This window comes from Rhizobium sp. PK7-22 (assembly GCF_056530405.1).
Genome location: NZ_CP096513.1, coordinates 337,572 through 393,948 on the forward strand (window position 1 = coordinate 337,572; position 56,377 = coordinate 393,948).

Below are 56,377 nucleotides of genomic sequence, written 5' to 3' on the forward strand. Positions count from 1 at the left end.
GTAAAAATTCTTCCGCCGCGATCGAACTTGCATTTCATCCCTGCTGTACAATACGATTTTGATGATCTAGTCACGGCTCGCAAGATCGATTGGCGACATGTCAGCTGCTGGAAACAATCCTCTATAGAGACTTAGCGAAGCCCATGCACTCAACGTATAAGAAACGTCTTTCAAGGCTATTCCAGACCAACGACGCGGCGGCATTAAAAAGCCGGATCGCTTTCTTGTTAAGGCGCCTTGAGGAAGCGAAAGAAATATACATTTTTGGTGCTGGTCAGAATGGTCAACTCGTCGCTCGTCTCCTCAGTGAAATGCACTTCAAGATTGCTGGTTTCATAGACGAGACTCCTGTGAAACAGAACACCATTTTCAATGGAATCCCCGTATATCCGCCGCACTTTCTTGATAACCGGCCTGCAGCGCTTCTGATTTCATCCATTTTCTCTCCGCGTGTCGGTTTCGAAGGGATTTCGAAAAAATTGAGCCGACATTCGTCTAATCTAATGTCACTGTTTGAGCTCCTTTGGGTGACGAGTAGCGACGAAAGCAGTTCTTTTTATTTTCTGAACCAACCTACCTTTTTACATCGCCATCTCGATGATGTTATTTGGCTGTGCGAACGACTTGTTGATGAGGAATCTCAGGAGCAGCTTTACGCACATGTTCGCTTCAGACTTGACTTGGACTACGGCAGCCTTCCGTCGGTCCAGCGCATATTCTGGCCGTCTGAGTTGCCGCCGAGTCCGCTTGTCTATCTGGATTGCGGAGCCTACGATGGTGATACCCTTATTCCAGTCATGCGTGAGCACGGTAGCCAAATTCGGCTCGCGCTTCCAATAGAGCCCGATCCTTACAATTTCTCTCTTCTAGAAAATAACATCTCGTCGCTTGATGAAGCAGATCGCCGCAAAGTGGTTCCGATTGCAGCCGCGACAGGCGAAGTCAGTGGGATTCTGCGGTTCGATACTGGAAAAAAACAGGCCTCTTCACTGTCTGAAACCGGAGAGCTGGCAGTGAAAGTGGTCGCACTAGATGACTTGGTTGCCAAATACTGTGGCCCTGACGACCAGTTCATCGTCAAGATAGACGTAGAAGGTGCGGATCTGTCAACACTGAAAGGTGCCCGGCAGCTCATCTGTCAGCGGCGCGCAAATCTCGCGATATCCGTCTACCATAACCCTTCCGACCTATGGGAATTACCTCAGTATGTGGATCGGCTAAGTCAAGACTACAGATTTTCTTTGCGCAGCAATGGTGCAGACGGAGCAGATCTCATGATCTACGCTTTTGTTCCTTGAGTGGCCCGCCCTTATTAGACAGGATCCAATAGTACCTCGTAGACCTCATGCACTATCGTGCTTCCGCCGAACTCTTCCTTCTGCGTGACTAGGCCCTCATTAAGGATGCGTCCCCCATCTTCATTCGATATCCCGAAGTCGAAGTAGCGATGGGAAAGACGGAACCGGTTTATTAGAAAGTCGAATAAGCCATCCAAAGCCGCAACGTCGCGCCCCTCGATGCTTACGGCGATATACTGCGCGTGGGCGACGGTTGCGGTCTCGAACATGACGACGCCAGCCACTGTCCGGCCTTCGTGCTCTGCAGCATATAATTTAATGATCTGAGGAAATCGCTGGGCGAGTAATCTTATTTCTTTCAACGTGTGGGTTGGCGCCACTCCGTGCCGCGAGTGCAGTGCGTCGGAAAGTATCGTCCAGAATGCTCCCCAATCTTGGCTCTCGTTGAAGGTTACGCCTGATTTGACGGCTTTTTTTACCCCGCGCTCTCGGCGTTTAGATCGTATGCCGGGAGCGAGATAGTCTATGGTTGTCGTAACATCGCATCGGATAAGGCGCGCGCTGTGGCGAAATAGCGCGTATAAATCTTCCTGTGCTGGAGAGCGGTGATAGACGACCGGCAATGCTTTATAAACAAGCCGCCTCACCAGTTGAGCGCGCAGACGATCTAGCAGGGCATCCCATATGGCCAGCATGCGAACGGAATTCACTCTTTGATCGATGACAAGCCCACCGAAAGTCAGACCTTGATGCGAAAAGACCGTGTCGCCGGCGACATTCGCGGGCAACAGAGCAATAGGTCTGCCGTCCTCAAGAACGATATATGAGCAATCCTGGAACCGATCAGAGTGATACTCCATGAAGCGCCGGTCGAAAAGGAAGTGCCCGTTCCGAGCCTGTGCGTTCAACGTGTTCCATAAGTCATGTTCGAACGGCGTGTATGGCACGATTTCGATCATACGTCCTGAACCCGGCAAAAACGCTTGGCCGAAATCTTCCTGCGTTCCGCGGGACTCCCCTGATAAATTGAGTCAGGTAACGTCGATGTTGCTATAGAGGCGGCCATGGCGACGTAATTATCTTCCGCGACGTCAAGGTTATTCCCGATGGCTGCATTGACGCCCACGTAAGTGTAGGTGCCAATGTTGCAGAAGCCGGAGATTACTACATGCGACGTGATGAAGACGTGATCAGCGATTGTGGAGCGGTGGCCGATGTGGTTTCCGCTCCAGAGGATGATGTTGTTTCCGATCGTGACGTAGGGTTGGAGCGTATTGTTTTCGAGAATGAAGCAATTCTCACCGATCGAAACATTGGGCCAGACAAAAGCTTTGGAGCTTACATAGCTAGCAAGTGCATAACCGCGTCGCTTCATATCAGCATAATGCCGGGCACGTACGCGGTTCAACTGCGCATCGCCAATTGCAACGAATGCCGTGACCGATGTAGGTGGGAAATGGTCCTCTACGGTTGTGATGTCTATGAGAGGGAGGCCTTCAAAGGTATCGCCGGTCCGGTAATCATTTCCAATTGCAAATCCTACCGGCTCATAAGAGGAGTCGTGTCGGAAATACTCATATGCCATAGAGGCGATCTCACCGTTACCGACAATCAGCAATGGCGTTTTCATTTTCACCGGATCGTTCATGGTTTCCTCACCAGCAAATCGTCACGGCGGTTGGCCATAGGCAAGGAAGGTGGCTGAGGAACCAGATAGGCGTCACAGCCTAGGGAATGTGCTCTACTGATCAACCCTTGAAGCACCGCATCATCTATCAGTCCGCGGCTGCTATTGGTCGGGGAGAGAGGGGGAAGATCATCTCGACCCGTGAATTCCTGATGGAAGCTTATGCCGGACGCGCTCTGGAAGAAGCGGCGTCGTTTAGAGGCATTCGGAATGTCGCCAAATAACACCTCTCCGCCGTCGGCAAGTGAGTCAATCACAACATCCATGATATGAAATGGATTGGTCTCGACAACCAAATACTGAAGTACGCTATAGCTTAGTACAGCGTGTATGGGAGCCCCAGCCGCTGCGCGAACTTCTTCTTTATTTCCTGGGAAGAAGCCGCTGATTTTGACTACATGAGGAGCATCCGGCAATTGGCTCAGCATTTCGTCTGAATCGACCAATATAAGGCGGTGCCCGTTCTTTTCGCATAAATCTATAAGCATTCGTGGCAAGTTCGCACATCCAGGGCCGATGTCGACTATCACCTTGTTTTTCTCTAACAGGACTGGCAGTTTTCTGCAGATGTCATCGAAGATAGCTCCCTCGAAGTTCTCGCGATACTCCGCCGGGAACCCGATGCGCTCGTGCACGGAAAGGTGGGGATTGGACGCAAGCTTTCGAAAACCCTCGTAATCAAGCTCAACGGCAGCCAAGTCGACGCTACTCATGGTCGCTAGCTCTTCATCCTTCAAGACTGTCTCCTCGTTCATCAAAATCAAGACCTGAAGAAATGGCGCGTTTTGTCAATAACATAGTCGATTTCTGCATCTGTATGCATTGCGTCAAGCGGCAGGCTCAGCGTTGATTTTGTCAGACCTTCGGCAATTGGGAAAGCGTTCTGCGCCCAGTTCATCGCACGGAAGCACTTTTGATGATGAATAGGCAATGGATAATGAATGTTGGTGCCGATGCCGGCACTCGAAAGCCAACGATCAAGCGCGTCCCGACGCCCATCGGCCACCTGAATGGCAAATACGTGCCAAACGGGCCGGGCCCAACTCCGGACTGCAGGTAGGCTTAAGCCTTCTATCCCACTCAGGCCGTCGAAATATCGGCGTGCATGTTCATCTCGTCGCGAATTCCAAGAGTCCAGCTTTCTCAGCTTTTGAGAAAGCAGTGCCGCTTGCATCGGATCGATTCGCGAGTTCACCCCCAACTCGTCGTGGTGGTACTTGCGAGAGGATCCGTAATTACGTATCTGTTTGAGGTTCGCGATAATATCCCCATCGTTGGAGGTAACGCCGCCCGCATCGCCGTAGGCGCCGAGGTTCTTCGTTGGATAAAAACTGAATGCGGCAGCGTCCCCTAGGGAGCCGCAAGGCCGCCCTCTGTAGAGGGCTCCATGAGACTGAGCAGCATCTTCTAGAACAAAAAGGTCGTTGCGCCGCGCGATTTCCATAAGCGGATCCATATTGACCGGATGGCCATATAGATGCACCGGGATGACAGCCCTTGTCCTTGGAGTAATAAGAGACTCAATCTTGCTGATGTCCATAAGGGCCGTATCCTGTTCGACATCGACCAGGACAGGGGTCGCACCTGCGCGCATTACGGCGAGTGCGGTCGCGACGAATGTGTGAGCAGGAACAATGACTTCATGGCCAGGGCCAATATCACGGACCCGAAGAGCCAATTCCAGTGCGTCATAGCCATTGGCTACCCCCGCGGCCCCAGTCGTCCCGCAGTACTCGGCGAAGGCCATCTCGAACTCTTCGACGATGGAGCCGCCGATGAACATCCCTGAATCTAAGGTCCGTTCGACAGCGTGTCGAAGCTCATCGCGCATAGCGTGAACATAACGGCCGAGATCTATATAGGGAACTTTTGTGATTTCCGAGGGACGACTATAATTTATGAAATCACCATAATTGCGAATGTAATCTTTCTCGTCATAATATTCGGATGCAAGTACCGCTACGAGACTTTCGTCGTCAAAATCGACAAGCTCCCGCCAATAGCCGCTGGGCAGGACTAGCGCCTGCTCACAATTATCTAAGCGGATCTCACGCTTTGTTCCGAAGCCTTCAAGTTTTATCGTTACGCCTCCGCGTAATGCGATGAAGCATTGATGCAAATGCTTGTGGGCGTGGCCACCGCGCTCGCTGGCAGCAGTAACATCCGTGAGAAAGTAAAAGCGCTTGAAGTCGAAGCCGACTTCTCTCACGCCCTCGATAACGCCAAGTAAGCCTCTCGGATCCCTGATCGTCTTCAGGGGTATCATACGCGGTTCGATCTGATGGTTTTGGTCTAGTGTCGGCTGCATCGTAAATTTCCTATAGCTCAACTTCGCTGTAGGCGAGAAGATTCAGGATCATTCCAGCCGAGCATGTGTATATTGAATATATCGACGTATTTTTGGGAAGAACGCATCTATTCAAAAGTTAGCCAATAAACGTGTAACAAAGCCTCAGAGCACTCTCTATCGTCCGGTCAACGTAAGCTTCCAGCCGTTTCCACCATTTAAATTTGGTGCCTCTATAGACTGACCTGCTGGCGATCGTCGTGCCATGTCGTCCGGGAGTGACAACGTTCCGCCGCGTCGCGTAGATCTCCGCTTTCATTGCCCAGCCCCGTTCCAATGCGACGTCCAATGGGTACTTCATACGCTGCAAACCCTGGATCAGTTTGCGGGCTCCGGCCCGCGTCACCGCGTAACATGCGGCAGAGCCCTGTGGACCGTGTCCAGCCCGGCCGATCTCATCACCGAAGGATGAGGTGGCAAACATTTTGAACCAAACAATTCTGTGGTTGCAGAGTTTGATGACGTCCGCCCTGGGCAAAACCTCAAACGCAGCTTGCGTACGCACCAGAAGATCAGCACTCAGCTCGATGTCATCCTCAACGATGATCCCGATAGGTTGCCCAGTATCGAGGAAGTCCGACAGCGCCTTTAAGTGGCTCCGATAGCACCCATATTCGCCAGGAAGAATCGTGCGGCCGTTATTGCGCCTGAACGACCTCTCGTCGCACTCTATCCAGTCTTGCCTATCGACTTGAGCTCCATCTATGCCGGGAACGCGGATGAGCCGAAAGTCCAGTTCTGCCGCTTGCCTTGTAAGACGTGTCCAACGCTCGTTCGATCTATCGAGGTTGATCGCAAAAATGCCGATGTCCATCGTGCTGTCAGTTTCTGCTTTCGATGCTTGCTAGGAGCAGTCCATAGCGCTGTCACTCGTCAACGGGCGCCCTCGGTATCACCTTTCTAGTGGGGTCTGCAAGCAAGAGGAAGACATTCCGACACCGGCGATTTCGCCGGCGTCCTTGCCGATGAAGGGTGAGCCCTCCCGTTCGCATGGAGAATAGCGCCGTCCGTTTCTTGGATCACCCGGATCAGGGTCTGGCCCATCCGGCCACCACCACCACGAGTTTCATCGGATTGTCGTTCATGCCGGCGTAGCTTTCATGTTCATGCTGCGGTTTCGGGAGCCTGCAGATTGTTGAGGCGAGCGTAAAGCCCGTCCTTGTGCTGTGCAAGCACCTCGTGCGTGCCTTCCTCGATCACCCGGCCCTCGTGCATGACGATGATCTTGTCTGCATTGACCACCGTTGACAGCCGATGCGCGATCACCAGCACGGTGCGTCCGCTCATGGCCGATTCCAGCGCCTTCTGAACGGCGGCTTCCGATTCATTGTCGAGCGCGGACGTCGCCTCGTCGAGGAGCAGGATCGGCGCCTGGCGCACCAGCGCCCGGGCGATCGAAAGACGCTGGCGCTGACCGCCCGACAGAGTCACGCCGTTCTCCCCGACCGGCGTGTCGTAGCCGAAGGGCTGCGCCAGGATGAAGTCGTGGGCATGGGCGAGCCTTGCAGCCTCTTCCACCTCGGCATCGCTCGCCTCCGGTCGCCCGTAGCGGATGTTGTCGCGGATTGTCCCTTCAAAGAGATAGGGCTGCTGCGAAACATAGGCGAGGTGGCGCCGCAGCGACGACTTGGTGACGTCGGTAATATCCTGGCCGTCGATCAGGATGCTGCCTTCCGACGGGTCGTAGAAGCGGGGAATGAGGCTGATGATCGTCGATTTGCCGGCACCGGATGGTCCCACCAGGGCCGTCGTCTTGCCGCCCTCCGCCACCAGATCGACGCCGCGCAGGATGGTGTCGCCGCTGGCATAGGAAAAGGACACGCCGCGCAGCTCGATCCTTGCCTCGGTAACCACCAGATCCTTGGCGCCCGGCTTGTCGCGCTGCAGCGCTGGCTGGTCGAGAAGCGCGTAGATCATCCGCGCATTGACCACGGCGCGCTCCATCTGGACCTGCAGCCTGGCCAGCCGGCGTGCCGGGTCGTAGGCGAGCAGAAGGGCGGTGACGAAGGCGAAGAAGGTTCCCGGTGGCACGCCGTCGTAGATCGACCGGAAAGCGGCATAGGCGAGCACGCTGGAAATCGCGAAACCCGCGAAGGTTTCCGTCAGCGGCGCCGTGCGTTCCGTCAGCCGCGCGATCCGGTTGGCGCGGTTCTCGGCCTGCGTGATCAGCTTCTGGACCTTGCGCCCGAGTTGATCCTCCATCGTGAAGGCCTTGACGATGGTGATGCCCTGAACCGTTTCCTGCATGGCGCCCAGCACATGACTGTTGAGCTCGATGGATTCACGCGTGGCGCTGCGCAGCCGGCGCGATACGTAGCGCAGCGCATAGATCAGCGGCGGCGCCACGACGAAGACGATCAGCGACAGCACCGCGTCCTTGCTGAACATCACGCCGATCAGCGCGATCAGCGTCAGGAAGTCGCGGGCGGTGGAGGTGACCGTGAGGTTCAGCACGTCCCGGATGCCGTTGACGTTCTGGCTGATCTGCGCCGCCAGATAAGCGGACCGGGCATCGCTGAAGAAGCCGACCGACAGGGACATCAAATGGGCGTAGAGGCGGCGCTGGTAAGTTGCCACGATGTTGTTGCCGATCTTCGACAGCGTCACGGACTGGCCATAGGTGGCAAGGCCGCGCAGCACGAAGGTGAGGAAGATGGCGCCGCATATCAGCCATACGATATCTGCACGCTGATTGGCGAAGGCCTCGTTGACGACGGCTTCCATGATCCAGGCGGTGAAGGCCGTCGTTGCGGCAACGACGACGAGGCAGAAGATCGCAAAGGCATAGGCCTTCACGTGGTGGCGACCGTTTTCCGCGATCACGCGCTTCAGCACCCTGGTCACGGTCCCTGAATCCAGGTGGTGTCGCTTGTTGTCTTTAGCAGAGCCCAATAAGGATGATCCCGTGTCTAGACAGCGCTGAAGGCGGGCGGCCGTTCTGCGTGTCTATACCGAAGAAAGGTCATCATGGCCAGCGCAGCAGCTTTTGCACTTGAGAGCGTGCTTTCCCTGCCAGCGGCGTCCATGGACCGAAATGCCGTTTCCCGCGACGTAAGGCAACGGAAATCAGCATCCTGCGGCTGGGTAGGCAGTGCGATCTCGAAGGGCAGAGAGCGTTCTAACCTAATGCTGGGATGCCAGACCGTGTCGAGAGACACGACGGCCGAAGCGAACCCTGCGCTCATCTCACCCACGCCTCTAGGGCGTTTTTTGCTTCTTCAGGGACGCCGGCTTGAGTCGGCGAAGAAAATTGTCGCCGGCCCGGATGAAGTTCGTCAGAGAGATCAACTTATCAACCTCAGCGTCGCTATTGGAGAGACGCTCGGACAGGACCTCTGCCGCGGCCAGAGCAACGTCTTCAGCGGGTATCTCCGGGAACCGACGTGCCAGCACCGAATACGGATTTTTGGAGACCCCGCCGTGAATAGTAATTTTTCCGAGACGCGCAAAAAGACGCAGGAACGTCTGCTCGAAGCTCCAGTCGTGAATGGAGACGACGCGCCATTTTTCGGTGCGCCTTGCCGAGAAGCCGGCCAGGACGATTTTTGAAGGAAGCCTCAACTCGCTCAGCCACAGAGCGATCGCGAACCCGCTTGTCGGTGTTTTTCCCTCTGTGTAGAAATCGTCGCAGTACCCGGTCAGATCCACATGGCCGGTCGGCGCCTGCTTGAAGTCAGCTGCCGTGTTCAGTTTTTCGTTCTGACCCAACCGGACATTCATGAGGCCCAGAAAATGCGCCTTGGAGAAAAACGACAGGACCTCGTCGACCTCCTTGCGGTAGACGATGTTGGCCCCCTTGGGTTGCGCCCGCGAGACCAGAAGCGCATGGCCGTCAAACGGACGGTCGAGGACCTTGTAGACCTTGTTAAAAAACACAAACAGCGCGGTGGCCGGATACTCCCGCTGCAAGGCCTCGATATCCATCGAACCGCTGTTGGCAACGAGCACGATGTGGGAGTAGGGGGCCAGCAGCTCCCCCCAGTTTGAGGTTTCCCGCAGTCCCGACACCGCCCCGGGGGCTGGCAGGGCGCCTGCATCGCCAAGGGTGGAAGACATTTCTGAGGTCATCCGGTTACTGTTTTTGCTGTACGAAGTTTACCCGCTCACGCATAGCAAACCATTCTTCGGCGTAGTCGTCGTCCTTGTACTCATCGAAATAAGGGCCGCCATCGGTGAAATGCACCAGCTTCGCGTCGTCGCGGTAGTCATACTCGTTGACCAAATAGTTCCAGGCCAAGGGGACTTCGCCGATCTGATCATCGCTCTCGAGCCATTTGAACTGGTGCAGCTCGAGACCGGTCGCGGTATTGACGAACTCCTTGCTCAGCGCCGTGCATTTGGCATTGTTGAACAGGATCATGCTTGACCAGTTCTTTTTCTCATACTTGGTCTGTGCCTGACCGAGGAACTTCGTCTCGACCTTGGGGACATAATCGTGCTTAACGCACATTGCCGCCCATTTGTCATCGCGAAGCGACCAGAGCTCGGCGATATCGGCGCGCGCGAGCATGTCGCAATCCATGAAGATCGACCAACCCTCGTAGTTGCTCAGGTACGGGACGAGGAAGCGAGAGAAGGAAAATTCGGTGGATTGCAGGGCATTGCGCTCGCGGGTGAACACGCCCTTGAGATTGTCGAGAACGATTGGTGAAAAGACGACGGGGATAGAGGAGCGTTCGATGATGCTCTGGCACAGGACATGATAGGCGACGACTTCTTTTGAATCGAAACCTACGAAGATACGAGCGACATCATTTCTCATGAAACACCTTTTACTGCTGCGCGAAGGGATCGGGGTGATCTCAATTCCCGAACCGTTCCCAAGGTTGAACATCCCACCTAAGTCAAGTGAGTGCATGAGCGGCTGAATGATGTCAATCTGTTGCAGCGCCGTTGCGCTCGTGGCAAATATTGCAGAACCCGACGGAGGGGGAGCAAGATCCGCAGAAGGGAGCTCAATGGTGACGGCCATATTATATCTGTCACGGATCGAAAAGTTCAACACCGCCGAGCTCGAAAGGACAGTTCATGGCCTGGTTTAAGCGACAGCAGTCTGCGATAAAGAACCTGTCGATCATGCCTCCCACTCCGGATCCGGATCGGAGCGGTGTCGCCATTGCGCTGTGCGTGAAGAATGAAGCCAGCTACATCGCAGAATGGGTGCGCTTCCATCGCGCAGTCGGTATCTGCCACTTTATCGTTTATGATAACGGATCAACCGACGATACGTGCAGCATCCTTCGCCGGGAACTGGATCCCGAACATCTGACGATTGTGCCGTGGGCAGGTAAGATCACGGCCACCAGAGCCGCCCAAATCATCGATGGTCAGGTTCTGGCGTTTGCCCATGCGATCCTGAACTTCGGGGGGCGGTTTTGGCGAATTGCGTTCATTGACGCCGACGAGTTCCTGCTGCCAATGACCGGTCAAACAATCGAGCAAGCGCTTGCGCCCGCAGCTGGTTTTCCCAATATCTCACTTCCGTGGCATATGTTTGGTACGAGCGGCCATCATCGCAGGCCCGCAGGCGGCGTTCTAAGAAACTACACAAGGCGGGCTGCCGATCCGATCGGGGCAGGAGAGCCGGCCTCGAACTTCAAATGCATCGTCGACCCCTGCGAGATTACGGAAGTGGCGGTTCACCACTTCAACACCCGCGAGTTCGGGGAACTCACCAGCAATGGCGCAGGTTATCGGGCTGATCGCAAAGGTCGAAAGCAGGCACAATTCTATTCCAACCAGGCGCTCCAGCTTAACCACTATTACAGCAAATCGGAGGAGGAAATGCTTGGCAAGATCACCCGGGGCTGGAACTACGCGCGATCCGCCGAAAAGCTGGAAGCAAAAATGCGCACGACCTTGCGCACCATCCAACAGAACGAATTAGAAGACATGGCTATGGTTCGGTTTTTGGAAGAAAACCACATCAACCTGGATTAGTTACTGTCGCGTGGTTTTGAGCTTTAAGCGGTCAGGCGTCCAGAGGGGGATGCCGGTTGTGGCGCTGACGTCCGGATCGGCTGTATATACAGGATGGTTCTTTGCGACGAGGCTTTGCAGAACCCTCAGATCCATGTCCTGGTGAAACCGGCGAAGATTTGCAGCGTTGTACACATGCCCGCTGCTCTTGGGGTTTATCCCTGTGATAATGACGGCAGGCGCTTTATGGTACAGAGCAAAGAGCACCGCGTTAATTCCATTGGAGCACTTGTCGTCGGCGGCCATTTCTAGGCTTTGGAAGCCACAAACACGACCAAGCAGGGCCATTCGGCTGTAGCGATCCACAAGCTCAAGGTTGTCATAGCCATAGTTGAAGGCCTTTAGTCCATCTTCCAAAGCTTGTCGGCCTTCGCGCCACAGAAAGACATACAGTGTGCCTGTTGTTTTTCCGTTCAGAACCCGGCGCACCTCAACGGCATTGGTGTTGACGCCACGGATCTGATTGAACTGCATGAAGGTGATATCGGGAGCCGACACACCCCAGGACGCCATGGCGGTCTGCGAGCCGTTCACCGAGATCGTCCTGTAGCCCTCATCAAAGCCGACTGGTCGGTGTGACATCGGTGCGGAGCCCACCACCACGACCGGACTGTCGAATGAAACTGGCGCCGCGGGCGGGTTTGGCCGCGTCAGCGCGTATTTGAGGTGGCGGTAAATCCGCGTCTTCACATCACGAAACAAGGGTGCACTCGCCGAAAAGTCTATCTGGTTGCGGATTGATCTGGTTCGGCGGAACTGTCAAGGTCCTCTTCATCTGATGACCGATCGGCACCCTCTCGTATGCGAAGGAGTCGCGCCGGCACTCCGACGTAGATTCCGTTCGCCACCGTTGGTCCTTTAATCACGGCATTGGCACCGACAATGCAACCGCGGGCGATGTGAGATCCGCCGAGGATCTTGGCACCCGCACCAATCCAGACATCGTCTTCGATGACGATGGGGAGCTTGACGACGGCTTGCTTGCGGATCGGCTCATCGAACAGCGAAAAGCCGTGGTCGAAAGAGGCAATGACGACATGCGCTGCGATTCGCATATCATTTCCGATGCGAATGCCGCCATGGCCGAGAAGCACCGTATAGTCATTTAACGAAACATGGTCGTCGATCTCGATGGCCCCGGTTTGTGCGTCGATGACAACGCCACATCGCATCAACACGCGGCTGTCGATCTGAATGGGCCCGCTGCGCCAGCGCAGGCGTGGGAGATAGCGCATCTTCGGCCGCTTTCCTATTGTCAGCGCCCCGCCAGACAGGAGAGCACGCATGCGCATCAGCGTTCCGAATTTCAATGCTATGGTTTGCTCCTCAGTCGACGATCGTCGTTTCGGTACGGCCGGTGGCGTGGCTGGCTCGCAGATCGTGCCTGCTCCCACCTGCGGCAGACCGCTTGGGGTCGGAGCGTATATCATAACAGCCCGGCTCCTCGAAGCCGCTCACGAGTCCACCACCTAATTACGGCGCAAATGCGAGGGAACCAGGAGGAGGTCATGCAAGTTTGTTGGCCGCAGAGCGATCGAGCTGGTGACAACACTCGTCACATTGCTGTGCCGACGGTATATAGTGTAGCTGTGAGACGGGAGAAGGCTCAGAATTGACATGAAATTTGGCTCGGATCGGCCGTTTCGGCGTAGCATTATCAAAATTGTCGCGTCGATGGCCTTGGGCAAGTCCAAGTCGCATTCGCACAATGCCTGGCCCGGCCTGAAGCTGGATGTTCCGCGCGCCGCTGGTGCCAGTGGTGCGATCCACTATCAAAAGCGCAAGATGTGCATGCTCTTGCATCCGTCGGAACTGACGACGCAGGCGGGTGACGAGATCAATATCGTCGGTTCCGGGCCCTCCATCAAGGACAACGACCTGACGGCCGTCGCCGCCGGATCAGCAATCCTTTTGAACGGAGCAATCACTCTCCTGAACAAGGAGATAGAACGGCCACTGGCTGTCGCCATCGAGGATGAACGCTTTGTGTGGCGCCATTTTCCTATGATGCGGGATCACATCGCAGACGGCACGATCTGCTTGCTGTCGGTCGGCGTCATCAGGGCCATCTGCGAAATCGATGCCGCCTGGCTTGTCCACAAGAAGGTCATTCTGATCGATGATATCCGCAAGCCATACCTTGGCCGGCGAAGGAACACGGCTGATCTCGAAAGGCTCGATTTTGTTCAGCTCGGTGACGATGGGGTCAGCGGCTTTTCTCATGATCCCGCTCGCGGCGTTTTTCAAGGCGGCTCTGTGGCAATCAGCGCGCTGCAATTTGCGGTTTTCTGCAACCCCAGGCGCATCGGGTTCTTTGGCCTTGATATCTCTAACGCGCAGGCTCCACGCTTTTACGAGAAGCCCGGCGAGACTGCGAAGTCGGGTGTGGCGCGTGCAGAAGGTCGTATTCTGTCGCATGTCAATTTAGCCAAGGCGATTTGCCGGAGCAGGGGGATTGAACTTCTCAATTTTTCAGCGATTTCCGCCCTGTGCACTTGCGGCCTAACTTACGACGCGCGGTACGCAAAGAACCCGCAACGGCCTTGATTCAGCGCTGAGGATCCGATCCATCGTTTCGGTGGCAATTGAAGCGGCCGAAGACGGGCTAAGGTGCAGTCCCCACCTGGTATCAGGAATAGGTTTATCCGACAGGTCTGCCCCGCACACTGTGAGACGGCCGCAGGGTGCGCGTTAGCGATCTAATTGGGGTCGACGATATTCGAGCGAGCGAGGATCACTATTTCTGGGAAGGGCGTATGCGGCAGGATCTGCTCTGCCACCGCGATCGCTTCGTCCAAGGGACGCGGCTTAATCGTTGAAGCTTCAATTAGTTTTCCGGCGCGTTGAAAGCTGGGAAAGTCAATGACCCCCATCAGTTGCCCCTCCACCCGCTGGACGCGCACCGTGATCGCGTCATCGGAGAACGTATCTACGCGTCGAAAGGAAGCCTGGTTCTTCATGAATCATCCGTTTCTGGTGCAAGTGCCGTCTCGGTACGTCTTTTAAGACGACCTGCAACCCCTGAATCAAGCCTAAATAAAGCCAATCATCAGCAAGCACCGGCAATCGTCGCGTACAAATCTCAAGCGTCGGCGCGATCTTTACATAGGAAAAGGCCGGGGCATAGCTCCGGCCTTTTCCATACCCCTTGCGTGCCATTACATCCGTGGTCACGTTTGAAGCGTATGCCGGCTGTCGTTCCGCTAACCTCGCGACGCATCCTCGATTGCCCACCCAAAAGACCAAGCATCCAGTCTCTGCTGCCAGTCTTGCAGCTTGCTGTCGCTGCGCTCGGGGGGCCGCGCCAAGAGCGGGTTCTGCTCAGGCGGATAACCGAGAATGCGCGCGGTGATGCCCCGATCTTGCCAATCGAGAATCGCCTCCATGTCGTTCACGAGCCACCTTCATCAGCCGGCGGGGCCATCATGGCCCCGCACATAAGACGTTGCTAAATAACGAAGCTTGAGTGAAACTGACGCTTCAACATTCGCACGAGTGACAACTACCTCCTAATGCTGTTCGGCCGGGAGCGGAGAGCCCGGTTGTTTCGTTCTCACATGTTTAGAGGGCAGGCAGCATCTCTGGGCATTGCCTCGAGCGGGTAGGTTTGGAGCCTCGATTAGGCAGGACCGGAAACGCGAAACGAGACGTCACACCTTGAGCAATCGAGGTGTCATATCAACGGAATGAGACGCCGCAGCGGCGTCTAAGCGGCATCCGGCCGAGCGAGGATCACGATCTCGGGGAAGGGCGTGTGCGGCAGTATTCGCTCCGCCACGGCCATGGCGTCCACGAATGGGCGTGGCTTGATTCCCGATGCAGCGATCAACTTCCCGTCGCGCTGGAAGCTCGGGAAATCGATCGTGCCGATCAGCCGGCCGTCCACCCGTCTAACCCGCACCGTGATGGCATCATCGGAGAAGGTGTCTACGCGGCGAAAAGGAGCTCGATTATCCATGGGTCACCTGTCTTGGCTAGGGTGCCATCATGGCACATTGGTCAGGATGACCCTTGCTGCTTAATCACGGGTTAACACAAAGCATGAAACAGCATTGGTTAGAGCCTCCCCTCAGCAGTGCGAAGCCCTCGCCGCCGAACCACCAAGCGCGAATCCACGTCGCCACTGATTATCCGGCGCGTTCTGAAGAATCTTGCCAAAATCGATCGTCGCTTCAGACCCACGACGAATTATTCTGGGTAGGGGAGGCGGCATCGACCATGAACATGGGGCGTCTGCCTGACCGTTGCTGCAGGCCAGCCAGCGCCGAAGCTTGCCATTTCGGGCCGCGCCACACGTCCTGCACCCACTCCGGCGGTGCTGTTCGGGCCTTAGCCGGCTCGTGGACAGAATCGGCTGCGCCGACCCTGTCGGTTTTCCGAATGTCCTAATCGAGGGCAACTGCCTGCGCGGTCGAGCTGTCCATGCTCAATGCCACGAAGTGCGGAAGAAGCGACAGTGCCCCCCGTTGAACGCAAAAACGGCCGGGTGATGAGCGCCGCAAGCGAGCCCTCATCACGGCGGAGTGGTGTTGGATCAGGTCGTCAGGATTCTATAGTAGGCAGACCGCACAATGACCCCAGGATCTGGCCGCGTCTGGTGCTGAAGCTTCTGTCAGCTCCCGGCACCATCGTAGCGATCACACTCTCATCTCCAGTCCCGACGATCCCAGCCACCGCGATCCCAATCGTCGCGATCCCAGTCGTCGCGATCGCGGTGTCTGCGGTGGCGGTCCCAGTCACCTCGATCTCGATCTCTGCGGTCACGGTCCCAGTCACGCCGGTCCCAGTCTCTGCGGTCGCGATCCCAGCCACCGCGGTCGTGACCATGGCCACCTCTATCCCAGCGATCCCGGTCGCGGTAGAAGTCACGGCCGCGATAGTGGCGATCCCAGTAGTTTCCGGCTTCGAAGGTCACCGACGGAATTCCGAGCGGACGGTAATACTGCGGTCCGACATGGACGCGCCGCTGCTGGTAAGCGGCCTGAACATGATTGCCAGACACCCAGCCGCGTCCGCCGTAGAAGCCAACGTCACACCAGTTGACGCTACTCATGCAGCCATAGATGGTGACCGTCGAGCCCACCGGGATGACGGTGACCGCGGGATAGGCCGTGCTCGGCCCCGAACGCATATTGACGTTTGCAGTCGAGAACCCGCTCACCGCTGCATCGGCGATCGATGGAACTGCGACGAGCGCACACAGGGCGGCAGCAGCACTTAGCAGATAATTTTTCACGTCTTTTCCTCCTGCGAAACCCGCAACTGGCATTGGAGCTGTAGATTTCGCTCAAATGTTGACGCCTGCCATTGTCTCCAATGGCCCTGAACCTCCATGAACGGAGGCGGCCTGGCGTTTGGCTTGTCGTGTTGACGATGAAGACAAGCAGCGTCCGTTGACATCAAGCTGGACGGAATGGCCTGAAACCGTGAGCATCCATAAAGCCAATGCCTTTCTTTTAACGCCTTACCAGCTTAGATGGCAGCAGACATCATGCCGGTATTGGCCGCAGCCCGCGCACTGCATCTAAAGCCGTCGCTCCGGCTAAGGCTGGGCGTGCCTGTGCACAGATGAGGTAGGAGCCATGAAGACGACGCGTCGACTGCTGATCACATGGGCCGCAACTGCCTTTGCGGCTACCTGTCTTGTTCCCATTCGCGTGTCGATTGACGAGGGCCGTCTCGCCGTAACGCCAAGCACGGCTGCTGCGCAAGGCAATGGCGGTGGTAACGGTGAGGGCAATGGCGGAGGAAACGGTGGCGGCAACGGCGGAGGCAATGGCGGCGGCAATGGCGGCGGCAACGATGGTGGCAATGGCGGAGGAAACGGTGGCGGCAACGGCGGAGGCAATGGCGGCGGCAATGGTGGAGGAAACAACGGCGGCAATGGCGGCGGCAACGATGGTGGCAATGGCGGAGGAAACGGTAGCGGCAACGGCGGAGGCAATGGCGGCGGCAATGGTGGAGGAAACAACGGCGGCAATGGCGGCGGCAACAATGGCGGCAATGGCGCAGGTGCCAGCGGCAACGCTGGCGGCAAAAACGGATCCGGGGGTAGCCGCGGCGGCACCGGACGAACGGAAGTGCGCACGAGCGGATCGTCGATCACCGTTCGTCACGGCAATGGCACCGTTGAACGCATTGCTCGCGGCCGCTATGAGATGCGCGACGCCCGCAACCGCCAGATCGTCAATCGGCGGGCGACGGCGTCAGATCGGGCTCGGCTGAGGTCCTTCCGCCGCTAATGGCATTCTGACACCCGCATCGCGCAGGGCCAGTGCCGCCTCGGTGCGGTTCGTCACGCCCAATTTGGTAAAAATCCGTGTCATGTGGTGCTTGATGGTCTTTTCATGAAGATCGAGCGCAATGGCGATCCGCTTGTTGCTGAGGCCGGAAGCCACCAGCTTCAAGACATCCTGCTCTCGCTGCGTCAGATCCGCCAGCGGATGCTTCCTCTCTTCCGCGCCCGACAGGCTGGCCAGAAGCCGGGCTGACAGATTGGGTGCGACATAGGTGTCTCCGGAGGCAACCGTTCGCACCACCTCAGCCAGCGCTTGCGAGCCAATCCCCTTGAGTACATAGCCCTTGGCACCGCGCTTCAATGCCAGTGCCAGGTCCTCGCTGGCTTCCGAGACTGTCAGCATCACGATCTTGGCGGACGGTTGCTTGTCCAGCACGCCCTCAATCGCCTGAAGGCCGCTGCCCGGCATCGAGATATCCATCAGCAGAACATCGGGGGCGACGTCTACGGCGATCGCGATTGCCTCGTCACGGGATGCTCCCTCGGCGACGATCTCGAGCCCTGGACATTCCGACAGGCTGCGGATGACGCCTTCGCGAAACAGCGGATGGTCGTCGACCACGGCGATGCGAATGTTGCTCATGATGTCTGTTCCTCTTCCTCTGCATTGATCGTCATGCGCAAGCGCGTTCCCCGCGACGAGCTCTCAATCGCATAGCTTCCACCGAGACTTTCAATCCGTTCCCTCAGCCCGGCCAGGCCCAATCCTTCGGGTCTGATGTTTTGGACGTCGAAGCCGGGGCCCTGATCCGCCACCTCGACGACGATGGTATCGCCGTCGACGCCTTGCCAGACCTTTTGGCCACGACCCTGGCCGTGCCGAAAGCCGTTATTTAGAGCCTCCTGCACAAAACGGTAGATGCAGATCTTTGCCGAGGGCGAAAGGCCCCGCATTTCCACCGATACCGAGAGCTCGACGTCGGCGCCTGTGCGTTGCCGGTGAGCGCTCACCACCCGCTCCAGCAAATCCGGAAGATCGGCAGCCTCGATGTGGGGAAGAACCAAGCCGCTGCAGATATTGCGGATCTCCTCCATGGCCTCGGCGAGACGGGCCTTGATGCCATCCAGCTCCTGTTCCCGAACGGCCTGAGGCGTATCGGGTGCCACCAATGCAGGGCTGTCGATCCTCAGCGCTGCAAAAGCCACCAGTTGCGCCGGCCCATCGTGGAGGTCGGCGCCCAGCCGTCGCAGGTAGCTTTCATTCAGCGCCGTTGCCCGTTGCGAAGCCCTTTGCGCACGCCCATGCAGCTCCCGGTTCTGGCGCAGGAGATCCGACAGTTCCGCCACCCTTTGCGTCAATGCCGCCTGTTGCTGCTCGATGGTCCGGCTCCCCCGCAAGACGATGGCCGAAAGTGACAGGAAGAAGATGGAGATAACCGCAGCGACCGAAAACCAACTCCATAGCCGAGCCTGCGCGAGACTGTGCTCGAAGCCTTCGGCCACCTCATAAAACTCGGAGACAGCGACAACCTCGCCCGACCAGGGCTGCAGGATCGGATTGTAGATCTCCAGAAGCGGCCGACCGAGCGCCCGTTCAGCAGTGCTCTCCTCGTCATCGGGCACCTCGAACTCAGCCACCAACGTCCCGGAGAAGGCTCTTTGGAGGCTGTCGCTCGGACCGAAGGTCTTGCCGATCAGGCTTTTGTCTGTGGCATAGAGGATCGTTCCATCTGCGCGCCACAGGCGAAACGACATCACCCGCCCTCCGAGCGCACCCTGCCCAAAGGTCTCATCCAGCGTGCGGCTGGCAAGATCGTCGAGAACATCCGTCGTTTGCAGATCGGGCAGCAAAGGTGCGATCACGCTGTCGACATACATGGCGGTGGTGGCGGCGGAATTGCGCGTGACGGCATCTTCGATCAGCGTGGTGACCAGCGCACCAACGATCAGCATCGCCGCCAGAGAGACCACGCCGCCGGCCAGCAGGAACTGCCGCGCCAACGACTGATTGTGCCAACGCTTGAGAAATTCAGACAATCGCACTTCACCGGTTTCTGTTTTCGAGGGTCGGTATCGCGCGGCAGCCTTTTGTCGTCAATGGCAGGTTTGCCGCCCTCGTCGCGGCTCCAGATCTGGCCGTGGCGGAGCAAGACTGTCCTTGGCTGAAGAGTGGAGACGTCTTACGGGTAATCAACAGGCCGTTCAGCGAGGCGCCTTTGTCGGGCCGTTGCGACGTGACCAGGCTTTGAAACGCTTGCTCTGGATCGTCACCCGCGCGACGGGCTGCCGATCCCTGTCTCGTAGCTCCACCTGCGCCTGCGGCCAAGATCGTCGCCGCTCAGACAAGGGGATACGGGCTGGGTCCACGATCTCGGCTGCAGCGACCGCCAAAGCAGCCGGCGCTGCGGCGTCTTTGCCTGGAAAAGACGGGAAGACCCACCTGTCGCAACCTGCGCCGCTCGGGCAAGGCTTGTCCTGCAGGGCAGAAGGTGCATCCCAGATTACAAGACGCCTAATCTCGGTCGGGGTTTCCGCCGTTGCCGAGGCCGTTGCCGTTATTGCCTTTGCCGTTGCCGCCGCCATTGCCACGGCCGTTGCCCTTGCCGCCATCGTTGTCGTTGCCGCCGGAATTCCCATTGCCGTTTCCGTCGTTGCCGCCGCCAGCTCCCTGGCCGTTTCCGATCCCATTGTTCCCGGCGAGGGCTCGCTGGTGGTCGTTATCACCGCTTTCGCTACTCTCGCCGCTCACGCCGCTGGAGCTGGCATCGCCACTTGTGCTTGCGGCCGCTTGATCGCCAGGCGAGCTCAGGCCGAGGCCGGCACCGACCGGGGCCTGCTGCCCCACCGCCGGCACCGATGCCTGTACCGGCTCGACCGCAAAAACCGAGGGCGGCTCGGCGATGCCCGCGACCGACATGGTTTGAGCCTGGTCTACGGTGACCTGCTGACCGGGTCCGACGTTGGTACTCTGGCCGCCGGTGAAGGATGAAACCTGGACCAGCCCCTCATCGACGGAAACCGACGCGGCCTGCGCGGTGACAGTCACCGTAAACGTCGTCCCTTTTACCACGGCGGCAAGAAACGGGGTATGGACATAGGTGTGTGGCCTGCTCCGCTTCTCGATGTTGAGGGCGATTTCACCCTTCTGCTGAACGACCTCGGTCTTGCGGGACGAAAGCCCCACGCTGGTGATGACTGCCGCAAGCGTGTTGGGGCTGAGCGAAATGCTTTCCTCGCCGCGCATCAAGGTCGCTCTTCCGCGCGGACCGGTCGACATCCAAGCTTTGCTGGGAACAACAGTCCCGACCTCTACAGCCTCCCATGTCTTTTTGTCGAGGGTGTAGCTTACCTGCTTCGTCGTCTTTGAGACCGTCCAGTCCTGCGCGAGCACAGCCGCGGGAGCAAACGCAATGAGGCAGAGAAGGACGAGGCGCAGACGGCAAGCGACAGAAGACATTGTGACCCCCATGATAGATCGCTAAATTAGGCTGTCCGCCTTAAGAAAGGGCTCGCGCCAAAGGTCAAATCTTAAGGATTTGATCCCTTGCGACGCAGCACTTGAGCTCCGCCAGTTGGGGCACAGACATAATCGCATCGTCGCCTCTCATTGATCCCGCGGCATCTCTTCATCCCTGCCGCTACAGCTCCTCAAAGGCTTGGTTGACGCCCGTGCTGTTCTCTTCGCCGTGGAGTTCGATCCAGAGCGTCATCAAAGCTGGTCTGTGCTCATCGCCGCGGACGAAGGCCGTCTGGCGACCGTGGAACGCCCATGCACGGCTGGGTCGTCAGGCCGGACTCCCTGTCCTGATCCTGGCATTACGCTTGGTATCGATAGCCGTGAAGCCTGGAACATTTGCTTCCGATATCGCTTCAGTACCCGAAACAGGAGCGTGCGACATGTCCGACGACAGCGTTCAGACCATCACCGCAAGATTTCCGACCCGTGAGGCTGCAGATCTTGCCATAGAACACCTGACCCAGGAGCACGGGATCGATCGATCGGACATTTTCGTGCAAGCGGTCGGCGCGGCAAACACGGTCGGAACAGCACCTTCGGGGAGTGACGCGCCCTCGGGTCGCGACGACGACCGGGCTGCCCGCACCGACGGTGCGCTCGAGGGCGGGCTTGAGGTCTCAGCTGATGTGACCCAAGAGCAATATGCCAAGGCTCGGGCTGTCTTTGACGAGCTTGGTGGCCGCCAGGACACGCAAGACTGAGGCGAACGCTGCCATGGCTGACAAACTCTCCACCTACCGCTCCAAGCGCGACTTCGGGAAAACCAAGGAGCCGAGTGGCGAGGCGCCCGTCAAGCCGTCGCCGCGGCCACGCTTCGTCATCCAGAAGCATGCCGCGACACGCCTGCACTATGACCTTCGCCTTGAGCTCGATGGCGTCTTCAAGTCCTGGGCGGTGACGAAGGGCCCGTCGCTTGACCCGCACGACAAGCGCCTGGCGGTGGAGGTCGAAGATCATCCTCTCGACTACGGCGACTTCGAGGGCACCATACCCAAGGGCGAGTATGGCGGCGGAACCGTGATGCTGTGGGACCGCGGCTATTGGGCACCGGAAGGCGACAAATCAGCAGAACAGGCGTTGGAGAAGGGCGACTTCAAGTTCGTCCTGCACGGGCAACGGCTGCACGGAAGCTTCGTGCTGGTGCGCATGCGCCACGACCGCGAACGCGAGCGATCCAAGCGCACGAACTGGCTGCTCATCAAACACCGCGACGATTTCAGCCTGGATGCCAATGGCGCATCGATCCTGGATGAACACCCCACCTCCGTCGCCTCGGGCCGGACAATGGAGGCCATTGCGGCGGGCACAGGCCGCAAGCCGAAGCCGTTCATGATGGTCGGCCAAGAGGTCGGCGCAGCCGCCGTATGGGACAGCCATCACGGATTGGCGGCTGATCAAAGGCGAAAGACCAAGGCGTCGATCACCGGGACTTCGGCGCCGTCCAATTTGCCCGATTTCATAGCGCCGCAGCTGTGCCAAACGCGTCCGCGGCCACCTTCAGACAGCGGCTGGCTGCACGAGATCAAGTTCGATGGCTACCGCATACAGCTGCGTTGCATCGGCGGTGAGGTGACGCTCAAGACCCGCAGGGGCCTCGACTGGACCCACAGGTATCCGGAGCTGGCAAAAGCCGCATCCGGGCTTGCCGACTGCATCCTCGACGGCGAGATCTGCGCGCTGGATGACCAGGGTGCCCCCGATTTTGCTGCCCTGCAAGCTGCGCTGTCTAAGGGCAAGACCGCAGAACTCGTCTATTTTGCCTTCGATCTTGTTTTTGAAGGCGGTCGCGACCTTCGCGAACAAGGGCTTGTCGAGCGCAAACAACGGCTGCAGTCGCTGCTGCAGGGCGCTGGCGACGACCCGCGCTTGCGTTATGTCGAACATTTCGAAACCGGCGGCGATGCGGTGCTGAAATCGGCTTGCAGGCTGTCGCTGGAAGGCATCGTGTCCAAACGGGCAGACGCCCCCTACCGCTCGGGCCGGACCGAGAGCTGGACAAAGTCGAAATGCCGCGCCGGTCATGAGGTGGTGATCGGCGGCTATGCCACCACCAACGGTAGGTTCCGCTCGCTGCTGGTCGGCGTCTATCGCGGCGATCACTTCGTTCACGTCGGCCGCGTCGCAACGGGCTTCGGGGCGGGCAAGGCGCAGACGCTGGAGGCCCGGCTTGGGCAGATTGCGACGCGCAAATCACCGTTCACCGGGATCGGTGCGCCGAAAGCTTCTTCCGACATTCACTGGGTGAAGCCAGAACTGGTGGCGGAGATCGAATTTGCCGGTTGGACAGCGGACGGCCAGGTGCGTCAGGCCGCGTTCAAGGGGCTGCGCGACGATAAGCCGGCCGCCGAGATCGAGGTTGAACCAGCAGCGAGCCCCGACCGGCAGACGCCGCGGCCGGCCAAACCGCCAACCAAGGGGGCCGTTGCGCCGCGCCGCAAGGGCGCCAAGGCTCACGTCATGGGGGTGCTGATCTCCAGCCCTGACAAGCCGCTGTGGCCGCAAGATGCCCACCACGACGGACCGGTGACGAAGGAAGATCTTGCGCGCTATTACGAAGCCGTCGGCGACTGGCTGCTGCCACACATCAGGGGGCGCCCCTGCTCGATCATCCGTCTTCCCGACGGCATCGGTGGCCAGCAGTTCTTCCAGCGTCATGCCATGCCAGGCACCTCCAATCTCCTGGAGCTCGTCAAGGTGGTCGGGGACAGGAAGCCCTATCTTCAGATCGACCGCGTCGAGGGTCTGGCGGCGGTGGCCCAGGTGGCGGCAATGGAGCTGCATCCCTGGAACTGCCAGCCACATCAACCGGAAATCCCCGGGCGCCTGGTGTTCGACCTTGATCCCGGACCCGACCTTGCATTTTCCGCCGTGGTCACGGCCGCGCGCGAACTGCGCGAGCGCTTGGAGGCGCTCGGCCTGTTGAGCTTCTGCAAGACCACCGGCGGCAAAGGTCTGCATGTCGTCACCCCGCTTGCGCCAGATCCGCGCAAGGGGCTCACATGGGCTGAAGCCAAGACATTTGCCCATCAGGTTTGCCTGCAGATGGCGGCAGACAGTCCCAAGCTTTACCTGACGAAAATGTCAAAGAGCCTGCGCAACGGACGGATTTTCCTGGACTACCTTCGCAACGACCGTATGGCGACGGCTGTCGCACCCCTGTCGCCACGGGCAAGGCCGGGCGCGCCGGTCTCGATGCCGCTGACATGGACGCAGGTCAAATCCGATCTTGATCCGATGCGCTTTACGATCGCAACGGTGCCGCGGCTGCTGGTCAGGAGCAAAGCCTGGCAGGACTATTGCGACGGCGAGAGGGATCTTGCCGAGGCCATCAGGCGACTGGGTGCGGCAAGCAAGCACGCCGCCTAGGGGGCGCTTGGCAAGATCCGTGTTGCAAGCCTTGTGTCTTCTGGCACCTGGTCACCCCGCCCGTAGCATCCTGCTGCTTGGCAACAGGATCGTCAAAAGCCCCAGCGCCGGAAGCACCGAGCAGATGGTGTAGACCGTTTCGATCCCGTGCCGGTCGGCCAGCACCCCCAAAAATGCAGCGGCAATTCCGCCCATGCCAAAGGCAAAGCCGAAGAAGATGCCGGCGATCATGCCGACCCGCCCCGGCACCAGTTCCTGCGCCATGACGATAATGGCAGGAAAGGAAGATGCCATCACGAACCCGATGATGCCGGACAAGACGATTACAACCGGCAAGGACGCAAACGGCATCGCCAGGGTAAAGGGCAGGACGCCGAGGATCGAAAACCAGATCACCACCTTGGAGCCAAAACGATCACCAATCGGCCCGCCGACCAGCAGCCCTGCGGCGGAGGCGCCGAGGAAGACAAACAGCATGATCTGCGACTGCTGGACACTTACGCCAAAGCGCTCGATCACGAAGAAAGTGTAATAGCTGCCGATGCTTGCCATATAGATGTTCTTGGAGAACGTGAGGATGACAAGCACCGTCAGAGCGGTGAGAACGACGCGGCGCGGCAGTCCGTGCCCCTCCTGCTGCCGCTTGCGCCCGGCATTGGCGAGCATATGAGCCTTGTACCAGCGTGCAACGCGGCTGAGGATGATGATGCGAGCATCGCCGCCATCGAGAACCATGCCACGCTGCCCTGGCCTTGCGGGACGATAATGAACGCTGCCAGCAAGGGTCCGAGGGCCTGGCCAAGGTTACCACCAACCTGGAAAATCGATTGCGCAAAGCCATAGCGGCCTCCAGCGGCCAGTCGGGCCACCCGCGAGGATTCAGGATGGAAGACGGCCGATCCGACGCCGACAAGCGCGGCGGCAACCACCAGCATACCGTAGGAACTGGCGCTGGCGAGCACAAAGAGACCGATGAACGTCGAGCCCATGCCAAAGGGCAGGGAGTACGGAAAGGGCTTCTTGTCGGTGATCATGCCGATCACCGGCTGCAGCAGCGACGCGGTACACTGAAACGCCAGCGTCAACATGCCGATCTGCCAGAAGTCGAGATTGTAATCCGCCTTCAGCATCGGGTAGATCGCCGCGATCATCGATTGCATAATGTCGTTGAGCATATGACAGAAGCTGACCGCGAGAATAATCGGCAGGATCGTCGTCTCGGCAGCTGCGGGTCTTGCCACTGCTTCAGCCATTGCTTCCTCCAAACATGATCCCACGCCCGCCCATTGCGGTCATACTGCTGATCTGACTGACCTGTCACGTCAGCTATGGGCATCACAGTACGCCCCGGTAAAAAAATTTTCGACCAGCGGCCCAGCCTGCGTCGGACTGACAGGGCTGTGGCCAGAGCGTGTAAGGCCCATGGTCGAATGCTTTCGATCCCTGTCATTCATAACCTGCGCGATCTTGGCGATGCAAAGCTGGCGCAGAACCGTGGCGGTGCCGGCTGCACATCGTTTTTTCGACAACAAGAAGGTGCATTAAGCGCCCATGCTCTACTATTGCGAGAAAAGATCCCCATGTCAGTCTCCTGACAATGGAGATCCACATGAACAAGCTGGCAATTCTTGCGATATCATTGGTGACGGGTTTCAGCAGCTTTGCTCCGGCTCACGCCTTACCCGCTGCGACAGTCACCGTGCAGCCGGGCGTCGCCGACATTCAGCCGGTGCAATATCGCGACTATGACCGCAGGTATGATCGTCGGGACTATGCTCGCCGAGACCATGACAGGCGCGACCGTTACAGCGAACGGCGCCACTATGAGGATCGTCATGACCGGCGTCGCCATGACAACCGGCGCCACCGCAACGACGCAGGAGCCATTCTCGGCGGACTTGCCGTCGGGGCGATCATCGGCGGCGCCATTGCCAGCCAGCCCGGCCGAGCCGAGTCCATGCCGAACCAACACATCCAGTGGTGCATGGACCGGTATAGGAGCTACCGACCTTCTGACGATACCTATGTGCCGCGCGCCGGCGTAAGGGCGTACTGCAACTCGCCGTATGGCCGCTAAAACGGCTTCGAGCGCAAACCTGTCGGCAACGACGGGGTTTGTTCGTAGCTGCTCACGCTTGGGGAGAAACGTTGGGCGGCCTTGCTGCCGCCCCTCGTCGACCAGATCTCAGTCGAACCGGTGCTTGGGCACCCGCTGTCGGCTTCGGTAGCACGCTCGAGCAATAGCTGGCCAAGGCTGACAAGGGCCGACCGTCTCTATCGTGCCAGCCTCAGCCCTCACGAGGGACGAGGAAACGACCACCATTCTTGGTAGGGTGCGGCCTGGCCCTCGAGAGGGCCCCCCGGGGTCATCTGCACGACGGCTGCTTGCCGCGTTGAACCGGCGCCCGCCGCGTTATGCAGCGATCCGTCGCGCCGCCTTGTCGGCTGCTTTGCGGTCACTACCGTGTTCAGCAATGATCTTTTCTGCCTCTTCCACCGAAATCCGGTGCTTCTTTGCCAGCGTCTTGGGCTCGTAGGATTGCGCGGACGCGGCGGCGTCTTGTGGTTGTGTCATGATGATTTCCTTGATTTTGGGGCCACTTTACGGGGCACGGGCCTGTGGCCGGTAGGTCTCATATGGGGATGCGCGCAGTCGACCACAACCCGATTTCGTCTGCAGCATCGAGTGGGTGACGTCGCTGCGTAGCTGCCGGCACATCAAAGGCGAGCATGCCGTCCTATCGCTTGATCAGCAGGCTGACCGTCGCCGCAAGCGGCGGCGCGAAATCAACACGGCAAGGGAGAGCGGATGTTGACCGACGCTGGGAGCGCTGAAGGCGACAGGGGGCCGATCACAATCATCCGGTGAACACTCAGTGCATCGACCCGCACCGGAGCGGCGCATTCGAGCGCGGCGATGCCCGTGCCTCGTCGCCGCCAGTCACCAAGCCTCTGCGGACGCCGCTACCGCGCCATCACCGTCAGGCGTCTGCGACAATCACGGTGATGATGCCGCTGCCACGACAATCGGGACAGGTTTCGCGGCCCAGCTTGCCGGTGCCGGCGCAGGCGGGGCAAATGCCTTCTGCAGACTGTGGCGAGCCGGGCTCGGTTTCGTCGCCAGGCAGCATCTTCGAGCTGTCGTTGTTGGGTCGGTCACGATCTGTCATTCCCAGCCTCCAGCGCTACGCGTGCGCAAGTCTACACCGAAGTTGCAGCGTTCGCACGTGGATCTTGGGGCTGATGACGCAAGCAGTCCGCTTTCGCTAATTACAAGCAAATGGGCCAGTGATGTGCGAGACGACTGCGAACGATAGGACGCAGAGGAGATCCAGCGAGCCAAACGTCGACGTCTCAGGCATAGCCGTGGAAGAAATCGACCACCGCCTGCCATGCCTCAAGCAAGAGTGCAGGATCGTCCCAGATCGTCCATGCGCCGACAGCCAGCGCAACCAGAAGCGCCAGCACGAACAGTTTTCGCACCACGGCGAAGATGAACCACAGGACCAGGGCGGCAACCAGGCCGGTGATGATAAGCGAGTAGTCTGGAATGTCAGTCTCCTGAATGCGGTGAGCGCCATCATCACATCGCCGCCTCAGGGCGGCTTTTTGATGGCCAGAGACGTGTCATCCCGATGGACGCATCAGGGCGCGCGCTGCGGCGGGAGGGCAGGGTACTGCTCGCTGCTCACAGGTTCCAGCCATTCCGCACTGCCGCCGTCCAGCGCCTCATGGATTGCGATGTGGGTCAGTCCCGTATCCGGGCCGGCTCCATGCCAATGCTTCTCACCTGGAGCTAACCAGACGGAATCGCCGGCATGGATCGTCTGGATCGGCTCACCATCCTTCTGGATGAGGCCGCAGCCAGCGATGAGGTGCAACGTCTGTCCCAGAGGGTGCCTATGCCAGTTCGTCCGGGCGCCGGGGTCAAACCGAACGATGACGGACCGGACCCGCGCCGGCGCCTGTGCCTCAACGATCGGATCCTGCCAGACCGACCCGGTGAAATACTGTGACGGCGCACGTTGTGACGGTACCGAGCCGCTGCGTCGAATATCCATTGTTCTGTTCCTGTCTGAGTGCGCGGACGCCTCGGTTGCCGGTCGTCGACAACAGGTAAGCGTTCCGGAACAAGACGTGCATCCTAGAGAATGGCTCAGGTTTTGGAAGCGATGATTGGCAGCTGCCAGCGGTCCAGCGAGGTAGGGGTCGCTGTAAGGCGTGGAGCGCGCAGGCTCAGGCCCCGCAGGTCATCAGGGCGCCGCTGCGGCTGCACCGTCGTGAGCGGAAAGACCGTCGGCGCTGGCGCTCCACATCATCCTTCGCCCTTAATTGGCCACGGCTGGGCAAGACCATAAGAGCTGGGCGACGTCCCGGTTGTGGTCCAACATGACCAGGTCGCAGGTGGCCTAACGTTCCATCGCCTTGCCGGTGCGGTGAAGCTGATACCCTGTGGTCGTCGGTTCCTCCAGACGAGCGGGCTCTGCTCCCGATCGATCAGTCACCGCCACACGCGCCACCAGCTATCTCTGGCATATCAACCGTCCAGCATCCGCTGTTCGGCACCGCGCTCCCAGCCCGTGTCGTCGTCGATCCGACAGGTCACCCTACCAGGCAGCTCTTGCGCCAAATGTTTGGATTTCTTTCAGGCCAACCGGGAGGCCAACTGCTGCTCTTCGCGCAGACCATTTTCATAGAGGCCGACGATCGTCGCGGCCATGTCTTGTGCGTCCCGGCTTGCCTTGGGCAGATCTTTGCGATCGCAGACACGGTCAAACACCCGCTGCAGCATCTGGAGCTCGCCAGGAGAAATGTGGGCTGGCCGGTTCCCGTTATCTTCATCGCGCACCCCTTTGACCGTCCGATGACCGATCCTTCAAACCATTGTGCAAGAGCTGCTCCGCAACTCCCGCAACACCGGGATCAGCGCCGTGGTCTTGCATCGCTGAAAAGGACGTTAGCAGCTATCATCGACCATTGCGCCACGGACCTTGGTCTGAAGCTGGCCGCTTCGGTCGAAGCCCCGCTTGATATTGCGACCTACGCCGTGGGAACACTAGGCACCTAGAGCAGCGACCCCTGAACCGCTGGCTGGTTGTCTGCCTGCTGCTCGACCTTTGCCAGAAGCACCAGTTCTTTGTCCGGAAAAGGCCGCTGCAGCGATTGGGCTATGGTCCACGGCGCCGAAAGCCAGACCTCCACCTCGGCCTCGCCACGGAGAATGACCGGCATTGCCTTGGGGTGAATCGGACCGACCACGGCGTTGGGCTCGGTGGTCAGGAAGGCGAACAGGTCGCAGGTGATCATGCCTTCCTTGATCTTTCGAACAGATTGCCAGTTCGGCACCCAGAAGCCTGCAAAGAACATCAACGGCTCGCTATCGCCGCCGGCAAACCAGGCGTTTGGGGTCCGTTGATCTTCGAACTTGCTTGCGGGGTCCGGTTCAGCAAAGCGGGTAAACGGCACCACACAGCGGTTGTCGACGCCGGTCCAGCGCGTCCAGTGTAGGCTTGCGGTGTTGCGGATGTTGGTCGTCCCTCCATCGGGCTCCATCTTGAGCAGCTGCTGGAAATCGACCTCCTTGCCCTTTGCACGAAGCTTGTCGGCGCGCCTCGTGGCGGCTTGGTAAATTGCCTGCTGCGAGCTTGGCATGCCCCAGCGGACACGAGTCAGCTCACGCTCACCGCCGTTATTGCGCACGATGGGTGCCATTTGATCCGGATAGATGTCGAGCGACGGCTCCAGGTTCCCCAGCCGATCGAATGCCTTCGTGACGGCACGAATGGCCTCCTGATTGGTGGTAACGTTGTAGAGATTGCACATCTGTCGGTTATCCTCGTACCGGCTCCGGCCCGTATTGAGCGGTCACCGGCGGGGTTGCCGGCGCCGGCAGGTCGTTGATGAGCCGACGTTGCGTCATCACGAACTTCACCTGCGCGTCGTCGAGCTGGCGGGTCAGGTTCCTCGCATTCCCTTACGCCAACCCGGGATGCTCCCATTCTCGATATCAAACAACACTGTGATGACAGTCAAGGAGTTCCTGGGCTCATGGAAGGTCCGGAGAGGGTAGACGCGACCCGGTGCGCGCTTACGCTTCAGACAGATCTTCCGTTCGTCAAGCAGCGGACCTTCGTGCTCTTGGATCTCGAGCTGATCTGACAGTTGTTGGTGGACGGGTCCACCGGCCCGGTCATCGCGTGCAATCTTGGCAAGGATGGATGCAATATGCGGAGGGAGCCGGAGCGGCTTTCTCGGCGGCAGCCCGTCTCTCTTGTTCGGTTGCCCGACAAGCCATTCTTCTGCCGACGCTCTCGCTTTTGAACGGCGTATCGGTACGCGCCTCGGCATAGGTTGGCGCTTTGCTGGCCCCCGGTCACTCGATTGCCCCAACCTGGGTCATCTGCGTGATCAGCGCCTCGGACAACTTTTGCCGCCTGTTGAACACGGGCAGCAGCAGCTCCAGCGTCACCGGCTTGAGGCCAAGCTCATAGAGAGCGATCGGCGGAAGCATACGAATGTTGTCGTCACCCAGGGCCTGATCCCGGATCAGCTCCTTTCGATGAGCCGCCGCCTCGGTCACAGCTTTTTCCATGGTGGCGCAGTAGCCAAGCAGCTCGTCCGAGCCAGGGACGATCTGGAAAGCAAACAAATGATCCATCATGTCACTCCAGTTGAACAACGGTTGCCAGAGCAGAGCCGGGCACAAGGATGAGGGGAGGGGTTTGCAAGGGCTCGTCCGGTCAAGGACTGGTAGGGGACCGATCTCCGCATGCTGAAAAAGCCCGTCAGGGAGAACGGGCTTTCTCAGTGCTAATCGACTGGAGTTCTTTTGCCTAAACACGCGAAGGCGCCATAGGTTCCGCAACAGCTCATTTTGGGAAGGTGACGTTGCTCTCGGTACGATTCATTGAGGGCTTTTCGCCGGGGACATGGGACATCGACTTGGTTCGGCTTTCGAGTTCGCCGTCCTTCACGCGCGTCTTGGTTTGCGACTTGCTGAAGGTGCCTTGATCCATGGCCTGCGCCTTGGATTGCGCCTTAAGCTGGTTTGGATTTTCGTTGACCTTTGTCCGGCTGTGCGCCTTGCCGTCTGCGGTAGCGGCACTGCCGCCAGAAGCGATGGAGGACGTTGTTTCGTCTTCGGTTAGACAGGTGCCGGCGGTACCAAGAGTGCTGGCTGAGGTTCCACCTGCCGCTGCGCTTCCACCTGTGCCGACTGTTCCTGCCGTGTCACAGTCCTGAGCGAGTGCTGGAGATAGGAAGGAGATGCCGAGTACGGCCGCTGATGTAAAAAGGAACTTGCGAGACATGGGGTACCTACCGAGGTTTGGGTTTCGTGATGTCACAGGTCCCGTCCGATCGGCGTGTAATGACCGTGCCATCTGGTCTGGTGACGCTGGCCGTCGAGAACGATTGGCCATCGCTGGAGCCGGCGGTCGCGGAGGACCCTGTGCTTGATGTCGAGGAGTTTGCGACGGACGAGGTTGTTCCCCCACCGGAGTGGGTCGTGGTCGTGCGTCCGTTGAGGGTCGTCGATGAAGACACCGCTCCCCCGCCGGCTGTAACCGAAGAGGATAGGCCGCTTCCCGTTGCTGTCTCACTCTCTATGCCATTGATGACGGTGCAGGTTGTCCCGTCATTCAGGGTGACCTGCTCCGACGAAGCAGCGACGGCGATTGTACCCATGAGAATGATTGGTAGGGCAATAGGCTGTCTCAGTAGCGCTTGAACGTATCGCATTTTGCTCTCCTTCAAGAGGGCTGGTTCCGGAATTCACCGGAACCAGCAAACGCTAGATCAGCAGGTGCCGCCGTTCTTCTTGGCTTGGCCCGGAGGGCAGTCTTTGTTGCTCGTGTCATCCTGTGCTGCGCCTGCGGCACTGCCGGCAGTGCCGACGGAACTGCCAGACGTGCCGCCGCCAGCGGATGTGCCGCCGGTGCCCAGTGTCGAGGCCGAGCCGGAGCCGCTCCCAGTACCGGCAGCCGAACCCCCGGTCCCAACGGAACTGCTGGACTCACCACCGCCTGCAGAGGTGCCGCCAGTTCCGAGAGTGGATGCCGATCCCGAACCGCTACCCGAACCTGCGGCGGATCCGCCTGTACCAACAGAACTGCTGGAGGTGCCACCGCCCGCAGACGTGCCGCCGGTGCCAAGCGTCGAGGCCGACCCGGCGCCATCACCGGACCCTGCAGCCGAGCCACCTGTGCCAACCGAGCTGCTGGTGGTGCCGCCTCCTGCGGACGACCCTCCGGTCCCGAGGGTGGAAGCAGAGCCCGACCCGCAATCAGTAGCTCCAGGAGCACAGTCCGCGCTGCCCGCAGAGCTTCCGCCTGTGCCGATGGTGCTGCTGGAAGTTCCGCCACCAGCGCTGGTACCGCCTGTTCCCACCGTGCTGCTGGTTTGGGCGTAGGTCGACATTGCGGTACCGGCGAGAAGCGCCGTAGCAAAGGCAAACTGCGTTATGATCTTCATGGTTTCCTCCTGGGTTATCCGAGTGCTTCTGGCAAATATCTCGCCGAAGCTGCAACCGGAACACCCAGTGCGGTAGGCTGTTCCAGCATTAAGGCTTCAGTCGCACAGCAGGTAGGACCTAGGTCCAATGGCACGATCGCGTGCCGAGACGAAAGTTGGAGAGGTCATATTCGGCCCATCGGGGCGTTGTTCTGGCGTTAGTGCAAGCTCGTCTTGCTTCTATCCTGAAGAATGCGCAGATCCCGGATCATGCTTACTCCCTTCAGCAGAGCCCGACGAACGCCTTCAGCGTCGAGTACGTCATAATGAAGCTGCAAGCAGGCTTGCAGCACAACCGTAGCCTCGTCGGGTCTATTCAAGCTTGGCGTGATGCCCGCATCTATGCGCATGGCGCGAATGGTCCGCAGCGCACGGCTGAGAAGCCGACGCGCCTCAGTTTCCTGAAGCTTCTCCACTTCGTTGGCAGCCCGAACCAGTTCGGCGATGAAATCAGTGACCGCCGACATCCGCGTCGTGTTCGTCAGGCTGCGCGGCAGTCCTGTTTGATTGCGGCCAGGCTGCGACATGGGCCGTCGCCGCGCGCGTCGGTCTGCCGTCTGACGCAGGAGAGGACTGATGAGCGGCAGTGCTGGTCACTCCGCAGCCCGCGACCCGGCCGACAGTGTCACCGGTCTGGTTCTATCGAGTCCGATTCATCGCTGCTCCCAAGCGCCGAAGACGCCAATCGGAAAAGCCTGTTCAGTCGCCCCAGGTATTGGCGAGCGCGGTGTTCCGAGACGCCGCTGATTATCCTCGCCTCGCGTCCGATAGGCGTCCAAGTGTCGAAGACGGTCCAGGTTCCATCGTCTTCCTGCCGACTCTGATATCTTCCACCCGGATCATTGACCATGGTCGCCTCCGCTCGATGAAGTCATCAGCCTCTTCTTTGTTCCAGCTTCTCCTGCCTGGCAAGTCTGCGCCAAGGATCGGCCTCGAACGCAGCCTCTGGACCGCGAGGTCTGCACGGCGGCAAAGATGAGCACGGCATGCGGCGACCGTGCGGGAAGATCGTGCTCTTCAAGCACGAGACGGCTGCCGGGAACTGCCGCTTCTGAAGGCCTGGGGGTTGCACGAGCAGGCCAGGCAAAAATGGGATGTCATGAACTAGCCTGGGCGCCGGACGGACTGGCGCCTGCACCGGATGGACGGCTAGGTGCCGATCCGCTGATCCGACATTTTGTCACGAGCGCCAAGCTTGGATCAGCCTCGTCCTTCGCAACTACTCCATCAGCAAAGGCTCAAGCATGGCCTCCAGTTCAGAGGGATCGGTTATCCCAAAAAGGTGCCAATCCACAAGCTCGCGCGCCAGCTCCTGGGCTCGCGGACCGTCGAGCGGGATCTGCTTGGCGTGACAGGCGCGTTCAAGAACCTGGCGCAGAACGGCGAGGTCTTCCGGTCCCATGGCATCGAAAGAGGCAAACGGCATTCGGCAACGTCCTCTGCAGTGCGCAAGCTGGTCTTCGATGACAGGATACTGCAGGACTGCCCTTGGTCAATCGGGGCCATTGGTCTGACGGCAACAGCACGACCAACCGCGGCGACGGCTGTCCGATGAGCCGCCGCTTCCGCTCCCTGCGCAATGAAGTCAAGTCCGTGAGTAGCAAAGGGGAACCGAAGCCTTGAGACTTACCGCCAAGGGCGTAGGATGGCGCACTGGAAACAACGGCACATTCGCTCCATGATGTCTTTGGCAAAGACTTTGGGCGTTGTTTGCAAGGGACGCGTCTTTCATAGGTGCTGGCGGATCGAAACAACCAGAGCCAGGTCCTGTGGATCGGAGTGTCATGGGCGAAACGGAAGAGACGGCAACAAGGGCTGCCTTGGCCGGATGTTTGTGACCAGTCTCGACATGGGCCTGTCTGTGAGCCGCAACGCTTGCATCAATCCAGTGCAGGTGGCGAAACACTTCGCCGCGCCAGCCAACACAGCTGCAGCCTGTTGAAGGGTGACAGCCGCCATTTCGCCAATACAGGTACTGCTAATGTCTCGGTGCCGCTCAACCAAAGTAGAGCCATAATCTTGTCCATGACCGTATGTATAGGCCTTGCATTGGCGTCAATCTTTGCCCACAAACGCGTCAATCACGACGATGACTGAAAAAACGGCGGAAGGAACTACCATGAACGAGGGTGGCGAGACGGGCGACAGACAACAGCTCGCACAGCTTACGGCAGGCATTGTTGCCGCCTATGTGGGCAACCACGTGGTGCCTATCGACGATCTTCCCGGATTGATTTCCGACATTCATTCGGCACTTGCGCGTACGAAGGGTCCAACATTTGCCGAGTCTGTTGTCTTTGAACGGTCCAAGCCTGCAATTGCAATCAAGAAGTCAGTCGAACATGACTGCATCGTCTGCCTCGAGGATGGCCTCAAGTTCAGGTCTCTCAAGCGCCACTTGATGACATCTCACCAGATGACGCCCGAACAATATCGTCAAAGATGGGAACTGCCAGACACCTATCCGATGGTCGCGCCATCCTATGCCGACAAACGCTCTCAGCTGGCGAAAGACATGGGCTTGGGAAACCGCCGCAAGAAAAAAGCAAAGTAGACCATATTGAAACAGAGAACGTTCTGCCGCAGGCGACGGATGCCGCCAGGGTTGGGCAGAATGGCAAAGCCGCCCGCCGGGCGCCTGTGATCGCTGGCCGGGACCCCGACATGGCATGCGTCCTCGAACCCCATGTCGTGCCCGGGACTGTCTCGCAACGGCGTCTCGCATGGCCGCTTGGGCGCCAATAGCGACCTGCTGCCAGCCGTGCGTTGGCGATCAGTCTTGTGTGAACGCGCATTAATTGATCGTCGTTGCACGCGCCCTGCCAGTCTGACGCGGGTGTCAGACGTCGTTGCATCCCAACCTGCCTCAACGACTGGGCATCCTGGCTGGCTCGTGCACCTGTTGTCGTCATCAAAGGCCGCTCTATACCTGATGCCGCAACCCGGTGTCCTACGCCGCAGGTTCGCTACAAGGCATCTGGCGGCACCCGCTCTGACACGTCACATTGTGCCGATACAATCGAACGAATCAATCATCACAGGGAATTTCGATGTCGAAGAAAGTATTGGTGGTCGGAGGAGCGGGCTTTATCGGCGCACACAGCTGCCTGCTTCTGTCGCAGCGCGGCTACGAACCGATCGTCTTCGACAATCTGTCGAATGGTCATTCGGAGTTCGTCCAGTGGGGGGCGCTCGAGACCGGCGATATCCGCGATCGCGCCCGCCTTGATGCCGTGCTCGCCAAGCACCAGCCGGATGCTGTGATGCATTTTGCAGCGCTGATCGAGGTGGGTGAGTCGGTCAGCAATCCAGCTGCCTTCTACGACAACAATGTTATCGGCACCTTGACCTTGTTGTCGGCGACGATGGCAGCCGGCATAGATGCCTTTGTCTTTTCATCGACCTGCGCGACCTACGGCCTGCCTGATCGTGTCCCGATGGACGAAGCGCACCGGCAAACGCCGATCAATCCCTATGGCCGCACCAAGCTGATCATCGAGCAGGCGCTGAAGGACTACAGCGACTACCAGGGCCTGCGGTCTGTGATGCTGCGTTACTTCAATGCTGCCGGGGCGGATTTCGAAGGCCGGATCGGTGAATGGCACACCCCCGAGACGCACGCCATTCCGCTGGCTATCGAAGCCGCACTCGGTCGACGCGGATCCTTCAAGATTTTCGGAAGCGACTATGAGACGCGAGACGGCACCTGCGTGCGCGATTATATTCACGTGCTTGATCTGGCCGATGCTCATGTAAGGGCCGTGGACTATCTGCTGGGCGGCGGAGAGACGGTGGCCCTGAACCTGGGCACCGGCACCGGCACAACGGTGAAGGAACTGGTCGATACCATTGCGGCGGTAACGCAACGGCAGTTTCCCGTCGAGCACGCTGCGCGCCGCCCCGGCGATTCGACCGCGCTGGTCGCCAACAACGACAAGGCGAAAGCGATCCTCGGATGGCAGCCGACCCATGACCTCGAGGCGATTGTCCGCTCCGCCTGGAACTGGCATTCCCGTAGCAACCACTGACGGCCACAGCCTTTCCAGGCCGGCCGTGGCGATTGCGATGATTGACTGTTGGAGCGCAGGGCACATGTTCTAACGGCAGGCCAGACAGTGGTATACTCGCGACTGTCGCAGGTGACAGGCCTCGCCGTTGGTGCTTGCGACGCTAGAGAGTGATGTCTGATGCTGGTATCCGAAGGTGATGCACCGCTCCCCGCGACAGACGTCTGTGTGGTCGGCGCCGGTCCGGTCGGTCTGGCCTTGGCGTTCAAGCTTGAAGCTCTTGGTCTGACTGTCCTTGTGCTGGAGGCGGGGCCGGGCGACGTAGACGATGCTGCGGCGACCGAGTTTTCCAACGGCCACCATGCCCTGCCGGGGACAGCAAGCCACCGCGGCATCGGCGGAACCTCCGCGCTGTGGGGCGGGCGCTGCGTCCCCTTCGATGACCTCGACTTCCAGCACAGGGCGCATGTCCCGGTCCCCGGCTGGCCCATTGCCCATGCTGAGATCGCCGCGCATTACGCCGAGGCAGCAACCTTTCTGGACGCCGGGACAATAACGAGGCGCCAGCGCGATGCAGCTGCCGGCCCGGTCGCGACGGATGCGATCGAGCACTGGAGCAAAAGTCCGGCGTTGGCGCCGCGCTACGAGGCCGCCCTTCGCCGGTCCCACCGCATCTTCCTGGCAACACAGTCGGTTGCCACCGAGCTGATCTGTGAGCCTGGTGGCGACCGGGTCACGCATGTGCGCGTGCTGCGTTACGGTCGTCACGAGGCCTACGCCGTGTCCCGTCTGGTTCTGGCTGCCGGCGGACTGGAGACGTCACGCCTTCTTCTTGCGCTCCAGACAAAGCAGCCGGCTTTGCTGGGTCAACCGGACGGCGCGCTTGGTCGCTATTACCAGGGCCATCTGACCGGCTACCTCGCCGTCATCCAGCTTACCGACGATGACCTCGCCCGGCAGCTGTCCTTCCAGACCGATGCGCATGGCTATCGCTTTCGGCGACGTCTGCAGCTTGCCGCCCCCGTCCAGCTGCAGGAACGTCTGCTCAACACCGTCTTCTGGCTCGACGCGATCTCCATTTCAGATCCGATCCATGGATCCGGCAGCCTGTCTCTCCTGTATCTCCTGATGACCGCAACGGGAACTTATCGATGGCTGTCACGCGGCCTGGCACCGCGGCCGACGCACAGCCGCAAAGGCCAGCTTCGGGGTCATCTGAAGAACATCCGGCTGCGCGGGATATCGCTGCGGCGGGCCGGGCTGACGTTGGCGCAGATCTGGCGCGGCGGTGACGGTGGCATGCTGGCCAACCCGGCGGGGCGATACCTTCTGCGCTATCACGCCGAGCAGGTGCCACAGCCCGACAGTCGCGTTGTGCTGACGCAAGCAGCGGACGGACGAGCGCGGTTGAGCGTCGACTATCGGGTCGGGGAAGACGACCTGACCTCGGTGCTGCGCTCGCACGCCCTGCTCGATGCCTGGCTGTCGCGCAACCGGCTGGGCCGGCTCGAGTATCTGCATGACGAAGCCAGCCGGCGTCAGGGTGTCCTCGCGCAGGCCTTCGACGGCTATCACCAGATCGGCCTGGCACGCATGGGCGACGACAGGCGTTTCAGCGTCGTCAACGGCGATTGCCGCGTGCATGGGCTGGCAAATCTCTATCTCGCCGGCGCCAGCGTGTTTTCGACCGGAGGTCATGCCAACCCGACACTTCCTGCCGTGGCCCTGGCGCTGCGGCTTGGACAGCACTTGGCCAAGACGCCACCTTGTGCCGACGACCCCGATGAGAACGGGCCGGACAAGAGGCAAGGGGAGCGAATGTGACCGATCGGCCGGCCCTGCGTCCATGGCGCCGTAAGCAGGCTAGGGCGTTGATCGCTGCAAGACGGCGGGCGTTGCGGGCGCGCGCCTGCCCTTGATCCACGACTGGATGGGTTTTTCCACCCATTCGTAGGCCATCACGCCCAAGATCGCCCCAGCCACCACCCCGCCGGCGACCACCAGGGGCGCCGGTATCGCCAACATCAATCCGGCCTTGATGAACACCGCCAGCGCCAGCGTGTGCCAAAGATAGATCGAATAGGAGGCGTCGCCGAGATAGGCGAGAGATGGCAGCTTCGGCAGCTTCTCGTGACGCTCCAGCGACAGCATGCCTGCCACCAGCATGACGGCGAGGGGACCGCACTGGAGGGCGCCGAACTCCAGACCCTGCGCCTGGATCACCGCAAATCCTGCGACAGCCAAGATGATCAGCAGCAAGCCGACGGCGCTGCGGGGCAGTCTGTCGTGTGCCCACAGTTTCGCCAGCGCCGCGCCAGCAGCGAACTCGAGGATAAGCGGCTGCGTGTAGAACGCCAGCATCGGCTGGTTTGCGGGCAGCAGTCCAAGGGCGACGACGACCACCAGGATGGCCCAAAGCGCTGCCACCCGCAGCCCCGGTCGCAGCAGCAGGACGACCGCGAATATCAGGTAGAAGAATAGTTCGTAATTCAGCGTCCATCCCTGGACGAGGACCGGCCACAGCTGCCCGCTGCTTGGCGAGGCAACCGGCAGAAACAACAGCGAGCCGAGAATGTGGGCCAGGCTCAGCTGGAGATTGGGAAACAGCCCTGCAGCCGCTCCGGCGATCATGATCGCCGTCACGATCCAGTAGCTCGGTGCGATGCGCAGCAGCCGATCACGCATAAACGCCAGCGGGGTCAACGGCCGGCGTTCGCTCAGCACGATCATGATGAAGCCGCTGACGACGAAGAACACATCAACACCGGCAGCGCCGATGGCGAAGTGTTCTCCGGCCCGCTCGGCCGCATGAAAGACCAGCACGGCCGTTGCCGCCAGGGCGCGCAGGTACTGGATACCGTAAAGCGTCGTGGTGCTGCGGCGCGCTTCAGACATGCGGCTTCTCACTTGGCTGCGGGAATGGCCAGTGCGATCCTGCCGCCTTCTGGCGCATACCAGCCTGCGCCCGGGTGAGTGGCTGGCTGGCGGCCTGATTGCGTTGCGTCAGCTGTCCGGCCAGAAAATAGAGCAGGAAGGATCCGACGTGATAGGGATGCATGATGTCGATCTCGACAAACGACCGCACCAGGAGAAGCGTTGCGATCAACACCATGACGAGTGACTGGGGACTGTGTCCCCAGATCAGGAATCGCCGCAGATGGCCGAACAGCGACCGCAGCAACACCAAGACCAGAAGAACCGACCCGGCCAGACCGGTCTCCACCATGGTTTCGATATAGGTGTTGTGGAAATGGAAGCCGCTGCGGGAGGCGATGAAGAAATCCTGCCACAGCCGCTCTGCCTCGGCAAATCCCTGGACCCAATAGCCCTGATAGCCGACGCCGAACCAGGGCGAGATGGCAGCTGCGGCAATTCCCTGCTGCCATAGATAGGTCCGCCCGGTCAGGGTGGAATCCTTGCCGAAGACGGCAAGGATGGCGTCCAGCGCACCAGCCTGAAGCGCCGCAACCGCCCCGCCGGCGACAAACACGACAGCGCCGGCAAACAGCACACGACGCTGGCGCGGTGCCAGGCGCATCGTCAGCTGCAGGGCCAGTCCGATGGCGATCACGGCGATGGTGGTGATGACCGAGGTTGCCGATTGCGATGCAAACAGTGCGTAACCCGACAGCAGTCCGGTGACGGCCGCGGCAGACCGCCACATCCGGCCCGGGCGCAACAGGATACCGGCGGCGTAGGCAAACAGGACGCCCAGTGAGGCGTAGAGCCCCAGCTGGTTTTTTGACGAGAAGGCGCCGACGAAACTGTAGCCGCCGTCGAGCGGGTCATAGTGATAGCTGCCGAAGATAAGCGAGTAGATGAGCACCACGGCGGTGCCCACCATGGCGCCGCGGCACAGCGTGGTGGTGGTGAGGATCCGCATGGCAATCAGCGCACAGGCGATATGAGTCAGGTATTGCACGGCCGCGCGCAGCGACACCGACGGCGCCTGCGACCAGAAGGCTGACACAAAACACAACAGGCCGAACGCGAAGATCCAGCCGAACCGGGCGTAGTTGCCGAGCACGCGCTTGTAGTCGATCAGCACCAGCGGCAGCCAGACCGCGTAATAGGCAAGGATGGCCCCCTGGCCGAAGCGGGCGGAATAGGCGAACACGAACATTGACAATGCCAGCGCGGCAACACCGTAGGGGCCGTTATCGGCGGGTGCCAACAGCCGGGACTTGGCGATCCTCATGCCGGCCTCACTGCATCAGCAGTTCGGCTGTCGCCTTGACCACATCACCGGGACGCACCGGCGTCGTCTCATCAACGGCGATTTCCTTGGGTCCGTCACCGGCATCGCGCACGATCACGTATTTGATCGACGCGCCCCGGCCGGTGGCTTCGAACTTCAACGCTTCGGCCGATTGCGACAGCGCCTCCGACATCAGATCGCGGCTGGTCGTCAACTGCAGCTGCAGCTTCTCCAGTTCCGCCTCGGTGTCCTGCAGCTCCTTGGCGCGCTGCGCTTCCCAGTCGTTGCGCAGGTTGATTTCATCCTGGTTGGCCTTGCTGATGTCCTGCTTGGCGCGCAGCGAAGCGGTGTCGATATCGAGCAGCGTCGACTCCACGTCAGCGGTCCGTTGCTCGACGGCCAGGCGTCGTTGACTGGTGGCCAGCCCCTGTTCGGTCAACCGGCTGATCCGGTCGCGGTCGCTTGTGACCAGCTGCAGCTGCTCGTTTTGCGTCTGTGCCTTCTGGGCCAGCGATTCGACCTCGCTTTCGAGCAGTGACCGCAGGTCCTCCAGCGCCTTGAGCTGGAGCTCGTAGCGCTGGCGACGGGACTTCATGAGAGCGGTTTCGCTGGCCAGCAGCGCCGGGGCCGTCGGTACCGACTGCAGTTCCGCCGGCATCTTGATCTCGCTGGCGCCCTCGACCTCCGCCAGAAGGCGGGCACGGCGAGCCAGAAGGCGGCCGAGCTCGCTATCGTATACGGCGGCATTGCCGCGGGCATTGATGAAATCGCGGGCAAACCGCTGGCCGGCTTCGGACCGACGCAGGCCGCCGGCAAGGCTGACGGCCTTCAGCACCGTAAGGTTGGGGGCAAAGGGATATTCGCCTGGAGTGGTCACGTCGCCGGCCAGGAAGACCGGGCGAAATTCGGCAATTTCCACCGACGCGGACGGTTTGGTGCGCAAAGCAAACTCGGTTTGCAGGCGCGAGCCGATTTCGGCGGCGACCTGTGCCGTGGTCTTGCCGTCGACCTGCAACTCACCGACGAAGGGGATCGAGATGGCGCCCCCGGGGCCGACGGCATAGTCGCCGCCGATCACGTCCCAGTCACGGATGCTGCCCTCCGCAGGTTGCCATTCCGCGACGCGGATCTTGAGCTTGTCCATGACGCCGAGCCGGTAACCGCCGTCGTCTGCCGATACCGATGCGGGGCCGGCCAGCGCCAGGCTGCCGGTGCACAGAAGGGCGACAAGCGCCACGCGGCGCAATGCGGGCAATGGTCTTCGCATTGATCTTCCTTTGCTCTGACAGGGGCTGAAACTGCGGGCGTGACTGCAAAGACCGGCCTAAGCCTGATCTCGACACGTCAGCTGTCGCATCAGTAGCTTCCGCGCGAAAGGCAGACAGCCGGGATGGTTTTGGCGATGATCAGAACATCCTGAACCAGTGACCAGTTCTGAACATAGTGCGTATCGAAGGCGATGCGGCTTTCGTAGGAGACGTCGTTTCGTCCGCTGATCTGCCACAGACCCGTGAGACCGGGACGGGTGCGAAGGTAGTAGACCGCGTCAGTGTCGTAGAGGCTCAGCTCCTCGTCGATGACGGGACGAGGACCCACGACGCTCATGTCGCCGCGCAGGATGTTGATGAGCTGCGGCAGCTCGTCGAGGCTCAGCTTGCGCAGCACGGTCCCGACGGTGGTCACCCTTGGGTCGTCGCGCAGCTTTCGGGTTGCTTTCCATTCCTCAGCCGCTGACGGATTGTTGCGCAGATAGTCGCGCAGGACCTCATCGCCGTTGGCCACCATGGTACGGAACTTGAGGCAGTGGAACGAGCGGCCATTGTGACCGATCCGCCGATGACCATAGAATATCGAGCCTTTGCTGGAGACCTTCACCAGCGCCATGATCAGCAGAAGGATAGGGCTGAAGAAGACAAGGGCGGCCAGGGCTGCGGTGATGTCAAAACTTCGTTTCGCCAACCCTCCAGTGGGGAACGCGAGGGGGGATTCATCGGTCGTCAGATACGGCGATCCGGCCGAACGTGTCGCTGACTTCATAGAGTGAACTCCATTTTTGTGTGGCGATGTCGGTGCCTTTACGGTGCGTCGTGCGTGGCAATAGGATAATAAGTCTGTGTTCGGAATTTGATGCCAGCGTTTTTTTAAGCCGAGTGAGCGCCACCTCACGATCTCTCTGGCCGAGACCAGAACCGGCAAAGAACAGCGCCAAGCAGGCAGGCTATTGAGTGCAAGTGCAAGCGTGTCGTATGCCAGTAGGAGCAGAGATCGATTAGCGCACTTCACGGCCGACACCAAATCTATACGGCCCGCTTTACATAAACGACTTCAAGATACTGAAGGGCGGTTGCCTCCGCGCCCGGCCAAAGACACTTGCGCGTCGGACTTTTGTCCCGCGAAGTTTGCGGTGCAATACAATGCTGCGTCGCGGTGGTTGCAATGCTGCACCGCACACGTCCGAAACATAATTTGATTCAAATCAATGCCAAACCGCGGCAAGCGGCTCGACCAGCCGGCGTGACCGATGCAGCGCCGGGCAGATTGTGGCGGCATGCCGGCCAAATTGCGGCAAATGCCCGACTCCCTTTCGGGTCACGGCGCGGCGGGCTGCGCCTTGAGTGCAGCGCCCGTGCGGTGCGTCGCACCCACAGACAGACAATCCTGTCCCGGCGGCGCATCGACGCGGTCGATTGTGATTGGACCTTAAGGGATCGAGGGGCTGCCGCAGGCAGGCGGCCTGCAGAGGATGGATGAACAGGAGGGCAGGTGGCCCAAGGCGTTTTGGCAGCGGCAGATGACGCAGCAACGCTCGAGCAAACCTCAGCACAGCTTGCCGCCCGACCTCGATTCCGGCCGGCGAGGGAATTTACGCCCGCATTTGCCGATTCCTGTCTCAAGATTACGAAGCTTTCACGAAGATCATGTAACAAACGGCGCTGGCGAGCTTGTATGCTTGCGTTTAGCTCAATATGCTTTCCGATGATTGGAGAGGAGCCAAGACACGCACGACCGTAGTTGAATGGAATCCGGGAGGACGGATGATGTATGCACCCCGCGTCTTTGTAAGCATGACCTGCGTCCTGCTGGTTTTTGCAGGGTCTGTCTTCTGGATGACGGGATCTGCGTCCAGCGTTCTGGTCGCAACGGTTGTGGCCGCGATTCTCTTGCAGGTGGGCTACTTCCTCGGCGTCCTCTATCTTGTCCACCGGGAAAAATTGCAGCGGGAGGCAGCCCGCGGCGAGCAGGCCCCAACGCTCGGCGACCGGCGCAGCAACGATCAGCTGCCAGCCGATGCTGCCGCGCATTGGAAGATCCCCGATCATTAGCCTTCCCCATCATGCGCCTGATCGACCCATTCCACATCCCGGTCATGTTTGTATCTTCTATTGCCGGCTGAGTGTCAGCAAGGAGAGCAGCAATGTCTACGCAAAACGACGAGTCGGTCTGTGTGATCATCGCGGCAAGAGGCGCCGCCGGCACGATCGGCCTGGCCATCGCCTCGGCCCTAACCCAGCAACAGGTCAGCGAGGTCGTGGTCGTCGACGATGCGTCCGGTGACGCGACTGCGGCTGCGGCACGGGCGGCCGATGACGGCAGCGGCCGGTTGCGTGTCGTCTCCTTCGAGGTCAACCGCGGCCCGGCTGCAGCCCGCAATCACGCCATATCCATCTCGAGCGCCCCGCTGGTCGCCATCCTCGATGCCGACGACTTCTTTTTTCCTGGACGCTTTGCCGCAATGCTGCAGCACCGTGACTGGGATTTCATCGCCGACAATATCGCCTTCATGCATCGCCCTGTTGCGAACCAACAGCCGCAGGTGTTCCAGCCACGGGCGCGGCAGATTTCGACGCTGGAGTTCATCGAGGGCAATATTTCCAAGCCGGGCATCCGACGCGGCGAAATCGGCTTCCTGAAGCCGGTGATGCGCCGCGCCTTCCTGGCCCGCCATGACCTGCGCTACAACGAGGCGCTGCGGCTGGGAGAAGATTACGAGCTCTATCTGCGTGCCCTGATCGCCGGCGCACGTTATACCGTCATCGAACACTGCGGCTATGGCGCCGTGGTGCGCTCGGATTCGCTGAGCGGCCAGCATCGAACGGAGGATCTGAAACGCCTGTTCCAGGCCGACGGCGCCATCCGCGCCGCCTCCCGGCTCAGCGCCCCCGTGGAGCGGGCACTGGCCCGCCATGAACGGCACGTTCGCAAGCGTTACGAACTGCGCGCCTTCCTCGACAAAAAGGCCGGCGACGGACAATTTGCCCCGGTCGGGTACCTTATGGCCCGGCCGGCGGCGTTTCCAGCCATTGCCACCGGCATCTTGCGCGACAAGTTGCGGCGAGCCGAGAAGGGCGCCGGCGATGGCGCCCTCCATACTGATTTTCGCTACCTCCTGGCCGGGATTCCGCTTTCTCAGAAATAGTCCCTGCGCACCTCGTCCAGGACCGTGTGGAACCGATCCTTCAACTGCTCCAGCGCGCCATTGCGGCTGAGCTGCGGCTCGGCGCGGCTCGCCTGCCACAGCGCCAGGATCGACGGCGCCGCCAGCACCTGCTTGGCCATAACCCGCAGACCCGTCGGCGCTGGCCGTGGCCGCGTCATCACCTCGTCGGTCGCGACCATGGCGGGTGCCTGGACCGCTTGGTGATCGAACTGCATCCCCCAGAAGCGGGCGCGCTTGGCAACCGCTTCGGCGCGCGACGAGACGGGCACGAAGCGCGGGTTATAGGTGACACCGACGCTGCTGGCCCAATCACCCCACTTGAAGTCATTGATCGACGCCGAGGTGGTGACGGCAACCCAGGGGACGCGGAAGGCGTCGGCGAGGATTGCTGCATGCATGGATTCGGCAATCACCAGCTCCGATTGGGCAATGGCGCGGATCACCGCCTTGGCGTCTCCGCGCGGGTCGAGATAAGTCAGCCCCGCCGGCTCGCACACCGCCTGCCAGATGCCGAATTCGGCCGATTCCCAATGGGGAACGAAGGTCTTCTTGGTGCGCTTGGGCAGGTTCTGGAATTCCGGCATCTCGGTGATCATCACCGCCGGATCGACGATCCCCCGGTCGAGCGGCAGGCCGAGGCGCTCGGCGGTCCTGGGGCCGCGCACGCAGCGCACGTCCCACTCACGGGCGTCGGCGATATCGGGCGGCGTTCCGTAGCCGTAGCCGCTGCCGACCACCAGCTTGTGGACGCCGCGCGGCAGGAGCGTCGGGTTCAACACGGTGCCGACACCCACCAGCATGGTCTGCGGGTGGACCTCCCGCAATCCCGGCAGCAGGAAGTCCCAAAGCCAGAGATTGAGATCGTCGCCGAAATTGCCGTGATGGGATTCCCAGTGATATGGCTGCATGCTGCCCTCCAAGGCTGCGATGTTTCAAGAAAATGGGTTCAAGCGCCGGTTTTGGCGAACTTGTCGGTGCCCAGCTGGACCAGCGTGCGCAACAGCCCCGGATCGCGCCAGGCCCAGCGGGCCAGCAGGCCAAGCTCGGGCGCCTGGCGTCGGCGAACCCGACCCGCCTGGCTCCACAAGGCCTGCCGACGGGCAGTGTTCTTATAGGCGCTGATCGAGGCGACATCGGCTGGCCGCTTGGCAAACCGCGCCTCCAGACGGTCGAGGGCAACCCAGGTGTTGAACTGCTGCCTGAGGAACTGCGGCGACCGGTTGTCGATACTATGGAAAATATTGACGCCCATGCCGCGCATGGCTCCGGCCTCGTCGCAAAGCAGGCTACGACGAGATTGCAAGATACAGTCACAGAAGAAAAGCACATCCTCTGCCGCCAGCCGGAGCACCGGATCAAACCGCACGGTCTCAAACAGCTGGCGGCCGATCACCATGCACGACAGGTGCAGGAAGCTCCAGTTTTTCAGCATCGCTGTGGCAAGATCGGGCACTTCGAGGATCAGCGGCGTCTCGTTCAGTCTTACCGCTCCGTCGCTTGCTTCCAGCCGCGACATGGAAAAATGATAGTAGAATTCTTCGCTGGCCTGCATTGAGGCCCAGAAACAGTCGCCCTTGAAGCGGATCATGCTCTGGTGGGCGTTGTTGAGGTGATCGGGCAGCCACAGGTCGTCGGAATCGAGAAAGGCAACGAACTGGGTGGCGGCGGGCACGTGATCAAGGCCGGTGTTGCGGGCCCCGCCTGGTCCGGCATTTTCCTGTGTGATCACCGTAATACGGGCCTGTTCCTCAGGCGCAAGTTGCGCCAGTTCAAGATCGGCCGGGTGCGGCGAGGCGTCGTCGACGACAATGATATCGAAATCCTGGAAGCTCTGCTGGAACACCGAGCGCAAGGCTCGACACAAAATCCCCGCCTGTTTTTGATAAAATGGGATAACAACTGTAAAGCTCGCCATGTTTTTGCCCCTGCTGTCTCAAAGGAATGGACGCCATCGACGTCGGCGACATCTTAAGCGGCACTACGGATCGCCAGTGATCCTCAAACGACCTCCAGCACCGGGACTTCATCTATGGCACCAATCCACGGCGTGAAGACCATCACAACCAATGTCGGTTGGAGCGTTTTGTCAAAGACCGCGACATTCGGGCTGAAGTTTGTCACTGTCCCTATTCTGGCCCGGCTTCTGAGCCCCAGCGAATTCGGCACCGTTGCGGTGGCGCTGACGGTGGTGCAGTTTCTGACCATGATCGGTGGCGCCGGATTGACCTCGGCACTGATCATGCGGCCCGAGGAAGACCTTGAGACCGTGCATACGGTCTTTTGGGCCAATCTGGCCATGGCCCTTGTCATGTCTGTCGCCCTGTATCTGACGGCGGCGCCGCTGGCGGTGCTGATGGGCGCGCCAGAAAGTGCCTACCTCCTCCAGATCATGGCTCTGCTGATTCCCATCCAGCTGTCGGGCGATGTGGCCTATTGCCTGCTGGCCAAGCGAATGAATTTCAGCAAGGAGGCGATGTGGAGCACGATCTCCGAATCGCTGGCGGCCATCATCGCAGTGCTGATGGCCGTTTCCGGCTTCGGGATCTGGGCGCTGGTCGCACAGCTGTTTTCGTCGGCGCTGATCCGATTGGCCGGCCTTTATGCCGCCTCCGCCTACGTCCCGAAACTGGTCATGCGACCGCGCAAGCTGCGGCCGCTGCTGGCCTTCAGCTCCGGCGTCATGGGCTCGGAGATCGCCAACTTCCTGACATTCCAGTCGCCGATGATCGTCATCGCCAGGATGTTGGGGTTGGCCGATGCCGGTGCCTATTCGGTTGCCAACCGCTTTGCGAGCATTCCCAACCAGGTGGTGCTGACAGCGGTCATGGGTGTACTTTTTCCCGCCTTCAGCGTCATGGGCCAGGACCACAAGCGCCGCTCCGACGCCTTGATGCTCAGCACCCAGGTGACCACGGTCCTGTTGGCGCCGATGATGTTTGGCCTGTGGGCCGTCGCCGAGCCGGCGATGCTGGTGATTTTCGGCACTAACTGGGCCGATGCCTGGCCAGTGCTGGGCCTGCTGGCCCTGTCGAAGGCCATCGTCACGCCCTGCAGCACCTTCATTCCCTACCTGAAGGGCACAGGCCACGGCCACATCCTGTTCTGGTCAGCGGTCATTCGCGCCGTCGCGACCACGGCAGCCATCGCGCTTGCGTGTCTGTGGGGAACGCTGGTCGACGCGATGGTGGCGCTGTGCGTCGTCAATGCGGTGACCCTGCTGGGCTATTCCTGGGCCGTGTTCCGCATCGATGACATCCCCTTCCTGCGCGGCCTGTTGACTAGCAGCCGCTCGTTGATCAACGCCCTTGTCATGGCCGTGACGGTGCGATGGGCGCTCGACGCGCTGTCTGCACATCTCACCAATCCCTATCTCGAGATCCTGGCAGGGGCGACGGTGGGCGCGCTTGTGTATGGTCTTCTGCTGCTTGTCACCGAAAGAGTGCTCCTGCGCAAACTGATCGGCCTGTCGCGGGCCCGCAAGCAGCCCCTACCGATCTGAAGCGCCGCACGGCGTCATCTTGCCTTGTTTTCGCCGCTGTCTGGACCGTTTGGAGAGTGCACGCGGGTCAATGTCGCCGCCGGCGCTGACGCACCGTCAGGAATTTTGCCGACCGGGAAAAACCACCCCAGCCGCAGGCTCATGCCTGCAGATCCCCTGCCATGACAGGTGCAGGCCTGCCCGTCTCAGGCCCGCAATCATTGCCGATGGCGTCGGACCAAAGTCCCCGGTTGATGTTTTTTGCTGCAGTGCCACATTTTCCTCTCATGGAACCGCGATGGTTTCCAAACGCGGGCTGAAGGGTCTGCTCTGGTTGAAACGGCAGCGACGGGAGGCGCTGCTCAAATAGAGGGGACTCGTTTGACGGTCGATCAGACTATATCCTCCCGCATCAATCTGATGCGCATCTTGTTGATTGGCGGCATCGTCTTCGTGCACGTGCCCTATGACGCCCAGACCAGTCCATTTGCGGGCCATTTCGGGGCGTTCGATTGGCTGCGGGTTTTCCTCGGCGAAAGTTTTTTCCGCATCGGCGTGCCGTGTCTCAGCGCCATCTCCGGCTACCTGCTCTTTCGTCGCGGGTTTGCCGCTTTCGACTATGGCAGGACCTTGCGCAGCAAGGCGGTCACCGTGCTGACGCCGTTTGTGCTTTGGAACCTCGGGCTGCTGCTTGCGGTGCTGCTGATGCAGAGATTTTCGGTCGCGAGCGGCTATTTTCCGGAGCTATGGCAGGCCTCCGGGCGCGAACTGGCAAGTCATGCGCTGGCGCTGGAAGCCTTTCCGGTGAACCTTCCCCTCTATTTCCTGCGCGATCTGCTGGTCTGCATCCTCCTGTCGCCGATCCTGGCGCGGCTTGTGCGGTGGGCTCCCGTGGCGACATGTGCGGCGCTGTTCATGCTGGCCGTTCTGCCGGACGTGACGATCGGCATCGTCTTGAAGAAATCGATCCTGTTCAGCTTCACCTTCGGCATGGCGCTTGCCCTGTACGACAAAAATATCCGCGCGCTCGACGGTTACCGTCTCCTGGGTGCGGCAAGCACTCTTGCACTGGCGGCGCTCCTGGCCGTCGGCCTTGTCCGCACGGGCCCTGCCTATCCCCTGTGGCTCGACCTGGCACGCAACACTCTTTCTATCCTGGGCGCGCTCGGCTTCTGGCTGGCGTCGGGGATGCTGATCGAGACCCGGTTTGGCCGCAGGCTGGCGGACACCGGCAGCTTGAGCTTCTGGATCTTCTGCGGCCACTACCCTTTGCTGGTCGGTCTGTGGATGGTGTGGAACCGGTTGGCTGGCGACAGCCTCTATCCCGCCTTTTATCTGATCGCGATCACGGCGACCTTCGTAATTCTGATTTTGAGCAACCGTATAGTCGCGACAATGGCGCCGGCCACCTATCGGATTCTCACCGGAAGCCGCGCACGCGACCGTAAAGCCGCAGCCCTGCACGCCGGCTCCGGCAGCGACGCCATCGACACACCAGCCGGCGCAGCCCTGCGCCATCAAAGAGGTAAAGCATGACTGACCCGAAACGCCGTTGCCCCGACCACCACGCCGTTCGCAGCGCCATGCTGATCGTGTCCCTGGCCATTGCGCCGGGCGGGGCGATGGCGCAAGCGGGCGCAACCGGTGGTTCCTTCGTGGAGGAGTTCGACACGCTCGACAGGTCATTCTGGTATGTCTCCGACGGCTGGAGCAACGGCGCGCACCAGAACTGCACCTGGTCGAAGCAGCAGTTGACGCTGGAGGATGGATCGTTGCGGCTTGGATTTACCGCCGCCAGGACCGGTGAGCGGAACTACGCCTGCGCTGAATTGCAAACCCGGGCGCGCTATGGCTACGGCACCTACGAGGTGCGCATGCGCGCCGCCTCAGGCTCTGGGCTCAACTCGGCCTTCTTCAGCTATATCGGACCGGTCGACAAACAGCCGCACGACGAACTGGATTTCGAGGTGCTGGGCAAGAACAGCAGTCAGGTGCAGGTCAACCAGTATGTCTCCGGCACGGGCGGCAACGAAAAGCTGGTGCCCGTGGCAGGTGGCGCGGACACCGCATTCCATGACTACGCCTTCATCTGGGAAAAGCAGCGGTTGCGGTATTTCGTCGACGGCAAGCTTGTTCATGAGGTCACCGATGCAACGAAAATCCCCTCGCATGCGCAGAAGATCTTTGTCAGCTTGTGGGGGTCGGACAATCTTGCCGGATGGCTGGGGCCGTTTTCCTATGCCGGACCCGCCTCCATGGCCGTTGATCGCATCGCCTATACAGCGCTTGGCGAAAACTGCCGCTTTCCGCAATCGGTTCTTTGCAAGATCCAGTGACGGTGCCCATGCCCCTGCAACCAGTTCGTAGCTGTCCATGAAAGAGTGGCTCAAGTGACATTGAACGTCCTTTATCTTGCCCATGATCTGGCTGACGCGGCAATCCGCCGGCGGGTTTTGATGCTCAAACACGGCGGCGCGCACGTCACCGTGGCCGGGTTCCATCGCGCCGACAGTCTTGTGTCCGACGATCCGGATGTGGTGACGATCGGTCTGGGCCAGACCAGCGACGGGCGGCTGTCGCAACGGGCCTTGGCGGTCGCCAAGGCCGCCGCCACGCTCAAGACGCGGTTGCACGGGATCAGGTCCCCCGACGTCATCCTGGCCAGAAATCTCGAGATGCTGGTCGTTGCCAGTCGCGCCGCGCGGCTGTTTTCCGATCGTCCCGCGGTTGTCTACGAATGCCTCGACATCCATCGCCTGCTTCTGGACGACGGCCTGAAGGGCCGCGCCTTTCGCATGGCGGAGGCCCATTTCGGGCGCCACGCGCAGTTGCTGATCACCAGCTCGCCGGCCTTCATCAATCACTATTTCGCCAAGCGATCCGGGCTTGCCCTGTCCACTCTGCTTCTGGAGAACAAGGTCCTGGAGCTTGATGGTGCTGTGCCCACCACGCGTGCGCCGCGCGCTCCACCGGCGCCGGGAGAGCCCTGGCGGATTGGCTGGTTCGGCGCCCTGCGGTGCCGCAAATCACTGGCCATCCTGATCGATTTGGCAGCGCGCATGCAAGGCGGCGTCGAAATCGTCCTGCGCGGTCGCCCGGCAAGACGCGAGTTTGACGATTTCGATGCCCAGGTCGAGGCCGCACCGCATGTCAGCTACCACGGCCCCTACCGCAATCCGGAGGATCTCGCCGCCATCTATGGCGCCGTCCACTTCGTCTGGGCGATCGACTTTTTCGAGGAGGGGCTTAATTCGCAGTGGCTGTTGCCTAATCGGTTGTACGAAGGCGTTCTGCATGGGGCAGTTCCAATTGCCCTGGCTGCCACAGAGACAGGGCAGTTTCTGCGCCGCCGCGACCTTGGCCTGACGCTTGCCACTGCGACGGCTGATGCCCTGCAACGTCAGTTTCACGACATCGACAGCGACCGCTACACGCAGCTCGTGAAGCAGGTGTGCGCCACCGAACGCGGCCAGTGGACGACCGGGCCGCAAGACTGCCGCGCCCTGGTCGATCGCCTGGCTGCCACCACAGGGGCGACCACCGCAAAACGGGGCCCTGATGCCCTGTCCCCGGTTCAATCGTGAGGGTGCACATGACAGACGATGGTTTTTCCGATCACCGGACGCTCGTGGTTATTCCCTGCCTCAACGAGGCGGAGACAATCGAGCCGCTGCTGCGGGCGCTGGACGCCCACCGCGGCGACCTGACGCTACGCATCGTGGTCGTCGATGGCGGCAGCTCGGACGCGACCTTTGAGATCGCCTCGGGTCTCGTCGGTCATATGCGCGACCTGTTCGTCCTTCACAATCCAAAACGGCTGCAGGCGGCGGCGATCAATCTCGCCGTCGAAACGTTTGCAAGCGACTGCGACTTTCTCATCCGCATTGATGCGCACGGCGACTATCCCGCCGACTATTGCCAGGTGCTGCTGGAGGAGGCGCACCAGCAGCAGGCCGACTGTGTGGTCACCGGGATGAAGACGGTCGGCTTTGGTCTCTTCCAGAAGGCCACCGCCGTTGCCCAAAATTCCAAGCTCGGCAATGGCGGCTCCAAGCATCGCGACGGCCGTGGAGGCCAGTGGGTGGACCACGGCCACCACGCGCTGATGCGCATAGCAGCGTTTCGCGCCGTTGGTGGTTACGACGAGAGTTTCAGCCACAATGAAGATGCCGAGCTCGACCACCGGCTCCGGCAGGCCGGTTACAGGATCTGGATGACCGCACGCACCTTCATGACCTATTTCCCGCGCAAGACGCCAGCCTCCCTGTTTCGCCAATACCTCGGCTACGGGCGGGGCCGCGCCCGCAATCTGATGAAGCATCGCGTGCTGCCAAGACTGCGCCAGGCGCTGCCGCTTGCCGTGGTTCCCGTCGCGATCGCTGCGCTGTTGAGCTTTCTCCACTGGTCGGCGGCGCTGCCCTTTCTCGCCTGGGCAAGCCTTTGCCTGGCCTATGGCGTCTGGCTGGCGGTTCGGGAGAAGAACCCCTATGGTCCGGTTGCGGCCATCTCGGCGATGATCATGCATTTTGCCTGGTCAGCCGGGTTCTGGTGGGAGCTCCTGCGTCACGGTCCACGAAAGGTGCCTGCATGACGACCGACTCCAAAACCAGACCGACATCGATCGACATCGGGATCTGCACCTTCCGGCGCCCTGCACTGGCAGAGACATTGTCGTCGCTGTTTGCCGTGACTGTCCCCGACCACCTGCGGGTGCGCCTTGTTGTTGCCGACAACGACCACCGGCCAACGGCGAAGGCCATGGTCGATGCGCTATCGGACACGTCCCCGTTCCCGATTGCCTATGTCCATTGCCCGCACGCCAACATCTCTCTTGCCCGCAATGCCTGTTTGGAAGCATGCGAGGCGGACTATCTTGCCTTTATCGACGATGACGAGTGCGCCGCGACCACCTGGCTGGAGGCGCTCTACACGGGGATCGCGGCAACCCGGGCAGATGCGGTGCTGGGTCCGGTGGAAGCGCTTTACGACGGCAGCGCTCCGGCTTGGATGCGCCGCGGCGACTTTCATTCGACCCGCCCCGTCTGGGTCGCTGGTGACATCCGCACCGGTTACACCTGCAATGTCCTTCTCGACATGCGATCCCAGCATGTTTGCGGGCGCCGGTTTGACCTGCGGCTGGGCCAAAGCGGCGGTGAGGACACGCAGTTCTTTGCGGCGCTGACAGCGGCAGGCGGCAGGATCGCTTATGCCCCCGCCGCGCTCGTCACCGAAGTCGTCCCGTCCGGCCGCGCCAGCTTGGCCTGGCTTGTCAAGCGCCGGTTCCGCTCGGGACAGACCCATGGCCGCATCCTGGCCAGTCGCAGCCGCGGCGCAGGGCGCCTGCAACAGGCCGGGCTGGCGCTCGCCAAGCTCGGCTTTTGCAGCCTGGCCTGTGCCGGATTTGTTGGCTTCCCGGTGCGGCGCAACCGCTATCTTCTGCGTGCGACCCTCCATGCCGGGGTGGTCAGCGGCTTGCTGGGCGTGCGGGAGATCCGGCAATACGGCCTGGCGGAGGCATCATGACCATGCTTCAAAACATCCCCGATGTCAGCTTCGTCATCGCCGCCTACAATGCTGCGGACACGATTGCGCGGGCAATCGACAGCGCACTTGCCCAGGTCGACGTGACGCTCGAAGTCCTCGTGGTCGACGACTGCTCGAGCGATGCGACAGCACAGATTGCCGAACAGATTGACGATCCGCGCGTCACGGTGATCCGCCAGCAGTCCAACGGAGGCCCGGCGAGAGCGAGAAATCGCGGCATTGACGCAGCAACCGGCGCCTGGATCGCGGTGCTTGATGCAGACGACACCATGTCTCCTCACAGGTCGGCCCGCATGATCGCCCGTGCCAAGGCGATGGCAACACCGCTCGTTGTCGATAACCTCGATGTCGTTGCCATGGACGGTGCCCGCAGCTGGCGCATGTTCACCGAGAACGAATTGCGCGCCCGCGCACAGATCACCCTTGCCGACTACATCGGCTCCAACGTCCTGTTTCGCAGCACCTTCAATTTCGGCTACATGAAGCCAATGTTTGTGCGTGATTTCCTGCAACGGCACGATCTGGCCTTTGACGAGCGGTTGCGCATTGGCGAAGACTACCTGCTGCTCGCTTCGGCCCTGGCCAGTGGCGCAACCTGCGCGGTAGAACCTTCGGCCGGCTACGTGTATCATCTCAGGCAGGGTTCCATATCGCGGGTGCTCGACTTGCATCACGTGGAATCGATGCTGTCGGCGGACCGCAGCTTCCTGAGCCGGTTCCCCTTGTCAGGGGAGGCTCTCGTCGCGCAGAGGCGCCGCACAAGAAGCCTGGTGGAGGCCCGCGCCTTCCTGACCCTGGTGTCGCACATCAAGAACCGCTCAGTCCCCGGAGCGCTGCGGGCGGCCATCGACAACCCGCGGGCGCTCTGGCATCTGCGCTTGCCGATCGCCAAGCGCATGCGCGCGCTGATGCGACACCAAACCTCTGTTTCATAACCCATGACTTCGAAGAAAGGGCAGTACTATCATGCATAGCAAACCAGTGCGCAAAGCCGTCATCCCCGTCGCCGGCAACGGCACACGCTTCCTGCCGGCCACCAAGGCGATGCCCAAGGAGATGTTGACCGTGGTCGACCGGCCGGTGGTGCAATACGCAGTGGACGAGGCGATGCAGGCGGGCATTGAAACCATCATCTTCGTCACCAGCCGCAACAAGAGCGCCATTGAAGATCATTTCGACACGGCGCCGGACCTGATGGCAACGCTTGCCCGGTCGGGAAAAACGGCGCAGATCGACCTGCTTGAGAAGATGCAGCCGGTGGCCGGGTCCGTCAGCTATACCCGCCAGCAGGTTCCCCTGGGTCTTGGTCATGCGGTCTGGTGTGCACGCGAGCTGGTCGGCGACGAGCCGTTCGCGCTGCTGCTCCCCGACATGGTGTCGTTTGGACCACACGGCTGTATGGCCGGTCTGATGGGCCTTTACCAGGAGGTTGGAGGCAATGTCATCGCGGTGGAGGAATGCGCCGCGCACGAGACTTCAAGCTATGGAATCGTTGGCATGGGCGCCTCGGTCAAGAATGGTTTTGAGGTCACCGACATGGTCGAGAAACCCGATCCTGCCGTGGCACCCTCGCGCTACTACCTCAATGGTCGCTACATCCTGCAGCCGGATATTTTCGATCTTCTGGCATCGCAAGAACGCGGCGCCGGCAATGAGATCCAGCTGACCGATAGCATGCAGCGGCTGGCCGCCAAGCAGCCGTTCCACGCTCATCCCTATGCGGGACGCACCTTCGATTGCGGCAGCAAGCAGGGTTTCATCGAAGCCAA

55 protein-coding genes and 3 pseudogenes (2 of these 58 only partly in view) are annotated in these 56,377 nt (G+C 60.4%); 21 read left to right on the forward strand and 37 right to left on the reverse strand.

The features are described 5' to 3' along the window. Positions 1 to 33, reverse strand: the start of a protein-coding gene (locus M1E10_RS01745) for a glycosyltransferase 61 family protein (protein ID WP_499173295.1). The gene continues 1,860 nt to the left of window position 1, outside the view; only the first 33 of its 1,893 coding nucleotides appear in the window; the start codon lies at positions 31 to 33; the stop codon falls past the left edge of the window. A 110-nt stretch (positions 34 to 143) separates the two neighbouring features. Between M1E10_RS01745 and M1E10_RS01750 the strand changes: the two genes are divergently transcribed. Next, positions 144 to 1,298 carry an FkbM family methyltransferase gene (locus M1E10_RS01750; protein ID WP_499173296.1) on the forward strand — a complete coding sequence of 385 codons (1,155 nt, stop codon included), beginning with the start codon at positions 144 to 146 and terminating at the stop codon, positions 1,296 to 1,298. A gap of 14 nt (positions 1,299 to 1,312) precedes the next feature. Here the strand turns inward: M1E10_RS01750 and M1E10_RS01755 are convergent, their stop codons facing one another. The 9 genes and pseudogenes from M1E10_RS01755 to M1E10_RS01795 all read right to left on the reverse strand — a co-directional run bounded on the left by M1E10_RS01755 (position 1,313) and on the right by M1E10_RS01795 (position 10,094). Further along, entirely contained in the window at positions 1,313 to 2,257 is a 945-nt protein-coding gene (locus M1E10_RS01755) for a GNAT family N-acetyltransferase (protein WP_499173297.1), read from the reverse strand. Next, positions 2,254 to 2,946: an acetyltransferase gene (locus M1E10_RS01760; protein ID WP_499173298.1), complete on the reverse strand. Its 693-nt coding sequence runs from the start codon at positions 2,944 to 2,946 to the stop codon at positions 2,254 to 2,256. The genes M1E10_RS01755 and M1E10_RS01760 overlap by 4 nt, the downstream gene beginning before the upstream one ends. Next, positions 2,943 to 3,722: an SAM-dependent methyltransferase gene (locus M1E10_RS01765; RefSeq protein WP_499173299.1), complete on the reverse strand. Its 780-nt coding sequence runs from the start codon at positions 3,720 to 3,722 to the stop codon at positions 2,943 to 2,945. Before M1E10_RS01765 ends, M1E10_RS01760 begins: the two co-directional genes overlap by 4 nt. Before the next feature lie 23 nt (positions 3,723 to 3,745). After that, positions 3,746 to 5,293 carry a DegT/DnrJ/EryC1/StrS family aminotransferase gene (locus tag M1E10_RS01770; RefSeq protein ID WP_499173300.1) on the reverse strand — a complete coding sequence of 516 codons (1,548 nt, stop codon included), beginning with the start codon at positions 5,291 to 5,293 and terminating at the stop codon, positions 3,746 to 3,748. 118 nt (positions 5,294 to 5,411) lie between these two features. Next, positions 5,412 to 6,146 carry a glycosyltransferase family 25 protein gene (locus tag M1E10_RS01775; RefSeq protein ID WP_499173301.1) on the reverse strand — a complete coding sequence of 245 codons (735 nt, stop codon included), beginning with the start codon at positions 6,144 to 6,146 and terminating at the stop codon, positions 5,412 to 5,414. 117 nt (positions 6,147 to 6,263) lie between these two features. Then, positions 6,264 to 6,376: pseudogene (locus M1E10_RS01780) on the reverse strand (4-hydroxy-tetrahydrodipicolinate reductase); the annotation flags it as partial. Positions 6,377 to 6,436: 60 nt separating this feature from the next. Continuing rightward, the gene (locus M1E10_RS01785; RefSeq protein ID WP_499173302.1) at positions 6,437 to 8,224 is read right to left on the reverse strand and encodes an ABC transporter ATP-binding protein; all 1,788 of its coding nucleotides are present in this window, start codon (positions 8,222 to 8,224) and stop codon (positions 6,437 to 6,439) included. 306 nt (positions 8,225 to 8,530) lie between these two features. Beyond that, positions 8,531 to 9,388 carry a 3-deoxy-manno-octulosonate cytidylyltransferase gene (locus M1E10_RS01790; protein WP_499173303.1) on the reverse strand — a complete coding sequence of 286 codons (858 nt, stop codon included), beginning with the start codon at positions 9,386 to 9,388 and terminating at the stop codon, positions 8,531 to 8,533. A 16-nt stretch (positions 9,389 to 9,404) separates the two neighbouring features. Continuing rightward, on the reverse strand, positions 9,405 to 10,094 hold the full coding sequence (locus M1E10_RS01795) for a glycosyltransferase (RefSeq protein ID WP_499173437.1): 690 nt from the start codon (positions 10,092 to 10,094) through the stop codon (positions 9,405 to 9,407). Positions 10,095 to 10,360: 266 nt separating this feature from the next. Here M1E10_RS01795 and M1E10_RS01800 point away from each other — a divergent pair, with 266 nt between their 5' ends. Continuing rightward, a complete protein-coding gene (locus M1E10_RS01800; RefSeq protein WP_499173304.1) occupies positions 10,361 to 11,272 on the forward strand; it encodes a glycosyltransferase family protein in 912 nt (303 codons plus the stop codon). Here M1E10_RS01800 and M1E10_RS01805 read toward each other — a convergent pair whose 3' ends face one another. Both M1E10_RS01805 and M1E10_RS01810 read right to left on the reverse strand, forming a co-directional pair. Then, positions 11,273 to 12,013 (reverse strand): membrane-anchored protein, encoded by a 741-nt coding sequence (locus M1E10_RS01805; protein WP_499173305.1) that lies wholly within the window; start codon positions 12,011 to 12,013, stop codon positions 11,273 to 11,275. Between the two features lie 20 nt (positions 12,014 to 12,033). Beyond that, positions 12,034 to 12,621 carry an acyltransferase gene (locus M1E10_RS01810; protein ID WP_499173306.1) on the reverse strand — a complete coding sequence of 196 codons (588 nt, stop codon included), beginning with the start codon at positions 12,619 to 12,621 and terminating at the stop codon, positions 12,034 to 12,036. Positions 12,622 to 12,928: 307 nt separating this feature from the next. Here M1E10_RS01810 and M1E10_RS01815 point away from each other — a divergent pair, with 307 nt between their 5' ends. Beyond that, positions 12,929 to 13,858 (forward strand): WaaZ-like lipopolysaccharide core biosynthesis protein, encoded by a 930-nt coding sequence (locus tag M1E10_RS01815; RefSeq protein WP_499173307.1) that lies wholly within the window; start codon positions 12,929 to 12,931, stop codon positions 13,856 to 13,858. Between the two features lie 152 nt (positions 13,859 to 14,010). Here M1E10_RS01815 and M1E10_RS01820 read toward each other — a convergent pair whose 3' ends face one another. The 4 genes from M1E10_RS01820 to M1E10_RS01835 form a co-directional block, all read right to left on the reverse strand. After that, positions 14,011 to 14,271 carry a hypothetical protein gene (locus M1E10_RS01820; protein WP_499173308.1) on the reverse strand — a complete coding sequence of 87 codons (261 nt, stop codon included), beginning with the start codon at positions 14,269 to 14,271 and terminating at the stop codon, positions 14,011 to 14,013. A gap of 243 nt (positions 14,272 to 14,514) precedes the next feature. Then, positions 14,515 to 14,697, reverse strand: a complete 183-nt coding sequence (locus tag M1E10_RS01825) for a CrpP-related protein (protein ID WP_499173438.1) — start codon at positions 14,695 to 14,697, stop codon at positions 14,515 to 14,517. Between the two features lie 320 nt (positions 14,698 to 15,017). Further along, positions 15,018 to 15,269, reverse strand: coding sequence for a hypothetical protein (locus M1E10_RS01830; protein ID WP_499173309.1), 252 nt, complete (start codon positions 15,267 to 15,269; stop codon positions 15,018 to 15,020). A 687-nt stretch (positions 15,270 to 15,956) separates the two neighbouring features. Further along, positions 15,957 to 16,547, reverse strand: coding sequence for an SH3 domain-containing protein (locus M1E10_RS01835; protein ID WP_499173310.1), 591 nt, complete (start codon positions 16,545 to 16,547; stop codon positions 15,957 to 15,959). A 346-nt stretch (positions 16,548 to 16,893) separates the two neighbouring features. Between M1E10_RS01835 and M1E10_RS01840 the strand changes: the two genes are divergently transcribed. Then, positions 16,894 to 17,553, forward strand: coding sequence for a hypothetical protein (locus M1E10_RS01840; RefSeq protein ID WP_499173311.1), 660 nt, complete (start codon positions 16,894 to 16,896; stop codon positions 17,551 to 17,553). On the opposite strand, the gene M1E10_RS01845 is transcribed toward M1E10_RS01840, so the two are convergent. The 3 genes from M1E10_RS01845 to M1E10_RS01855 form a co-directional block, all read right to left on the reverse strand. Then, a complete protein-coding gene (locus M1E10_RS01845; protein WP_499173439.1) occupies positions 17,518 to 18,195 on the reverse strand; it encodes a transcriptional regulator in 678 nt (225 codons plus the stop codon). The genes M1E10_RS01840 and M1E10_RS01845 overlap by 36 nt on opposite strands. Then, complete coding sequence (locus M1E10_RS01850; protein WP_499173312.1) at positions 18,189 to 19,592, reverse strand: sensor histidine kinase; 1,404 nt, start codon at positions 19,590 to 19,592, stop codon at positions 18,189 to 18,191. Before M1E10_RS01850 ends, M1E10_RS01845 begins: the two co-directional genes overlap by 7 nt. Positions 19,593 to 20,061: 469 nt before the next feature. Beyond that, the gene (locus M1E10_RS01855; RefSeq protein ID WP_499173313.1) at positions 20,062 to 21,018 is read right to left on the reverse strand and encodes a FecR domain-containing protein; all 957 of its coding nucleotides are present in this window, start codon (positions 21,016 to 21,018) and stop codon (positions 20,062 to 20,064) included. A gap of 428 nt (positions 21,019 to 21,446) precedes the next feature. Here M1E10_RS01855 and M1E10_RS01860 point away from each other — a divergent pair, with 428 nt between their 5' ends. Together M1E10_RS01860 and ligD are read left to right on the forward strand one after the other, a co-directional pair. Then, positions 21,447 to 21,767: a hypothetical protein gene (locus M1E10_RS01860; protein ID WP_499173314.1), complete on the forward strand. Its 321-nt coding sequence runs from the start codon at positions 21,447 to 21,449 to the stop codon at positions 21,765 to 21,767. A gap of 13 nt (positions 21,768 to 21,780) precedes the next feature. After that, positions 21,781 to 24,432 carry a DNA ligase D gene (ligD, locus tag M1E10_RS01865; RefSeq protein ID WP_499173315.1) on the forward strand — a complete coding sequence of 884 codons (2,652 nt, stop codon included), beginning with the start codon at positions 21,781 to 21,783 and terminating at the stop codon, positions 24,430 to 24,432. Positions 24,433 to 24,483: 51 nt separating this feature from the next. On the opposite strand, the pseudogene M1E10_RS01870 reads toward ligD, so the two are convergent. Further along, positions 24,484 to 25,685, reverse strand: a pseudogene (locus tag M1E10_RS01870) (MFS transporter). A 356-nt stretch (positions 25,686 to 26,041) separates the two neighbouring features. Between M1E10_RS01870 and M1E10_RS01875 the strand changes: the two are divergent. After that, entirely contained in the window at positions 26,042 to 26,509 is a 468-nt protein-coding gene (locus tag M1E10_RS01875; protein ID WP_499173316.1) for a BA14K family protein, read from the forward strand. Between the two features lie 336 nt (positions 26,510 to 26,845). On the opposite strand, the gene M1E10_RS01880 is transcribed toward M1E10_RS01875, so the two are convergent. The 4 genes from M1E10_RS01880 to M1E10_RS01895 form a co-directional block, all read right to left on the reverse strand. Continuing rightward, positions 26,846 to 27,007: a hypothetical protein gene (locus M1E10_RS01880; protein WP_499173317.1), complete on the reverse strand. Its 162-nt coding sequence runs from the start codon at positions 27,005 to 27,007 to the stop codon at positions 26,846 to 26,848. A 406-nt stretch (positions 27,008 to 27,413) separates the two neighbouring features. Further along, positions 27,414 to 27,602: a hypothetical protein gene (locus M1E10_RS01885; protein WP_499173318.1), complete on the reverse strand. Its 189-nt coding sequence runs from the start codon at positions 27,600 to 27,602 to the stop codon at positions 27,414 to 27,416. Positions 27,603 to 27,786: 184 nt separating this feature from the next. Further along, positions 27,787 to 27,918, reverse strand: coding sequence for a hypothetical protein (locus M1E10_RS01890; RefSeq protein ID WP_499173319.1), 132 nt, complete (start codon positions 27,916 to 27,918; stop codon positions 27,787 to 27,789). Between the two features lie 158 nt (positions 27,919 to 28,076). Continuing rightward, positions 28,077 to 28,493, reverse strand: coding sequence for a cupin domain-containing protein (locus tag M1E10_RS01895; protein ID WP_499173320.1), 417 nt, complete (start codon positions 28,491 to 28,493; stop codon positions 28,077 to 28,079). A gap of 569 nt (positions 28,494 to 29,062) precedes the next feature. On the opposite strand from M1E10_RS01895, the gene M1E10_RS01900 reads away from it, so the two are divergent. Then, positions 29,063 to 29,500: a hypothetical protein gene (locus M1E10_RS01900; protein WP_499173321.1), complete on the forward strand. Its 438-nt coding sequence runs from the start codon at positions 29,063 to 29,065 to the stop codon at positions 29,498 to 29,500. Here the strand turns inward: M1E10_RS01900 and M1E10_RS01905 are convergent. The 7 genes and pseudogenes from M1E10_RS01905 to M1E10_RS01935 form a co-directional block, all read right to left on the reverse strand. After that, positions 29,497 to 30,255, reverse strand: a complete 759-nt coding sequence (locus M1E10_RS01905) for an SOS response-associated peptidase (protein WP_499173322.1) — start codon at positions 30,253 to 30,255, stop codon at positions 29,497 to 29,499. The genes M1E10_RS01900 and M1E10_RS01905 overlap by 4 nt on opposite strands. A 550-nt stretch (positions 30,256 to 30,805) precedes the next feature. Beyond that, a complete protein-coding gene (locus M1E10_RS01910; protein ID WP_499173323.1) occupies positions 30,806 to 31,090 on the reverse strand; it encodes a hypothetical protein in 285 nt (94 codons plus the stop codon). 211 nt (positions 31,091 to 31,301) lie between these two features. After that, positions 31,302 to 31,742, reverse strand: a complete 441-nt coding sequence (locus M1E10_RS01915; RefSeq protein ID WP_499173324.1) for a hypothetical protein — start codon at positions 31,740 to 31,742, stop codon at positions 31,302 to 31,304. Positions 31,743 to 31,749: 7 nt separating this feature from the next. Continuing rightward, positions 31,750 to 32,118: a hypothetical protein gene (locus M1E10_RS01920; RefSeq protein WP_499173440.1), complete on the reverse strand. Its 369-nt coding sequence runs from the start codon at positions 32,116 to 32,118 to the stop codon at positions 31,750 to 31,752. 363 nt (positions 32,119 to 32,481) lie between these two features. Then, positions 32,482 to 32,904: pseudogene (locus tag M1E10_RS01925) on the reverse strand (hypothetical protein); the annotation flags it as partial. A gap of 197 nt (positions 32,905 to 33,101) precedes the next feature. Further along, positions 33,102 to 33,470: a hypothetical protein gene (locus M1E10_RS01930; protein ID WP_499173325.1), complete on the reverse strand. Its 369-nt coding sequence runs from the start codon at positions 33,468 to 33,470 to the stop codon at positions 33,102 to 33,104. Between the two features lie 692 nt (positions 33,471 to 34,162). Further along, positions 34,163 to 34,369, reverse strand: a complete 207-nt coding sequence (locus M1E10_RS01935; protein WP_499173326.1) for a hypothetical protein — start codon at positions 34,367 to 34,369, stop codon at positions 34,163 to 34,165. A 693-nt stretch (positions 34,370 to 35,062) separates the two neighbouring features. On the opposite strand from M1E10_RS01935, the gene M1E10_RS01940 reads away from it, so the two are divergent. From M1E10_RS01940 to M1E10_RS01950, 3 genes are all read left to right on the forward strand, one after another. After that, positions 35,063 to 35,497: a Ros/MucR family transcriptional regulator gene (locus tag M1E10_RS01940; protein ID WP_499173327.1), complete on the forward strand. Its 435-nt coding sequence runs from the start codon at positions 35,063 to 35,065 to the stop codon at positions 35,495 to 35,497. A 496-nt stretch (positions 35,498 to 35,993) separates the two neighbouring features. After that, the gene (gene galE, locus M1E10_RS01945; RefSeq protein ID WP_499173328.1) at positions 35,994 to 36,971 is read left to right on the forward strand and encodes an NAD-dependent epimerase/dehydratase family protein; all 978 of its coding nucleotides are present in this window, start codon (positions 35,994 to 35,996) and stop codon (positions 36,969 to 36,971) included. 159 nt (positions 36,972 to 37,130) lie between these two features. Beyond that, on the forward strand, positions 37,131 to 38,774 hold the full coding sequence (locus tag M1E10_RS01950) for a GMC family oxidoreductase (RefSeq protein ID WP_499173329.1): 1,644 nt from the start codon (positions 37,131 to 37,133) through the stop codon (positions 38,772 to 38,774). 39 nt (positions 38,775 to 38,813) lie between these two features. Here M1E10_RS01950 and M1E10_RS01955 read toward each other — a convergent pair whose 3' ends face one another. From M1E10_RS01955 to M1E10_RS01970, 4 genes are all read right to left on the reverse strand, one after another. Beyond that, on the reverse strand, positions 38,814 to 39,845 hold the full coding sequence (locus tag M1E10_RS01955; RefSeq protein ID WP_499173330.1) for an acyltransferase family protein: 1,032 nt from the start codon (positions 39,843 to 39,845) through the stop codon (positions 38,814 to 38,816). Further along, positions 39,838 to 41,148 (reverse strand): O-antigen ligase family protein, encoded by a 1,311-nt coding sequence (locus tag M1E10_RS01960; RefSeq protein WP_499173331.1) that lies wholly within the window; start codon positions 41,146 to 41,148, stop codon positions 39,838 to 39,840. The genes M1E10_RS01955 and M1E10_RS01960 overlap by 8 nt, the downstream gene beginning before the upstream one ends. A 7-nt stretch (positions 41,149 to 41,155) precedes the next feature. Beyond that, positions 41,156 to 42,415 (reverse strand): polysaccharide biosynthesis/export family protein, encoded by a 1,260-nt coding sequence (locus tag M1E10_RS01965; RefSeq protein ID WP_499173332.1) that lies wholly within the window; start codon positions 42,413 to 42,415, stop codon positions 41,156 to 41,158. An 89-nt stretch (positions 42,416 to 42,504) separates the two neighbouring features. Beyond that, a complete protein-coding gene (locus tag M1E10_RS01970) occupies positions 42,505 to 43,185 on the reverse strand; it encodes a sugar transferase (protein ID WP_499173333.1) in 681 nt (226 codons plus the stop codon). 998 nt (positions 43,186 to 44,183) lie between these two features. Here M1E10_RS01970 and M1E10_RS01975 point away from each other — a divergent pair. Together M1E10_RS01975 and M1E10_RS01980 are read left to right on the forward strand one after the other, a co-directional pair. Next, on the forward strand, positions 44,184 to 44,471 hold the full coding sequence (locus M1E10_RS01975) for an exopolysaccharide production repressor protein (protein WP_499173334.1): 288 nt from the start codon (positions 44,184 to 44,186) through the stop codon (positions 44,469 to 44,471). A gap of 92 nt (positions 44,472 to 44,563) precedes the next feature. Next, positions 44,564 to 45,565 (forward strand): glycosyltransferase, encoded by a 1,002-nt coding sequence (locus M1E10_RS01980; RefSeq protein WP_499173335.1) that lies wholly within the window; start codon positions 44,564 to 44,566, stop codon positions 45,563 to 45,565. Here M1E10_RS01980 and M1E10_RS01985 read toward each other — a convergent pair. Together M1E10_RS01985 and M1E10_RS01990 are read right to left on the reverse strand one after the other, a co-directional pair. Beyond that, positions 45,556 to 46,494: a polysaccharide pyruvyl transferase family protein gene (locus M1E10_RS01985; protein WP_499173336.1), complete on the reverse strand. Its 939-nt coding sequence runs from the start codon at positions 46,492 to 46,494 to the stop codon at positions 45,556 to 45,558. The genes M1E10_RS01980 and M1E10_RS01985 overlap by 10 nt on opposite strands. A 38-nt stretch (positions 46,495 to 46,532) precedes the next feature. Then, positions 46,533 to 47,501: a glycosyltransferase family 2 protein gene (locus M1E10_RS01990; RefSeq protein WP_499173337.1), complete on the reverse strand. Its 969-nt coding sequence runs from the start codon at positions 47,499 to 47,501 to the stop codon at positions 46,533 to 46,535. A 114-nt stretch (positions 47,502 to 47,615) separates the two neighbouring features. On the opposite strand from M1E10_RS01990, the gene M1E10_RS01995 reads away from it, so the two are divergent. The 8 genes from M1E10_RS01995 to M1E10_RS02030 form a co-directional block, all read left to right on the forward strand. Then, positions 47,616 to 49,085, forward strand: a complete 1,470-nt coding sequence (locus M1E10_RS01995; protein WP_499173338.1) for a lipopolysaccharide biosynthesis protein — start codon at positions 47,616 to 47,618, stop codon at positions 49,083 to 49,085. A 360-nt stretch (positions 49,086 to 49,445) separates the two neighbouring features. After that, positions 49,446 to 50,600 (forward strand): acyltransferase family protein, encoded by a 1,155-nt coding sequence (locus tag M1E10_RS02000; RefSeq protein WP_499173339.1) that lies wholly within the window; start codon positions 49,446 to 49,448, stop codon positions 50,598 to 50,600. A 47-nt stretch (positions 50,601 to 50,647) separates the two neighbouring features. Next, positions 50,648 to 51,400, forward strand: a complete 753-nt coding sequence (exoK, locus tag M1E10_RS02005) for a glycoside hydrolase family 16 protein (RefSeq protein ID WP_499173441.1) — start codon at positions 50,648 to 50,650, stop codon at positions 51,398 to 51,400. A 54-nt stretch (positions 51,401 to 51,454) separates the two neighbouring features. Continuing rightward, a complete protein-coding gene (locus tag M1E10_RS02010; RefSeq protein ID WP_499173340.1) occupies positions 51,455 to 52,648 on the forward strand; it encodes a glycosyltransferase family protein in 1,194 nt (397 codons plus the stop codon). Positions 52,649 to 52,656: 8 nt separating this feature from the next. Then, positions 52,657 to 53,655, forward strand: coding sequence for a glycosyltransferase family 2 protein (locus M1E10_RS02015; protein WP_499173341.1), 999 nt, complete (start codon positions 52,657 to 52,659; stop codon positions 53,653 to 53,655). Beyond that, complete coding sequence (locus M1E10_RS02020) at positions 53,652 to 54,587, forward strand: glycosyltransferase family 2 protein (protein ID WP_499173342.1); 936 nt, start codon at positions 53,652 to 53,654, stop codon at positions 54,585 to 54,587. Before M1E10_RS02015 ends, M1E10_RS02020 begins: the two co-directional genes overlap by 4 nt. After that, complete coding sequence (locus tag M1E10_RS02025) at positions 54,584 to 55,543, forward strand: glycosyltransferase family 2 protein (protein WP_499173343.1); 960 nt, start codon at positions 54,584 to 54,586, stop codon at positions 55,541 to 55,543. Before M1E10_RS02020 ends, M1E10_RS02025 begins: the two co-directional genes overlap by 4 nt. 31 nt (positions 55,544 to 55,574) lie before the next feature. Continuing rightward, positions 55,575 to 56,377 carry the 5' portion of a UTP--glucose-1-phosphate uridylyltransferase gene (locus tag M1E10_RS02030; RefSeq protein ID WP_499173344.1) on the forward strand. 100 nt of this gene lie beyond the right edge of the window, so only the first 803 of its 903 coding nucleotides appear in the window; the start codon lies at positions 55,575 to 55,577; its stop codon lies beyond the right edge, outside the window.

Bases quoted from the DNA above. Each gene is read 5' to 3' on its own strand.
- M1E10_RS01980 (WP_499173335.1), top strand. From the start codon at position 44,564: ATGTCTACGCAAAACGACGAGTCGGTCTGTGTGATCATCGCGGCAAGA.
- M1E10_RS01775 (WP_499173301.1), bottom strand. From the start codon at position 6,146: ATGGACATCGGCATTTTTGCGATCAACCTCGATAGATCGAACGAGCGT.
- M1E10_RS01790 (WP_499173303.1), bottom strand. From the start codon at position 9,388: ATGTCTTCCACCCTTGGCGATGCAGGCGCCCTGCCAGCCCCCGGGGCG.
- M1E10_RS01855 (WP_499173313.1), bottom strand. From the start codon at position 21,018: ATGGGGGTCACAATGTCTTCTGTCGCTTGCCGTCTGCGCCTCGTCCTT.
- M1E10_RS01960 (WP_499173331.1), bottom strand. From the start codon at position 41,148: ATGAGGATCGCCAAGTCCCGGCTGTTGGCACCCGCCGATAACGGCCCC.
- M1E10_RS01900 (WP_499173321.1), top strand. From the start codon at position 29,063: ATGTTTGGATTTCTTTCAGGCCAACCGGGAGGCCAACTGCTGCTCTTC.
- M1E10_RS01970 (WP_499173333.1), bottom strand. From the start codon at position 43,185: ATGAAGTCAGCGACACGTTCGGCCGGATCGCCGTATCTGACGACCGAT.
- M1E10_RS01770 (WP_499173300.1), bottom strand. From the start codon at position 5,293: ATGCAGCCGACACTAGACCAAAACCATCAGATCGAACCGCGTATGATA.
- M1E10_RS01760 (WP_499173298.1), bottom strand. From the start codon at position 2,946: ATGAACGATCCGGTGAAAATGAAAACGCCATTGCTGATTGTCGGTAAC.
- ligD (WP_499173315.1), top strand. From the start codon at position 21,781: ATGGCTGACAAACTCTCCACCTACCGCTCCAAGCGCGACTTCGGGAAA.
- M1E10_RS01825 (WP_499173438.1), bottom strand. From the start codon at position 14,697: ATGGAGGCGATTCTCGATTGGCAAGATCGGGGCATCACCGCGCGCATT.
- M1E10_RS01880 (WP_499173317.1), bottom strand. From the start codon at position 27,007: ATGACACAACCACAAGACGCCGCCGCGTCCGCGCAATCCTACGAGCCC.
- M1E10_RS01815 (WP_499173307.1), top strand. From the start codon at position 12,929: ATGAAATTTGGCTCGGATCGGCCGTTTCGGCGTAGCATTATCAAAATT.
- M1E10_RS01875 (WP_499173316.1), top strand. From the start codon at position 26,042: ATGAACAAGCTGGCAATTCTTGCGATATCATTGGTGACGGGTTTCAGC.
- M1E10_RS01750 (WP_499173296.1), top strand. From the start codon at position 144: ATGCACTCAACGTATAAGAAACGTCTTTCAAGGCTATTCCAGACCAAC.
- M1E10_RS02020 (WP_499173342.1), top strand. From the start codon at position 53,652: ATGACGACCGACTCCAAAACCAGACCGACATCGATCGACATCGGGATC.
- M1E10_RS01975 (WP_499173334.1), top strand. From the start codon at position 44,184: ATGATGTATGCACCCCGCGTCTTTGTAAGCATGACCTGCGTCCTGCTG.
- M1E10_RS01935 (WP_499173326.1), bottom strand. From the start codon at position 34,369: ATGCCGTTTGCCTCTTTCGATGCCATGGGACCGGAAGACCTCGCCGTT.
- M1E10_RS01985 (WP_499173336.1), bottom strand. From the start codon at position 46,494: ATGCAGCCATATCACTGGGAATCCCATCACGGCAATTTCGGCGACGAT.
- M1E10_RS01965 (WP_499173332.1), bottom strand. From the start codon at position 42,415: ATGCGAAGACCATTGCCCGCATTGCGCCGCGTGGCGCTTGTCGCCCTT.
- M1E10_RS01795 (WP_499173437.1), bottom strand. From the start codon at position 10,094: ATGAGAAATGATGTCGCTCGTATCTTCGTAGGTTTCGATTCAAAAGAA.
- M1E10_RS01755 (WP_499173297.1), bottom strand. From the start codon at position 2,257: ATGATCGAAATCGTGCCATACACGCCGTTCGAACATGACTTATGGAAC.
- M1E10_RS01930 (WP_499173325.1), bottom strand. From the start codon at position 33,470: ATGTCGCAGCCTGGCCGCAATCAAACAGGACTGCCGCGCAGCCTGACG.
- M1E10_RS01915 (WP_499173324.1), bottom strand. From the start codon at position 31,742: ATGTCTCGCAAGTTCCTTTTTACATCAGCGGCCGTACTCGGCATCTCC.
- M1E10_RS01905 (WP_499173322.1), bottom strand. From the start codon at position 30,255: ATGTGCAATCTCTACAACGTTACCACCAATCAGGAGGCCATTCGTGCC.
- M1E10_RS01950 (WP_499173329.1), top strand. From the start codon at position 37,131: ATGCTGGTATCCGAAGGTGATGCACCGCTCCCCGCGACAGACGTCTGT.
- M1E10_RS01820 (WP_499173308.1), bottom strand. From the start codon at position 14,271: ATGAAGAACCAGGCTTCCTTTCGACGCGTAGATACGTTCTCCGATGAC.
- M1E10_RS01885 (WP_499173318.1), bottom strand. From the start codon at position 27,602: ATGACAGATCGTGACCGACCCAACAACGACAGCTCGAAGATGCTGCCT.
- exoK (WP_499173441.1), top strand. From the start codon at position 50,648: ATGCTGATCGTGTCCCTGGCCATTGCGCCGGGCGGGGCGATGGCGCAA.
- M1E10_RS01955 (WP_499173330.1), bottom strand. From the start codon at position 39,845: ATGTCTGAAGCGCGCCGCAGCACCACGACGCTTTACGGTATCCAGTAC.
- M1E10_RS01995 (WP_499173338.1), top strand. From the start codon at position 47,616: ATGGCACCAATCCACGGCGTGAAGACCATCACAACCAATGTCGGTTGG.
- M1E10_RS01800 (WP_499173304.1), top strand. From the start codon at position 10,361: ATGGCCTGGTTTAAGCGACAGCAGTCTGCGATAAAGAACCTGTCGATC.
- M1E10_RS01860 (WP_499173314.1), top strand. From the start codon at position 21,447: ATGTCCGACGACAGCGTTCAGACCATCACCGCAAGATTTCCGACCCGT.
- M1E10_RS01895 (WP_499173320.1), bottom strand. From the start codon at position 28,493: ATGGATATTCGACGCAGCGGCTCGGTACCGTCACAACGTGCGCCGTCA.
- galE (WP_499173328.1), top strand. From the start codon at position 35,994: ATGTCGAAGAAAGTATTGGTGGTCGGAGGAGCGGGCTTTATCGGCGCA.
- M1E10_RS01990 (WP_499173337.1), bottom strand. From the start codon at position 47,501: ATGGCGAGCTTTACAGTTGTTATCCCATTTTATCAAAAACAGGCGGGG.
- M1E10_RS02025 (WP_499173343.1), top strand. From the start codon at position 54,584: ATGACCATGCTTCAAAACATCCCCGATGTCAGCTTCGTCATCGCCGCC.
- M1E10_RS01910 (WP_499173323.1), bottom strand. From the start codon at position 31,090: ATGGATCATTTGTTTGCTTTCCAGATCGTCCCTGGCTCGGACGAGCTG.
- M1E10_RS02015 (WP_499173341.1), top strand. From the start codon at position 52,657: ATGACAGACGATGGTTTTTCCGATCACCGGACGCTCGTGGTTATTCCC.
- M1E10_RS01840 (WP_499173311.1), top strand. From the start codon at position 16,894: ATGAAGACGACGCGTCGACTGCTGATCACATGGGCCGCAACTGCCTTT.
- M1E10_RS01940 (WP_499173327.1), top strand. From the start codon at position 35,063: ATGAACGAGGGTGGCGAGACGGGCGACAGACAACAGCTCGCACAGCTT.
- M1E10_RS01920 (WP_499173440.1), bottom strand. From the start codon at position 32,118: ATGGGTACAATCGCCGTCGCTGCTTCGTCGGAGCAGGTCACCCTGAAT.
- M1E10_RS01830 (WP_499173309.1), bottom strand. From the start codon at position 15,269: ATGGATAATCGAGCTCCTTTTCGCCGCGTAGACACCTTCTCCGATGAT.